General features: G+C 37.3%; 53 protein-coding genes, 1 tRNA gene and 1 pseudogene (2 of these 55 cut by a window edge). 14 read left to right on the top strand and 41 right to left on the bottom strand.

What is annotated here, in order from left to right; genetic code table 11:
• Positions 1–1,082 carry the 5' portion of a surface-displayed alpha-enolase gene (gene eno / locus A9Q68_RS03885; protein ID WP_071793373.1) on the bottom strand. Its footprint begins 226 nt before the window's first position, so 1,082 of the gene's 1,308 nt are visible here — the first part of the coding sequence; the start codon lies at positions 1,080–1,082; its stop codon lies off the left edge, out of view.
• Between the two features lie 228 nt (positions 1,083–1,310).
• Here eno and A9Q68_RS03890 point away from each other — a divergent pair, with 228 nt between their 5' ends.
• A complete protein-coding gene (locus A9Q68_RS03890) occupies positions 1,311–1,766 on the top strand; it encodes a YueI family protein (RefSeq protein ID WP_071793374.1) in 456 nt (151 codons plus the stop codon).
• A 35-nt stretch (positions 1,767–1,801) separates the two neighbouring features.
• Here A9Q68_RS03890 and A9Q68_RS03895 read toward each other — a convergent pair whose 3' ends face one another.
• From A9Q68_RS03895 to add, 14 genes are all read right to left on the bottom strand, one after another.
• Positions 1,802–2,338 carry a DUF1697 domain-containing protein gene (locus A9Q68_RS03895; protein ID WP_071793375.1) on the bottom strand — a complete coding sequence of 179 codons (537 nt, stop codon included), beginning with the start codon at positions 2,336–2,338 and terminating at the stop codon, positions 1,802–1,804.
• Positions 2,338–2,718 carry a VOC family protein gene (locus A9Q68_RS03900; RefSeq protein WP_240494206.1) on the bottom strand — a complete coding sequence of 127 codons (381 nt, stop codon included), beginning with the start codon at positions 2,716–2,718 and terminating at the stop codon, positions 2,338–2,340. Before A9Q68_RS03900 ends, A9Q68_RS03895 begins: the two co-directional genes overlap by 1 nt.
• Before the next feature lie 37 nt (positions 2,719–2,755).
• Positions 2,756–3,418, bottom strand: a complete 663-nt coding sequence (serB, locus tag A9Q68_RS03905) for a phosphoserine phosphatase SerB (RefSeq protein ID WP_071793376.1) — start codon at positions 3,416–3,418, stop codon at positions 2,756–2,758.
• Positions 3,419–3,518: 100 nt separating this feature from the next.
• A complete protein-coding gene (ezrA, locus tag A9Q68_RS03910) occupies positions 3,519–5,243 on the bottom strand; it encodes a septation ring formation regulator EzrA (RefSeq protein WP_071793377.1) in 1,725 nt (574 codons plus the stop codon).
• Between the two features lie 144 nt (positions 5,244–5,387).
• A complete protein-coding gene (gene gyrB / locus A9Q68_RS03915) occupies positions 5,388–7,340 on the bottom strand; it encodes a DNA topoisomerase (ATP-hydrolyzing) subunit B (RefSeq protein ID WP_071793378.1) in 1,953 nt (650 codons plus the stop codon).
• A complete protein-coding gene (locus tag A9Q68_RS03920; protein ID WP_071793379.1) occupies positions 7,341–7,901 on the bottom strand; it encodes an HAD-IA family hydrolase in 561 nt (186 codons plus the stop codon). It lies immediately after the preceding gene.
• A gap of 104 nt (positions 7,902–8,005) precedes the next feature.
• Positions 8,006–9,217 carry an FtsW/RodA/SpoVE family cell cycle protein gene (locus A9Q68_RS03925; protein WP_071793380.1) on the bottom strand — a complete coding sequence of 404 codons (1,212 nt, stop codon included), beginning with the start codon at positions 9,215–9,217 and terminating at the stop codon, positions 8,006–8,008.
• A gap of 120 nt (positions 9,218–9,337) precedes the next feature.
• A tRNA-Arg gene (locus tag A9Q68_RS03930) sits at positions 9,338–9,409 on the bottom strand.
• 61 nt (positions 9,410–9,470) lie between these two features.
• The gene (locus A9Q68_RS03935) at positions 9,471–10,151 is read right to left on the bottom strand and encodes a beta/alpha barrel domain-containing protein (RefSeq protein ID WP_071793381.1); all 681 of its coding nucleotides are present in this window, start codon (positions 10,149–10,151) and stop codon (positions 9,471–9,473) included.
• Between the two features lie 425 nt (positions 10,152–10,576).
• Positions 10,577–10,924 carry a 50S ribosomal protein L19 gene (gene rplS / locus A9Q68_RS03940; protein WP_071793382.1) on the bottom strand — a complete coding sequence of 116 codons (348 nt, stop codon included), beginning with the start codon at positions 10,922–10,924 and terminating at the stop codon, positions 10,577–10,579.
• 126 nt (positions 10,925–11,050) lie between these two features.
• The gene (locus A9Q68_RS03945) at positions 11,051–12,256 is read right to left on the bottom strand and encodes a chloride channel protein (protein ID WP_071793383.1); all 1,206 of its coding nucleotides are present in this window, start codon (positions 12,254–12,256) and stop codon (positions 11,051–11,053) included.
• Positions 12,249–12,524 carry a chorismate mutase gene (locus A9Q68_RS03950; RefSeq protein ID WP_071793384.1) on the bottom strand — a complete coding sequence of 92 codons (276 nt, stop codon included), beginning with the start codon at positions 12,522–12,524 and terminating at the stop codon, positions 12,249–12,251. Before A9Q68_RS03950 ends, A9Q68_RS03945 begins: the two co-directional genes overlap by 8 nt.
• A gap of 120 nt (positions 12,525–12,644) precedes the next feature.
• Positions 12,645–13,094, bottom strand: coding sequence for a flavodoxin (locus A9Q68_RS03955; protein ID WP_071793385.1), 450 nt, complete (start codon positions 13,092–13,094; stop codon positions 12,645–12,647).
• 64 nt (positions 13,095–13,158) lie between these two features.
• Entirely contained in the window at positions 13,159–14,178 is a 1,020-nt protein-coding gene (gene add / locus A9Q68_RS03960; protein ID WP_071793386.1) for an adenosine deaminase, read from the bottom strand.
• Positions 14,179–14,372: 194 nt separating this feature from the next.
• Between add and yghU the strand changes: the two genes are divergently transcribed.
• Positions 14,373–15,152: a glutathione-dependent disulfide-bond oxidoreductase gene (gene yghU, locus A9Q68_RS03965; protein WP_071793387.1), complete on the top strand. Its 780-nt coding sequence runs from the start codon at positions 14,373–14,375 to the stop codon at positions 15,150–15,152.
• 19 nt (positions 15,153–15,171) lie between these two features.
• On the opposite strand, the gene hisC is transcribed toward yghU, so the two are convergent.
• Positions 15,172–16,224, bottom strand: a complete 1,053-nt coding sequence (gene hisC, locus A9Q68_RS03970; protein ID WP_071793388.1) for a histidinol-phosphate transaminase — start codon at positions 16,222–16,224, stop codon at positions 15,172–15,174.
• 12 nt (positions 16,225–16,236) lie between these two features.
• On the bottom strand, positions 16,237–17,040 hold the full coding sequence (locus A9Q68_RS03975; protein WP_071793389.1) for a transporter substrate-binding domain-containing protein: 804 nt from the start codon (positions 17,038–17,040) through the stop codon (positions 16,237–16,239).
• Between the two features lie 158 nt (positions 17,041–17,198).
• Between A9Q68_RS03975 and A9Q68_RS03980 the strand changes: the two genes are divergently transcribed.
• The 3 genes from A9Q68_RS03980 to A9Q68_RS03990 all read left to right on the top strand — a co-directional run bounded on the left by A9Q68_RS03980 (position 17,199) and on the right by A9Q68_RS03990 (position 18,952).
• Complete coding sequence (locus tag A9Q68_RS03980) at positions 17,199–17,633, top strand: GNAT family N-acetyltransferase (RefSeq protein ID WP_071793390.1); 435 nt, start codon at positions 17,199–17,201, stop codon at positions 17,631–17,633.
• Between the two features lie 7 nt (positions 17,634–17,640).
• Positions 17,641–18,573 (top strand): DHH family phosphoesterase, encoded by a 933-nt coding sequence (locus A9Q68_RS03985; protein WP_071793391.1) that lies wholly within the window; start codon positions 17,641–17,643, stop codon positions 18,571–18,573.
• Between the two features lie 118 nt (positions 18,574–18,691).
• On the top strand, positions 18,692–18,952 hold the full coding sequence (locus tag A9Q68_RS03990; protein ID WP_071793392.1) for a type B 50S ribosomal protein L31: 261 nt from the start codon (positions 18,692–18,694) through the stop codon (positions 18,950–18,952).
• 106 nt (positions 18,953–19,058) lie between these two features.
• Here A9Q68_RS03990 and A9Q68_RS03995 read toward each other — a convergent pair whose 3' ends face one another.
• The 10 genes from A9Q68_RS03995 to A9Q68_RS04040 all read right to left on the bottom strand — a co-directional run bounded on the left by A9Q68_RS03995 (position 19,059) and on the right by A9Q68_RS04040 (position 31,782).
• The gene (locus A9Q68_RS03995; protein ID WP_071793393.1) at positions 19,059–19,265 is read right to left on the bottom strand and encodes a TM2 domain-containing protein; all 207 of its coding nucleotides are present in this window, start codon (positions 19,263–19,265) and stop codon (positions 19,059–19,061) included.
• Between the two features lie 126 nt (positions 19,266–19,391).
• A complete protein-coding gene (locus A9Q68_RS04000) occupies positions 19,392–20,963 on the bottom strand; it encodes a zinc ABC transporter substrate-binding protein AdcA (RefSeq protein ID WP_071793394.1) in 1,572 nt (523 codons plus the stop codon).
• A gap of 131 nt (positions 20,964–21,094) precedes the next feature.
• Positions 21,095–22,492, bottom strand: a complete 1,398-nt coding sequence (locus A9Q68_RS04005; protein ID WP_071793395.1) for a C69 family dipeptidase — start codon at positions 22,490–22,492, stop codon at positions 21,095–21,097.
• A gap of 106 nt (positions 22,493–22,598) precedes the next feature.
• Complete coding sequence (gene whiA, locus A9Q68_RS04010; protein ID WP_071793396.1) at positions 22,599–23,510, bottom strand: DNA-binding protein WhiA; 912 nt, start codon at positions 23,508–23,510, stop codon at positions 22,599–22,601.
• Complete coding sequence (locus A9Q68_RS04015) at positions 23,507–24,484, bottom strand: YvcK family protein (RefSeq protein WP_071793397.1); 978 nt, start codon at positions 24,482–24,484, stop codon at positions 23,507–23,509. Before A9Q68_RS04015 ends, whiA begins: the two co-directional genes overlap by 4 nt.
• Positions 24,481–25,371 (bottom strand): RNase adapter RapZ, encoded by an 891-nt coding sequence (gene rapZ, locus A9Q68_RS04020; RefSeq protein WP_071793398.1) that lies wholly within the window; start codon positions 25,369–25,371, stop codon positions 24,481–24,483. Before rapZ ends, A9Q68_RS04015 begins: the two co-directional genes overlap by 4 nt.
• Positions 25,372–25,544: 173 nt before the next feature.
• The gene (locus tag A9Q68_RS04025) at positions 25,545–26,324 is read right to left on the bottom strand and encodes a DUF1003 domain-containing protein (RefSeq protein WP_071793399.1); all 780 of its coding nucleotides are present in this window, start codon (positions 26,322–26,324) and stop codon (positions 25,545–25,547) included.
• Between the two features lie 251 nt (positions 26,325–26,575).
• Positions 26,576–27,922 (bottom strand): asparagine--tRNA ligase, encoded by a 1,347-nt coding sequence (gene asnS / locus A9Q68_RS04030; RefSeq protein WP_071793400.1) that lies wholly within the window; start codon positions 27,920–27,922, stop codon positions 26,576–26,578.
• A 37-nt stretch (positions 27,923–27,959) separates the two neighbouring features.
• A complete protein-coding gene (locus tag A9Q68_RS04035; RefSeq protein ID WP_071793401.1) occupies positions 27,960–29,153 on the bottom strand; it encodes a pyridoxal phosphate-dependent aminotransferase in 1,194 nt (397 codons plus the stop codon).
• 166 nt (positions 29,154–29,319) lie between these two features.
• Complete coding sequence (locus tag A9Q68_RS04040; protein WP_071793402.1) at positions 29,320–31,782, bottom strand: bifunctional DnaQ family exonuclease/ATP-dependent helicase; 2,463 nt, start codon at positions 31,780–31,782, stop codon at positions 29,320–29,322.
• A 151-nt stretch (positions 31,783–31,933) separates the two neighbouring features.
• On the opposite strand from A9Q68_RS04040, the gene A9Q68_RS04045 reads away from it, so the two are divergent.
• Together A9Q68_RS04045 and A9Q68_RS04050 are read left to right on the top strand one after the other, a co-directional pair.
• Positions 31,934–32,743, top strand: coding sequence for an alpha/beta hydrolase (locus tag A9Q68_RS04045; RefSeq protein ID WP_071793403.1), 810 nt, complete (start codon positions 31,934–31,936; stop codon positions 32,741–32,743).
• Between the two features lie 50 nt (positions 32,744–32,793).
• Positions 32,794–33,426, top strand: coding sequence for an MBL fold metallo-hydrolase (locus tag A9Q68_RS04050; protein WP_071793725.1), 633 nt, complete (start codon positions 32,794–32,796; stop codon positions 33,424–33,426).
• A gap of 768 nt (positions 33,427–34,194) precedes the next feature.
• Here A9Q68_RS04050 and ftsX read toward each other — a convergent pair.
• From ftsX to A9Q68_RS04080, 6 genes are all read right to left on the bottom strand, one after another.
• Positions 34,195–35,124 carry a permease-like cell division protein FtsX gene (gene ftsX, locus A9Q68_RS04055; protein WP_071793404.1) on the bottom strand — a complete coding sequence of 310 codons (930 nt, stop codon included), beginning with the start codon at positions 35,122–35,124 and terminating at the stop codon, positions 34,195–34,197.
• Positions 35,117–35,809, bottom strand: coding sequence for a cell division ATP-binding protein FtsE (gene ftsE, locus A9Q68_RS04060; RefSeq protein ID WP_071793405.1), 693 nt, complete (start codon positions 35,807–35,809; stop codon positions 35,117–35,119). The genes ftsX and ftsE overlap by 8 nt, the downstream gene beginning before the upstream one ends.
• Positions 35,810–35,846: 37 nt before the next feature.
• Positions 35,847–36,948 (bottom strand): peptide chain release factor 2 gene (prfB, locus tag A9Q68_RS04065; protein WP_106403995.1). Its coding sequence is split into 2 segments (ribosomal slippage): positions 35,847–36,875 and positions 36,877–36,948, totalling 1,101 coding nucleotides; the frame shifts between segments, so codons are not numbered across the junction.
• A gap of 49 nt (positions 36,949–36,997) precedes the next feature.
• Positions 36,998–38,116 (bottom strand): tRNA epoxyqueuosine(34) reductase QueG, encoded by a 1,119-nt coding sequence (queG, locus tag A9Q68_RS04070; protein ID WP_071793407.1) that lies wholly within the window; start codon positions 38,114–38,116, stop codon positions 36,998–37,000.
• Positions 38,117–38,277: 161 nt separating this feature from the next.
• Complete coding sequence (locus A9Q68_RS04075; protein WP_071793408.1) at positions 38,278–40,194, bottom strand: fructose-1,6-bisphosphatase; 1,917 nt, start codon at positions 40,192–40,194, stop codon at positions 38,278–38,280.
• 152 nt (positions 40,195–40,346) lie between these two features.
• The gene (locus A9Q68_RS04080) at positions 40,347–40,985 is read right to left on the bottom strand and encodes an HAD family hydrolase (RefSeq protein ID WP_071793409.1); all 639 of its coding nucleotides are present in this window, start codon (positions 40,983–40,985) and stop codon (positions 40,347–40,349) included.
• 68 nt (positions 40,986–41,053) lie between these two features.
• On the opposite strand from A9Q68_RS04080, the gene A9Q68_RS04085 reads away from it, so the two are divergent.
• Together A9Q68_RS04085 and A9Q68_RS04090 are read left to right on the top strand one after the other, a co-directional pair.
• Positions 41,054–41,917 carry a metallophosphoesterase gene (locus A9Q68_RS04085; protein ID WP_071793410.1) on the top strand — a complete coding sequence of 288 codons (864 nt, stop codon included), beginning with the start codon at positions 41,054–41,056 and terminating at the stop codon, positions 41,915–41,917.
• Between the two features lie 16 nt (positions 41,918–41,933).
• Positions 41,934–42,314: a hypothetical protein gene (locus tag A9Q68_RS04090; protein WP_071793411.1), complete on the top strand. Its 381-nt coding sequence runs from the start codon at positions 41,934–41,936 to the stop codon at positions 42,312–42,314.
• Here the strand turns inward: A9Q68_RS04090 and A9Q68_RS04095 are convergent.
• Entirely contained in the window at positions 42,306–43,070 is a 765-nt protein-coding gene (locus A9Q68_RS04095) for a glycerophosphodiester phosphodiesterase (RefSeq protein ID WP_071793412.1), read from the bottom strand. The two genes, A9Q68_RS04090 and A9Q68_RS04095, sit on opposite strands and share 9 nt — an antisense overlap.
• A gap of 112 nt (positions 43,071–43,182) precedes the next feature.
• On the opposite strand from A9Q68_RS04095, the gene A9Q68_RS04100 reads away from it, so the two are divergent.
• Positions 43,183–43,578: a hypothetical protein gene (locus tag A9Q68_RS04100; RefSeq protein ID WP_071793413.1), complete on the top strand. Its 396-nt coding sequence runs from the start codon at positions 43,183–43,185 to the stop codon at positions 43,576–43,578.
• A 133-nt stretch (positions 43,579–43,711) separates the two neighbouring features.
• On the opposite strand, the gene A9Q68_RS04105 is transcribed toward A9Q68_RS04100, so the two are convergent.
• The 3 genes and pseudogenes from A9Q68_RS04105 to A9Q68_RS04115 all read right to left on the bottom strand — a co-directional run bounded on the left by A9Q68_RS04105 (position 43,712) and on the right by A9Q68_RS04115 (position 47,952).
• Positions 43,712–46,396: a cation-translocating P-type ATPase gene (locus tag A9Q68_RS04105; protein ID WP_071793726.1), complete on the bottom strand. Its 2,685-nt coding sequence runs from the start codon at positions 46,394–46,396 to the stop codon at positions 43,712–43,714.
• Positions 46,397–46,626: 230 nt separating this feature from the next.
• A pseudogene (locus A9Q68_RS04110) lies at positions 46,627–47,564 on the bottom strand (cation diffusion facilitator family transporter).
• Between the two features lies 1 nt (position 47,565).
• The gene (locus A9Q68_RS04115) at positions 47,566–47,952 is read right to left on the bottom strand and encodes a YwiB family protein (protein ID WP_071793414.1); all 387 of its coding nucleotides are present in this window, start codon (positions 47,950–47,952) and stop codon (positions 47,566–47,568) included.
• A 79-nt stretch (positions 47,953–48,031) separates the two neighbouring features.
• Here A9Q68_RS04115 and A9Q68_RS04120 point away from each other — a divergent pair, with 79 nt between their 5' ends.
• From A9Q68_RS04120 to A9Q68_RS04135, 4 genes are all read left to right on the top strand, one after another.
• Positions 48,032–49,333: an HD domain-containing protein gene (locus A9Q68_RS04120; protein ID WP_071793415.1), complete on the top strand. Its 1,302-nt coding sequence runs from the start codon at positions 48,032–48,034 to the stop codon at positions 49,331–49,333.
• Positions 49,334–49,504: 171 nt separating this feature from the next.
• On the top strand, positions 49,505–50,314 hold the full coding sequence (gene yidA / locus A9Q68_RS04125; protein ID WP_071793416.1) for a sugar-phosphatase: 810 nt from the start codon (positions 49,505–49,507) through the stop codon (positions 50,312–50,314).
• Positions 50,314–51,540 (top strand): aminoacyltransferase, encoded by a 1,227-nt coding sequence (locus A9Q68_RS04130; RefSeq protein WP_071793417.1) that lies wholly within the window; start codon positions 50,314–50,316, stop codon positions 51,538–51,540. Before yidA ends, A9Q68_RS04130 begins: the two co-directional genes overlap by 1 nt.
• Complete coding sequence (locus tag A9Q68_RS04135) at positions 51,540–52,772, top strand: aminoacyltransferase (RefSeq protein ID WP_071793418.1); 1,233 nt, start codon at positions 51,540–51,542, stop codon at positions 52,770–52,772. Before A9Q68_RS04130 ends, A9Q68_RS04135 begins: the two co-directional genes overlap by 1 nt.
• A 77-nt stretch (positions 52,773–52,849) precedes the next feature.
• Here A9Q68_RS04135 and tpiA read toward each other — a convergent pair whose 3' ends face one another.
• From tpiA to ppc, 4 genes are all read right to left on the bottom strand, one after another.
• Positions 52,850–53,608 carry a triose-phosphate isomerase gene (gene tpiA / locus A9Q68_RS04140; RefSeq protein WP_071793419.1) on the bottom strand — a complete coding sequence of 253 codons (759 nt, stop codon included), beginning with the start codon at positions 53,606–53,608 and terminating at the stop codon, positions 52,850–52,852.
• A 219-nt stretch (positions 53,609–53,827) separates the two neighbouring features.
• On the bottom strand, positions 53,828–55,024 hold the full coding sequence (gene tuf / locus A9Q68_RS04145) for an elongation factor Tu (RefSeq protein ID WP_071793420.1): 1,197 nt from the start codon (positions 55,022–55,024) through the stop codon (positions 53,828–53,830).
• A gap of 246 nt (positions 55,025–55,270) precedes the next feature.
• Positions 55,271–56,545 carry a cell division peptidoglycan polymerase FtsW gene (gene ftsW / locus A9Q68_RS04150; protein ID WP_071793421.1) on the bottom strand — a complete coding sequence of 425 codons (1,275 nt, stop codon included), beginning with the start codon at positions 56,543–56,545 and terminating at the stop codon, positions 55,271–55,273.
• A gap of 159 nt (positions 56,546–56,704) precedes the next feature.
• Positions 56,705–57,671: the final stretch of a phosphoenolpyruvate carboxylase gene (gene ppc / locus A9Q68_RS04155; protein ID WP_071793422.1), read on the bottom strand. The gene runs 1,739 nt beyond the window's last position; 967 of the gene's 2,706 nt are visible here — the last part of the coding sequence; its start codon lies off the right edge, out of view — the gene reads right to left on this strand; the stop codon is at positions 56,705–56,707.

A 57,671-nucleotide genomic window follows, 5' to 3' on the forward strand; every position in this document is an offset into this window, starting at 1 on the left:
GCCATTTCAATAGCTTCGAAAGTTTCAGTTAATGTACCGATTTGGTTAACTTTGATAAGGATTGAGTTAGCAGCTTCTTCTTTGATACCACGTGCTAAGTAATCAGTGTTTGTAACGAAGAAGTCGTCACCAACTAATTGTACACGGCCACCAAGACGTTCTGTAAGAGCTTTCCAGCCATCCCAGTCATTTTCATCCATACCATCTTCGATAGTGATGATTGGGTATTTGTTAACTAATTCTTCAAGGTAGTCAATTTGTTCAGCTGAAGTACGAACTGCTCCGCCTTCACCTTCAAATTTAGAATAGTCATAAACGCCACGTTCTTTATCGTAGAATTCTGATGAAGCACAGTCAAAACCAATCATGATTCCGTTTTCGCCAGCTTCATAACCAGCAGCTTCGATAGCTTTAAGGATAGTTTCTACACCATCTTCAGTTCCATCAAATTTAGGAGCGAAACCACCTTCGTCACCAACAGCTGTTTCAAGACCACGTTCTTTAAGGATTTTCTTAAGAGCATGGAATACTTCAGCACCCCAACGAAGAGCTTCTTTGAAAGTTGCTGCACCAACTGGCATGATCATGAACTCTTGGAATGCGATTGGAGCATCAGAGTGAGATCCACCATTGATGATGTTCATCATAGGAGTTGGAAGAACTTTAGTATTGAATCCGCCTAAATAGTTGTAAAGAGGCACTTCTAAGTAGTCAGCAGCTGCACGCGCAACGGCAATTGAAACACCAAGAATAGCGTTAGCACCAAGTTTACCTTTGTTTGGAGTACCGTCAAGAGCGATCATCGCACGGTCAATAGCTTGTTGATCACGAACATCATAACCGATGATAGCTTCAGCGATAATGTTATTTACGTTATCAACCGCTTTTTCAGTTCCAAGACCGTTGTAGCGAGATTTGTCACCATCACGAAGTTCAACTGCTTCGTGTTCACCAGTTGAAGCACCTGAAGGAACCATTCCACGTCCGAATGCACCTGATTCAGTATAAACTTCTACTTCAAGTGTTGGGTTACCGCGTGAGTCTAGGACTTCGCGAGCGTAAACATCAGTAATAATTGACATTATAATACTCTCCTTATGAGTTTTAATTTTTTACAAGTTAATAATACCACAAATGACAGGTGGTTTCAACTTAAAAAGCGCATTAATGAAAAAAATCACTAACTTACAAAAGATATTTTCAATTTTTTCTGAAATTTACAGAAATCAACTGAATACGGCTTTTAATAGCTTTTTAATTAAAAAATAAGTATAATGAAATTATGTTTAAACTAGCTTAAGGAGGCTCATATGGACTCACTAGATCAGAAGGTTATAAAAAGTGCGACGGGTGAATACCGTTTTGATCCCGATCAACAGCGCTACTATCTTGGAACATTTTCAGAACGTGTCTTACTAACTATTCCTTTAGAAGGAATTGAAAATGATATTGCCAAATTAGAATTTGAACGCTTATTGCCAAGTCTGGTTGAACAATATGAACCACTTTCTTTGAAACTGTCCTCTGAATTGGATTCTCAATATCAAATGAGTTATATGAAGATGGCTAGCAAGAAGAATATCCCCACTACAATTGTCGATGAGACGGGGGCTCACTCACCATTTGCATTAGTTCTACATACGGATCACGCCGTCAATTTGAACGAAACGTCCATTTCATCGTCACTTAACCAGCAGAGCCATTCGACAAAAGATAAGAAAGATAAACCATCCTTCTGGCAGAATCTTTTTGGTAAGCAAAATTAAGAATTAAAACGAAAGAAGCCATTGCTGGCTTCTTTTCAGTTTGTCGCAAGGTATAAACTTGTTTTACCATTTCTTACACTGACTTCTTTATATAATTTTTGTTTAGCCAATTGAGAGTGATAGTAAGATTTTGCATAATTTTCTTCTTTGTCTATAGTCCAATAGAGTGCCAACTGCCCTCGATAAAGACTTTCGCCTGCTTTCAAGTCAACTTGATTCATAAAGCGCTCAATGCTTTCTTGATCTAAAGTTGGCAGAAAAAAAAGAACATTCTTTCGAAAATGGTCATTAGACCACCAGTCTGGTAATTGTGAAAATTCTTCCTGATAATCTGCTTTCTTTAAAAGTAAAAATGGTATCGAAAAGTCATAATCACTCTCGAGGATGCTGCTGATCCGAGAAATGATTTCCTTTTCTGGTAAGTCGGAAGAAAAAAGGAAATTACCACTATTAATATAGGAAGTTACAACTTCAAATGAAGCTTCTGTTAACTGATTTTTTAAGATAGCCATGTTCACTTTATGGTGACCACCAACATTAATCCCTCTAAGTAATAAAATGTAGTCGGTCATCAAACAATCACCATATCATTTTCGTCAAAAGGCATAAAGGGGTTCCAGCAAACTTCCCAAACATAATTGTCAGGATCCGCAAAGTAGGCATGATAGCCGCCCCAAAAAACTTCTTGTGGTTCCTTCATGATAGTCGCGCCAGCTTGACGGGCTAATTCTAGCACCTCTAAGACTTCTTGCTTTTCCTTAACATTATAGGCAAGGGTCATGCCATTAAATTGTCCTTCTGCTAGAGTTGGTAGCCCAGAACCAAAGTCTTTTAACAGCTCAGCAATTGGAAACAACTCCAACTTCGTTCCTCCATTACTGAAAAAGATAACATCAGGGTTGGAGCTTGTTTCCTTACTATCAAAACCTAAGCCTTCCCGATAAAAGGCCACGGACTAAGCCATGTTACGAACACCTAAACAAATTAAATTAATGCGATTCATTGTCATTCTCTCTTTTTTCAATTAGTGGAATCAAAGCTGCCAAATCAGGAACATCAATCCGGTTTGGAGCTTCTTTGCGAACAAGTTCCTTTGCACAAAAAGCTACACCTAGTCCTGCTTTGTGAATCATTGGAAGGTCATTTGCACCATCGCCCATGGCAATAGTCGCAGACAGAGGAAGTTGATTGAGATGGGCCCATTCTTGTAATTTCTGAACTTTGACTTCTTTGGTAACAATTGGTCCAGTGACCTGGCCTGACAAATAGCCATCGACAATCTCAAGCCGATTGGCTGTGACATAATCAATGCCCAGTTCTTTGGCTAAGCGATCAACTGTTTCATGGAATCCACCAGAAACTAGACCAATTTTATAATCCTTAGCATGTAGATAATCTATAAGTTCCTTAGCACCTTTCTGAAAATGGATCTGCTGATAAACAGTATCAAATATAGATTCAGGTAATCCTCTTAATAAGGCTACTCTTGCCTTCAGGGCAGCTTCAAAATCAAAGTCACCATTCATAGCTTTTTCTGTAATTTCTGCAATCTCTTCACCAAAACCAATCTGATTTCCTAAAAGATCAATAACTTCTTCTTGAATCAAGGTAGAGTCAACATCCATGACTAGTATTCCTTTTACTTTTCCCATAAAACTCCCTACTATTCTAAAGGTATTAATTCATTCTATATAATTTTTTTATTCCTAGCAAGTTAAGTGAAAAAAAAGTTTGAGCCAGGGGCTCAAACTTTTAAAAATGAATGCGTTCTTTTGTCCGTTCATAAGAATTAACGAAGCGATCCGTAACTCCAGGTTCAACGGTTTCTAGAGCATATGAAATTTCATCGAATGATGCTTGGTAGTCACAATCAACTTCAAAGAGTTGCATAGCAACTTCAAAGGCATGTTGGACACCAGGCTCAAAACTGCGATAACGGTTAGAGTACTGTAAAAGTTGCTCCGTTAAGGTCGCATTACCAACAACTTGGTAACTATAATCCTCTAAATTAGCAACTGAAGCTTGAGCAATAATAGAAAGTCTTGTAATGGCTTCAATATCGATTTTACCTTTACTTAATTCGTCCATTAGTGCTTCGAGTTGTGATGACGTTGTGAAAAAAACATTTAAGTAATCCTGAGGGATACCTGGTAAATGACGTTTTTCCATAAAGCGTTTAATCATATGCAATTGTGCTACATAGACATCCGCATCTTTACGTGCTTTTGCTTCTGTTGCCTCAATATCTTTAATAGCTTCGAAAACTTCCATTTGACCTGCTTCAACAGTCGCCAATTTTTTCAAATATTTATCAAAGAATTTCTCTAATTCTGAATAAGGAACTTCTTGAGCTGTCACATCTTCAGCTAATGCAAGAGCATTTTCTTCAACATCTTGAATTTCTTTGTCAAAAGCTTTGACATTTGCTGATTGAGTCTCGTTAATAATGTATTTACGAGAAAGACGAGTCATTTCATCACTTAATTTTTGATTGTTTTCTTTAGCATGAGCTAAATATGAAGGGATAATTTTACTGTCTTTGACAACTTGTTTTTGAGCTTTTATTTCACGTTCGAAGAGATCATATAAAGAATTAATGCGTTCTTGAATATGGTCATTATCTTCACGTGCACGATCCAAGTCAAGACTAACTAATTCTGAAGCATTGGTACGAATAGCTTCTCGAATTTCTTGGAAACGAGCCTCAATATTGGACTCAGCAAAATGATAATTTTCCTCAAGGAGACGACGATAACCTGATTCCAAATCATCCAATTGTTCTGGAAAATCTTTTTCCAATTTTTCAACAATGGCTGGAATTTGTTCTGTAATCTGACCTAAAGCAATAGTATGCTCTTCAGCACGATCAAGAACTTCAGATGCTTCTACTGGGTCACCTGTTGAGTTCAAAGTTACAAATTGAGAAAACTCAGTTTCGATGTTTTTCATTTGTTTTTCAATTTCAGGCTTAGTTGTCCCGAATTGATTATCATGTTCAGAAATCCATTCTTGTAAGTTTTCATATAAGTCTAGAGCATGTGTAACACGTGCACTATTTTTTTCCTCTTGTTCTTTGAGGATGCTCAAAGCTTCGCGAATGGATTGAATGTCTTCTTCAACGACATTTAATTGACTTTCAACATTGCTAATCTCATGCTTGGCGCGAATAAAATTAAAAGTGTCGTTTAATTTTTCAGCTTCGAATAAATGGTTTTCAATATCAGCAAATGAATTAACGGTTAAATCAACCCACTTTTGATTCCATTCTCTGAAAGAGGTTTGACTTTGACCAATCAAATGAAGAGATTTCACTTCTTCAATCTCATCATTAACAGGCAAGCCAAACAGTTCTACTTTTCTATCTTCTAAACTGCTAATCAATGAATCATTACGTTTTCTAATAATAACTCCAATTAGATAAGCAATAATCACAAGTAGGACTATAGCTACAATTAGCAAAATAATTCCGCTTGACATCTTAATCTCCTTATTATGCGATAAATCATCTTTTAGATACTCACCTGATAATACTGTTTATCGCCTTTTATTAAAATTTATAAAAAATGCATTATAACGTTACGATTATAACATACTTTAAAGCGTTTTTCAAAAGTTATTTCACTAAATATCAAGCGTACTATAGACAGCATTTTCCTCAATAAATTCACGTCGAGGTTCAACTCTATCACCCATCAACATATCGAAAACTTTATCAGCTTCAGCTGCATCATCAACAGTAACTTTGGCCATTAAACGGTTTTCAGGATCCATGGTTGTTTCCCATAATTGATGATCGTCCATTTCTCCAAGACCTTTATAACGCTGAACAGTTGGTTTAGAACGACCAACATTGTATTTTTCAAGTGCGGCTTGTAATTGATTTTCTTGATCAACACCTGGTTGGATGTATTCTTTAATTTCATTACCAACCTTAACTCCATAAATTGGCGGTTGAGCAATATAAACAAATCCTGCTTCTAAAACGGGGCGCATAAAGCGGTAAATAAGCGTTAAAAGAAGAGTTCGAATATGTGCACCGTCGACATCGGCATCGGTCATAATCACTAATTTTTGATAACGAGCTTTTGAAACATCAAATTCAGAACCAAAGCCAGTTCCCATAGCAGTAAAGAGACTTCTAATTTCTTCATTTGCCAAAATTTTATCCATGGTAGCTTTTTCAACGTTAAGGATTTTACCACGAATTGGAAGAATAGCTTGGAACTCACGGTTACGACCTGATTTGGCAGAACCACCCGCAGAATCTCCTTCGACTATGAAAAGCTCATTCTGACTGGCATCATTTGAAGAACAGTCAGCTAATTTACCCGGTAAATTAGAAATTTCAAGTCCTGACTTCTTACGGGTTACTTCCCGAGCCCGTTTAGCAGCAATACGTGCTTTTGAGGCAAGGATCCCCTTATCAACAATCTTACGCGCAATTTGAGGATTTTCTAATAAGAAACGTTGGAAAGCTTCACTGAAAAGACGATTAGTAATTTTAACAACTTCTGAATTTCCTAATTTTGTCTTCGTTTGTCCTTCAAATTGAGGATTTGGATGTTTAACAGAGATAACTGCTGTTAACCCTTCACGAACATCTTCACCCGTTAAATTATCATCATTTTCTTTGAGAATTTTATTCTTTTTGGCGTAATCATTGATGACCCTGGTTAAAGCTGTTCTGAAGCCTTGCTCGTGCGTACCACCTTCATGGGTATGAATGTTATTAGCAAAGCTCATAACATTCTCGTGATAACCTGTTGTGTATTGCATGGCAACTTCAACAGCTATGCCATCCATTTCACCATCCGTATAAATAGGACTTTCAATGATGACTTCTTTCTTCTCGTTGAGGTAGTCTACATAAGAGGCAATACCACCTTCGTAATGGAAGTCTTTTTCCTGCTCCATGTCAGGACGACGGTCAGTGATGGAAATCCGAAGGCCACGGTTTAGAAAGGCTAACTCCTGAATCCGTTTGGCTAATTTATCAAAGCTAAAAACGACTGTTTCAGTAAAGATTTCAGGATCTGGTGTGAAGTGGACAGTTGTACCTGTCAAATCAGTATCACCAATTACTTTTAAGTCGTCTCCAACGACACCACGTTTGAACTCTTGATAGTGAATTTTACCATTTTTATAGACTTTTACATCAAGTTGGCTTGATAGGGCATTAACAACTGAAGAACCCACCCCGTGCAATCCACCAGATACTTTGTAGCCGCCACCGCCAAACTTACCTCCAGCATGGAGAACAGTAAAGACCGTTTCAACCGCAGGTCGACCCGTTTTCGCTTGAATATCAACTGGGATACCACGTCCATCATCGACAACAGTGATGGAATTGTCTTCTTCGATAAAAACTTCAATATGACTAGCAAATCCTGCCAGTGCTTCATCAATCGAATTATCAACAATTTCCCAGACCAAATGGTGAAGTCCTTCTGCAGATGTTGATCCAATATACATCCCAGGACGCATCCGAACAGCCTCAAGTCCTTCTAAAACTTGAATCTGACTGGCATCATATTCTTGGACTTTTTCAGTTTGTTCTTTATTTTCTTCAATCATTTAATTTACTATCTCCAATAATGACTTATTTTCATCGACAAGTAGGGTATCAAACCCTGCAGCTTGTCCAGCTTGACAATCTATTGGTCGATCTCCTATGACCAATGCTTTGTGAATTTGGTACTTCTCTTTTAAGCAAAAGAGACTTTCTGGATTTGGTTTGCGTGCAAAGCCATTTCCTGACGTAATAATTTCGGTGAAATAGTCTAGCAAATGAGCCTGACTTAACAGATGCAAGACTTGCTCATCTCGATGAGAAATGAGAAAATTTTGACCTCCGCTTTTCGTAATTTTTGCTAGTATCTCCCGAGCCCCATCACGCCAAATAGGATCAGCCAAAGCACTGGCTTCTCGTATCTTATAATCCTTTAAAAAATTACTTTCAAAATGCGCAAAAGTAGCCACGGCAACTTCAGTAGATACCTTTAATTTAGCGTAGACTTGATCATGATTTCCAGGTAAGTTGTAAGCTGCCAAAGTTTCAACAAAGGCTTTCGTTGAGGTCTCATAATTATCCAGGAGTGTACCACCTAGATCCCAAATATAAACGTCATAGTTCATAGCCTTAATTATATCATATTTTCGCCATTTTTTGTAGCATAAAGTCAAAATAAAAGGCTTGCAAACTAGATAAATCTAGACCTTGCAAGTCCTCGTTTTCGATTCTACTTAGCTTTATTATTTTCCTGATTTTCATAGCTTTGCAAATCTTTTGCAGAAACATGGTGATAATGCATTGACAGAATTAAACCAACACCAATTAAGTTTGAAATAAGCGCTGACCCCCCTTGAGATATGAAGGGTAATGGAATACCAGTTAAAGGTAAAATCCCTAAGGCCGCACCAATGTTTTCAAAAATATGAAAGAGAATCATCATGATGAATCCTGTAGAAATGTAGGTATAAAATAAATTATTTGATTCTAAAGTCACCCTAAGCATTCGATAGATTAAAATCAAATATAACATGAGTAAAATAGCTGAACCAATAAAACCAAAGTTTTCAGCAATAACTGTAAAAATCATATCACTCTCACGGACAGGAATGGGTAATTCTAAATGGTTAAATCCTTTTCCAAAAATCCCACCACTTCCAATCGAAATCATACTTTGAGTCTGCTGATAGGCAATCGTTTTTGAAAAATCAAAGGGGGCTAAGAAAGCCGAAATTCGGTTGATTTGATAAGCATCCATTCCCAAATTAAAGAAAAATTCCTTGCCATTGGGCATCAAGAAAACTGTAAAAAAGAGTGCTATTGCCGCAATCGTACTAATCAAAATAGGCAACAAGAGCCACCAGGAGATACCTGCTATTAAAACAACACCTGCTAATATCGCCATAAAGACCATTGCCGTTCCTAAATCTTTCTGCAAGGCCAATAATACCATAACTGGTATTGTGACCAATACATAAAGACTTAATAGCTTCCAGTCGTCTTTAAAACTATCTCTTTCCTTTCGTCCTTTAAACCATACCGTTAATCGTGCCAAAACAAGGATGAAAGAGATTTTCATAAATTCCGACGGTTGAAAGAGAGTCATTGAACCGATGGTAATCCAATTTTTAGCACCTGTAGAAGCTACCAACTGAGGACTAAAAAAGAAGAGCGGTAAAACCATTAAAGCAATTCCAAGTAGATAGAGTAAGGGCGTCAATTTCCAAAGAAATTTCGTTGTAAAAAACATCAGAATATAGGCTAACAAAGAACCAAAAGCAATCCATAAAACTTGTTGGATCATAACTTTAGCCAATAAATGAGGATAATCATGGTAAGTAGCCACAAAAATGGAAACCAAACCAATCGCAAGGAGACAAGAGACCGGAATGATAATGCCATAATCATATTTATTTTCTAGATTTCTTTTTGGAAAAGCCATTTAACCCTACTTTCTTTAATATTACAAAACTTTACAAGTCATTTTCACTAGACACTTAAAGACACCTGAAAAATGAAAAAAGGACCAAAAATTTGGTCACTATTAAAGCTTTTTCAGAAATGGCCCCTGCAGGAATCGAACCTGCAACTACTCCTTAGGAGGGAGTTGTTATATCCATTGAACTAAGGAGCCTAAGGCAAGAATACCTTATCTATTGTAGCCTAGAAAATTGAGAAATGCAAGATTAAATTGATTAGTCTGCATGACTCTCACGATACTTAACCATTTTCTTTTTAAAGAGTTCCCCATTAGTTGGAGGGGTTATCGTTACTGCATTTGCACCTGCTTCAATAACAGCTTTAACAGTTTCATCCGTTGGTCCACCAGTTGCCATAATTGGAAAATCTGGGAAGGACTTTCGAATTTCGCGAACAACTCGAGGTGTATCTGGTCCACAGGAAACATTTAAAATATCAACTCCTGCAGCAATTCGACCGGCAATATCAGAATGTTCTGTAACTACCGTGTAAATAATTGGAATATCGATAAAATCTTCGATATCTCTTATCGTTTCAATCTTTGTTGGTCCATTGACGACAACTGCGTAGGCACCTTCTGATTCTGAAAACAAACTCATGTTAGCAGAGCGAAAACCTGTGGTTAAACCTCCACCAACACCTGCCAAAACTGGAACTGTCGATGCAATCATAATCGACTTCAAAATAGCTGGGTGCGGAGTAAAGGGATAAACAGCCAAAACAGCGTCAGCATTACTATTTGCAATAATGGAAACATCAGTACTAAATAAGACGGAACGGATACGACGTCCGTAAATAAAAATACCAGAACATTCCGAAATAACCTCTGGCATTCTAATGATCTCTTTCCGAAGATCTGACATTACAATGGGTGCTACTCTTTTTTTATCTGTCATATATTTTCCTTAACAAATTATTTTCCCTTCACTATATTTTATCATAGACCTCTCTTACGGAAAAACTAAAACCGTTAAAAAAAGCAAAAATTTTGTAAAGGCCTATAAAATGATTTTTTCAACAAATAGCATTTCATTTTATTTCACTTATCAAAATCATCAAAAGAAAAACCTACCATTTCTGATGAGCTTTCTTGTCGTAATCGAGCACGGCGTGGGAGCTGAGCAAAAAAGATAATCTCTCCTAGAGTCCCGTGACTCTTCGTCTATATTCCTATTTTTGCGAGGTTCGTTTGACGCCCTTTGCATCTTAGGTGTTGGACCCGGGCTGAAATCTCGGAAAATAGAAAAACTGCCTTGTGACTATGTCACAGCGACAGTTTCCTAATTTTCTGTCGATTTCTAGACGCCCTTGGTATCTTAGATTAACGACGGATTTCTTTGATACGTGCTGCTTTACCTTGTAATGCACGTAAGTAGTAAAGTTTAGCGCGACGTACTTTACCGTAACGGATAACTTCAATTTTATCAACACGTGGAGTGTGGATTGGGAATGTACGTTCTACTCCGATACCGCCAGAGATTTTACGTACTGTGTACATTTCTGAGATTCCTTGACCTTTACGTGAAATAACAACACCTTCAAAGATCTGGATACGTTCGCGAGTACCTTCGACAACTTTTGCGTGAACGCGTACAGTGTCCCCAGCGCGGAACTCAGGAATATCAGAGCGTAATTGACCTTCAGTCAAACTTTGGATTAATGGATTCATTTTTTCTATTCTCCTATCTTACTAATCTTTAGAGCGAGCTTGACTGTCTAAGCGGATTAGCCGTAATTTTATGTGTCCATTACACACAAAGGATATTTTACCACACTTTCCAATCTCTGTAAAGAGTTATTTGGGCAATCCAAGACTTTCTTGCTTATTGTAAATACTGTGTTTACGGTCAATGCTGTATGCAAAAACAAGGGTAATAAAGAAAAGGACAAAATGGTCTGGTCCGAAGACTTCAAAGGCGATAAAGAGCGGTCCAAAGAAGGTATTGGTGGCGCTAGAAAAAACGGCAACATAGCCAAGGGCGGCAACCATTTCAATGGGTAAACCAAAGATTGGTGCTAAAACGGCACCTAGACTTGTTCCGATGGCAAAAAGTGGTGTCACTTCGCCACCTTGATAACCGGCTGCAATAGTGATGATCGTAAATAACAATTTAAAGAACCAATCATAAGCATAGATTTCTTTTCCAGCAAAAGTGTCCGCTATTAAATTTGTTCCCAGTCCACTGTAGCGACCAAAATGTATCACTGTTAAACAGATGCTCAAGCCCAAGCCCACCATAGTTATTCGCTTATAAGGATTTTCAATCATTGTTGCCAATTTTGTTTTCAAAAAAGCTAAACTGATAGCAAAACTATTACCAGCAAAGGCAAAAATGAGGCCCAATACCATTAATTTGATAAAAAGTTCCAAAGTTAGACTTGGAGCATTGGTAAGTATGACCTCAAATTTCTCTAAACCTAAAAAGTGACTTGTATAAGAGGCAGAGAAGGCTGCTATTACTGTAGGAACAAGGGCTGAGAAATAGATATGATTGATTAATAAAAGCTCAATGGCAAATAGAATAGCCGCAGTCGGAGTTTGGAAAAGACCGGCAAAACCAGCTGCCATCCCCATAACTAAAAAGAGACGGGAACTATTTTCACTCTTAATGTATTTGGAAAAGAAATGGGAAACAGTGGCACCAATTTGGACTGCCACTCCTTCTCGACCAGCACTGGCTCCAAAAAGGTGCGTCAGCCAAGTAGAGATTGTAATGAGGGGGATTAATACGAGAGGAATCTCTTTTTCCCGTCCATGGCCCACCTCAAAAACAAGGGCCATGCCTGCCTTGGCTTTTCCACCAAAACGCTGATAGAGATAAGTCATGGCTAAGCCTGCTAAGGCTAAAAAGGGAATTAAAAAGATGAAATGCTGAGTCCTAAAATCTGAAATCAAAAGTAAGCCTTGACCGAAGATAAAGTCGATACTACCAACTATTAATCCGATGAATAAGGCTAGGAGACAAATAAGAAGCTGGTCTTTTAATTCAGTCTTAGTCATTTGAATCCATCCATTTAGCTTGATAGGCTTTAGACAGATCCATAAGAGCTTGAAAAGATTCAAGAATGATCTCTTTATATTCAGGGTTTTGAACATGACTGGCTACTCTTGCAAGGACTTGACCTTCCCGATTTCTGTCAAGGACGGCAAGGCCATGTTCTTTCTTGTAATCGGCAACCGCTTGGACCAATTCCATCCGCTCTTCTAATAAGGTCACCATTTGCTGATCAAGCTCATTGATTTGATTTCGCATTTCCTGTAAATCCATTTTTCATTTCCTTTCGCGTCTATCCTCCTATTATAAGTAAAAAAGCTAGACAAAACAAGACAAGAAAAAACCATTAGCTATACTAATGGTTTACTAGTTTTTTCCTATATTGCAACTAACTTATAAGTTATCGATGGCTTCAGATATTTGTTCAGCGAAAGCTTCTAAATTATCAATATCTTCATCTTCTGCTGCTAAGTCGACTTTAACAGAATCGGCACCTTTAATGGCACCAGTGAGGGCAAATTGCTCTTCGAATTCATCCACTGATTTACAAAAATAATCGTAGAAGGTGTCACCAGAACCGACTACACCATAAATTTTACCTGACAAATCCAAATCCTGTAAATCTTCATAGAAGTCTACGATTTCATCGGGCAAGTCACCATCGCCATAAGTATAAGTTGCAACAATTGCTATGTCAGCATCTTCAAATTCTGAAGCATCAACTGAGGTACACTCGTCACATTCAACATCATGTCCCAATTCTTGCAACTTACTGGCTACAATATCAGCAATTTCTTCAGTATTTCCGGTCATGCTGGCATAGACGATCTTTGCTAATGCCATAATTTCCTCCAAAAACTTAACTGCTCTTATTTTACCATAACTTTTGGAGAAAAGCATCCGCATTTTAGAGATATTGATCATAAGCTAATGCTAACTGCTTTAATAGGAGTTTTTTCTCAGCCCTGCTTGTAAAGGAGGCCTCGATGGCAGCTTGATTGTGCTGATAGAATTGACCAACTGTGGTGGCAAAATGCTTTTGATAGAGTTGGTACTCTTTAGTTAAATTGGTATCGGAGACCGTTCTATTATCAGTATTGATGGAAATGTTAGCGCCAGCTTTTTGCAAAAAGAGATAGGGAAAATCAGACAGAGTTTTTGCCGCTTTGGTTTGTAAATTACTGGTCAAACATATTTCCAGACAGACCTCATTAACAAGAACCTTTTCTAAGAGTTCTTTTTGTCCCTGGATAGCAGTCGCATGACCAAGGCGTCTAATGCCTAAGTCAATGCTGTCATTGATGTTTTGTGGACAGCCACACTCTCCGGCATGTAAAGTAAAGGGCAGTCCTAATTTTTGCGTTTCTTTAATGATGCCGGCTAAATAGCCTGGAGGAAAATCGGCTTCATTACCAGCAAAATCAAAGCCAACCAGTCCCTTGTTTGCCCATTCAATGCTTTGTGAAAATATTTCTTGACAAAGCGTTAAGGAAGATTGGCGAAGTCCGCAGACGATAGCTCGTGCCATAATGGGGAAATCTACTTCTGCTTTAACGATTCCCGCTAAAACGGCTTCTACGACTTGGCTAGCAGATAGTCCCTGATCCATAGAAAGTTCAGGTGCAAAACGAATTTCAATATAAATGACATTCTCCTGGGCTGCCTGCCTGATGACATCGTAAGTAGCTAATGTTAAAGCCTGACTTGTTTGTAAGAGAGGTCGGATAACATCAAAAGTCCTTAAATAATCCATCAACGACTGACATTTGTCAGGCGCTGTTACAAGCTTTCTAAGCTCCTGTTCCTCTTCAGGCAGACTAATTTGGGCTAAGTCGGCTAACTGCCGAATCATTGGTAAGGAAAGAGAGCCGTCTAGATGACAATGCAACTCTGTCTTGGCTAAATTTCGAATTATTTCAATATCCATAGCTGACCTCCAAAAGTATTTTCAATATCATATCATAATGCTAGCGACTTGCAAGTCATCTTTCAAGTTCCAAGGCAAATTTTTGACTTTTTCATCCGTCACTACTTTTGTTCACTTTTAGTCAATTTAATTTTTTGTTTTAGCGTCCCTTTTTTGATATCATGACCTTATGAATAAACAAGGAGAAAAAACATATGACAGAATATCAATTACCTGATGTTTGGGAAGATACGGCTAAGCCTGAAGATGGCAATCAGCCGACGGCAGGAAGTCGTTTTCAACAGGAATTACCAAAAGGGCAAGCAGCCTTTCAACTTTATACTCTGGCAACGCCAAATGGTATTAAACCGCTGATTATGTTGGAAGAATTAAAGGATTTAGGTATTGAAGAAGCCCAGTATGATGCCTTTAAAATTAATATTGGTAAAGGTGACCAGTTTGGATCAGATTTTGTCGCAATCAACCCAAATTCCAAAATCCCTGCCCTCTTAGACCAGAGCTTAGCGTCACCAATAAACATTTTTGAGTCAGCTAACATCTTGCTTTATCTAGCTGATAAATACCAAACCTTAATGCCTTCTGACTGGCGTCAACGGACTGAAGTTTTGAATTGGCTCTTTTGGCAAACGGGGGCTACTCCTTTTGTAGGTGGTGGTTTCGGTCACTTCTTCCATTATGCTCCGGAAAAATTGGAATACCCTATTAACCGTTATACAATGGAAACCAAACGCCAATTAGATCTTTTGGATAAAGAATTGGCTAAGAAAGACTATATCGCGGGTGACGAATACAGTATTGCTGATATCGCCATCTGGTCTTGGTATGGTCAATTAAGCCAAGATAAGATTTATCCAAAGGCTACTAAATTCCTAAATGTTAGTCAATACAAACATCTACAAGAATGGACAGCTCGTATTGCTGATCGTCCTGCGGTCAAACGGGCTCTGGAAACTTCATTAACAGAAATCAAGTAAAAAATGATGGCTTTGGCCATCATTTTTTTAATGCTTGCAAGACTTTCACTACTGTTTCCATATCACTTTGGCTGCCGATTGAGATGCGGAGGTAATCTTTGATTCTAATTGCATCCGCAAAATAGCGGGTATAGATATGGTGGTCTTTTAAGTGCTGATAGAGGTCACTGGCTGCAATGCCCTGCGGCTTAACCAAAAGGAAATTAGTAAAACTTGGGATAACGGTATAATCCATTTTCTCAAGCTCCTGTTTAAACCATTCCCTGGTTTGGCAAATGGCCGCTATGGTTTTTTCGTAATAGGTCCAATCTTCGACTGTTGCTTTGGCTAAAACTTCAGCAATGCTATCCAAATTATAAGGATTGACTGAATCTTTAATAGCTTTCATGAGATCGATGATTTGCGGGTGACCAATGCCGTAGCCAACTCGTAGGCCTGCTAGGGAAGCGTCTTTAGAGAATGTACGGATGATAAAGAGATTTGGATAGTCTTTTAATAAAGGAAGGGCAGTCTGTCCTCCAAAGTTTATGTAAGCTTCATCAACGATTACCATAACCTGAGGATTAGCTTTAAGGATTGCTTTAATTTCCGAGAGGGGTTTTCCTAATCCTGTTGGTGCATTAGGATTTACCAAAACAATGCCCCCATTTTCTTGTAAATAGCCTTGATTGGATAATGTAAAATCATCCTCCAATGGTATTTCATGATAGGGAATCCCATAGAGATTAGCCAGAGTTTTATAAAATCCGTAAGTCAAATCTGGAAAAAGAATAGCTTGAGGATTATTAAAGAAAGCAAGGAAGGACATGGAGAGGACTTCATCACTGCCACTTCCAATAATTATCATGTCATTTTCCACTCCTAAATGATCAGCAATGGCTTGACGTAACTCATCTTGTTCAACCGGTGAATAATATTTCAATTGGTCAACATCAAATTCTTTCAAAGCCTTTTTAACTTTTGGACTTGGAGGATAGGGATTTTCATTGGTATTTAATTTAATCAGTTTTTGGTCCTGGGGTTGTTCTCCTGGCACAAATGGACTGACCTGTCTTAAGCCTTTTATTTTCATAAGCTATTACCCTTATTTAGCTTCTGTATAGGTTGCCGCTTTATCGATATAAGATTTAAAGGTTTTGCCTTTCACTTTTTTGACTACCTTGTTTATAGTTTTCTTTAGTCTACTAGACCCTTTTGGCATTGCCACAACTTTAGAGTCCGCATTATTAGTTTTAAAGGTGTAGTTAACGACCATCAAATCCTTGTTTTTGGCAACATAACCACTCGCTACGGGACCATCCATGGTAATAGCATCCAATTGTCCATTTTTCAATTCATTAACCACTTCTCCCATGTCCGTCAAACTTACAATGTTGGAGTCTTTTAATTGAGTTTTGGCTAAGTTTTCTTGAATACTTGCTTTTTGTGCACCAACTTTTTTGCCAGCCAAACTTGCTATATCCTTTAAGTTAGAAACATTTTCTTTTTTTATGACAATAGCGTTTTCGGTGTCATAATAGGAGTCTGAAAAATCATAAACCTTTGCCCGTTCCTTTGTATAAGAAATCCCTGAAATGGCAATATCCGCTTTTCCAGACTGTAAGCTTGAAAGAACGTTATTAAAACTCATAGGTGATAACTTCAGTTTAACATCAAGTTCTTTGGCAATGTCTTGAGCCAAACTAATGTCAGCACCGACAATGGTATTTTTACCATTTTCTAGCGTTTGAAATTCAAAAGGTGCATAGTCTGGGCTAACTGCAACAACTAAAGTCCCCTTATCTTTTACCTTATCTTCTGTATCCTTGCTCGATTGGCCAGAACATGCAGATAAGCTAATAATAGCAGCAAGTCCAAGTATTGATAAAATTAATTTTTTATAAGTCATATACTACTCCTTTAATGTTTGACACCTATCTTATAACATAAATATTCACAAGTCAAGAAGTTTTTTGAATATTTATACCGTCATTTTTGCTTTTTCTTTAAATATTCATAACTTATGTGGTATAATAATGTCATCTTAAGACTAGAGAGGTCGGCAACATGTGGACTATTAAACCCTTTGAGCAAGTCACTACTGATGAATTATTCAAATTCCTCAAAGCTCGTGTGGACGTATTTGTCGTTGAACAAGAATGTCCCTACCCAGAAATTGATGATTTGGACCTTTTGGCTATTCATCTTTTCAAAACAGATTCAGACGGACAAATCATGGCCTACTGTCGCTTAATCGAAACTGATAAAGAAATTAAATTAGGCCGGGTACTGGTTAGTCAAGAACACCGTAAAGACGGCTTAGGTCGGGAGCTGGTCGCAAAAGCCCTAGAATTTTGTGCTGAAACTTATCCTAGCAAACCAGTCTACGCCCAAGCACAAGCTTATTTGGAAAACTTCTATGGTTCCTTTGGCTTTGTCGCTACTTCTGACGTCTACCTAGAAGACGATATTCCCCATATTGATATGATAAAAAAAGATTAGAGGTTTTATGACCATTTTTCAAGATATTTTAGAGCAAATTAAGGCTTATCAAACCATCATTATTCACCGGCACCAAAACCCAGATCCTGATGCCATCGGGAGTCAAATGGGGTTAAAAGAAGTGATTTTGGCCAATTTCCCAGAAAAAAGAGTCCTAGCAACTGGATTCGATGAACCCAGCTTAGCCTGGATAGCCCAGATGGATCATGTTGTTGAGGCGGACTACCAAGATGCCTTAGTCATTGTCACTGACACTGCTAATCGTCCTCGTATTGATAATCCTAAGTACGATACAGGTAAATTTTTGATTAAAATTGACCACCACCCTAATGACGACGTCTATGGAGATATTGTGCTAGTCGATACGACTGCTTCAAGTGCAAGTGAAATCATTGCCGATATGGCCTTTAGTCTCAACCTCAAGCTTTCTGATATAGCAGCCCAATACCTCTATACCGGGATTGTTGGCGATACGGGACGCTTTTTGTATCCCGCAGCGACTGCTAAGACTTTTGCTATTGCGGCTAAACTTAGAGAATATAACTTTGACTTTGCTGCCATTTCCCGCCAGATGGATTCTTTCCCTTATAAAATTGCTAAGCTGCAAGGCTATGTCTTCGACCATTTAGAAGTCGACGACCATGGAGTAGCTCGTGTACTTCTGAGTCAGGAGACTTTAAAGGCATTTGAGGTCTCCGAAGCAGAGAGCTCCGCAATTGTGTCAACTCCTGGAAAAATTGATACTATCTCTGTTTGGGCTATTTTTGTTGAGCATGAAGACGGTAGCTTTAGAGTGAGAATGCGTAGTAAAGACAAAGTCATTAATCAGATTGCTAAAGCCCATGAGGGGGGAGGGCATCCTCTTGCTTCAGGTGCCAATTCTTATAGTTTAGCCGAAAATGATCAAATCTATAAAGAAATGCAGGCTCTCTTTGATTAGAAAAAATTTTCTAATCTTTGGGTAAAAAGCCTTGTCAAAGTTCTAAATTTTTGATACACTAGTTTGGTTAATAACTATGGGGCACAAGTGCCATGGCAGAAAGGAAATTATTTTAAAGATGAGAAAAGACATCCATCCAGATTATCGTCCAGTTGTATTTTTAGATACAACTACAGGTTACCAGTTCCTTAGCGGATCTACTAAGAAAAGCAATGAAACTGTTGAGTTTGAAGGTGAAACTTACCCACTTATCCGTGTAGAAATTTCATCAGATTCACACCCATTCTATACAGGACGTCAAAAATTTACACAAGCAGACGGACGTGTCGATCGTTTCAACAAAAAATACGGTCTCAAAGACGAAAACGCAGCAAAATAAATCATATCACCACTTCTTCTTTAGAAGTGGTTTTTTTCTATCAAAAAAAGTCAAAACAAGTTTGACTTTTCATATCATAATAAATGAATACCTATTAGTTTTTTGCCTAAATTCTGATATTACCTTCACTGTCTGCCGGGGTAAAAATTGCCATTATCCCTTCAACAACCCCAATAAAGCCAGGAATTAAAGTCCAACAAAAAATTAGATATAAAATACCTTTGCCATTTTTACCAGAGTAAAACTTATGCAAACCAAACTCTCCTAAAAAGAGGGCTAAAAGGACATAAATGACTTTGTTTACTTTTCTCATATTCAGTCTCCTTAATGACTTTCGTCTCCGATTTATTTCTTTCATTGTACCAAAAATCTTATCAAATACCTTCTATCAAACTGTAAAATGAAAAAGAACTGAAATAAATCAGTTCTTTTAACACTATTAATGAGCATTAATTTCTTGAGCAATCTCACGTCCTGATAAATCAGAGCTATAGTAAGTTGGCCAATGATCCCACTCGGATGCAATTTTTTCATGACCTTGGTCACCCCAAAAAATATGGAAGTGTTCTGCTTTTTCTGGAGCTATACCATGATCAGAGAATTGAACATATTTGAATTCACCAGCATCTGCTTCTTTGGCTTCAAACATGTAACGAACACCACGGTTCCCTTTTTCATAAGTGAGTACTTTTTTACCAGAATATTTATATGTGAAAGTCTTTTTCTCACCGTTTCTTTCAAAAGTAATAGTCTTTTTCTTACCATCAATTTTGATATGATTAACGTCTGTTTTATAACCAGTGTCATAATAGTCTTTATATTCTTTGGCAGTCATTTCACCTTTAGATTTTTTAGCCTTATAGTCCATAACTTGATCTAAAGTACCATCCTGTAAGTATGGGTAAACTGATTGCCAATTTCCCGACCAGTCACTTAACTTACGGTCTTTGACTGCTGAATCTTTAAAATAACCATTATAGACAGATTTACTTGTGTCTTCTTCAGGTTTAATTTCTTTACCTTCGCGTTTAGTGGTTAATTGAAGAGCTTTTAAGTTCTCACGCATAACGCTAAAGTAATCTTCACCATTTTTGATTTCTTTGTCTGTTAAACCTTCAAGTGGACTTAAGAGAACTGATTTAACACCAGCTTCGTTAGCTAGTGTTTTGGCAACTTTGCTTGATGCATTTTCTTCAAAATAGATATATTTGATATCATATTTTTCAACATACTTAGAAAGTTCTGCCAAACGTTTAGCTGATGGTTCACTTTCTGCTGATACACCATTAATTGAAATTTGGTTTAAGCCATAATCTAAAGCCATGTAACCAAAAGCAGCATGTTGCGTAACAAAACTCTTTTGTTTTGCTTCAGAAAGAGTTTCACTGTATTCTTTGTCTAAATTTTTAAGTTTTTCGATATAAGCTGCAGCATTTGCTTTAAAGACATCTGCCTTCTTAGGGTATTTTTTAGAAAGAGAATCACGAATATTTTCTACAACAGTAATGCTGCGGTATGGTGATAACCAAACGTGTGGATCAAATTTATGGCTATGTTCTTCTTCACCGTGATGGTCATGGCCTTTTTCTTCACCTTCGTGATCGTGACTTTTTTCTTCACCTTCATGATCATGCTCTTCACTTGAACCTGCTGCAAGGAGCATAGAGCCTGTTCCTTCAATATAATTAACTTTATCTGATTTAATGGATTTTTTGACTTCTGGAATCCATGTTTCCATGTTGTCATCCATGTAGATAAAAGCATCTGAATCTTGGATTTTCTTAACATCTTTAGTTGATGGTTCGAAATCATGAGGCTCAGTTCCTGCTTTCATCAGCATACTAATATTACCTTCTTCGCCTACAACACCTTTGGTAAATTCATAGACTGGGTAGAATGTTGTAACTACCTTAACTTTACTGTCATCTGCATTAACTTGTTGGGCCTGACTTAATTGCCAAGCTGATGTCAAACCAACAAAACTCATCATTAAAAGAACTTTCTTATTCATGACTCCTCCTCTTTCATTAACTGGTTAATTTTTAACTAGTTAAGTATAACACACTTTTATATTTTTGCAAGTTTCTTTATTTTTTACTTTAAAAAAGCTTTGGATTAACACCAAAGCTTTTAAATCAATTATTAATCACTGACACTAAAACGATTGGTCATTAAGTTACTTGCATCAAAAAGGACTTTATTTAGAAGTTTTTGTGTTTCGACTTGGATGTAGTCACTCATTTCCTGATTCTTTTCAGTTAGGTTGACATTGTCACCAGCAGCAATGGATTCTTCCACACGATGTATCATAGCATGGCCTTCTGCCATTGTCTTTTCTGCGTAAGCTTCGATAGCAGCTTCATGATGGTTGAAATGTGGGTCTGCAAGTGCTGCAATGAGGCGATTTACCCAATAAAAATTATCGGTAGACGCATTTTCAGTGGTGTTTGTAAAATAGTCTGGCATAGCATCAACTTGGGTAAAGAATGGCATGATTGTATTAAATAGCATTGAACCAAAGGCTACCCATTGAATAGCAGATATTTCTTTTGGTTGATCAGGACGCACTTGTAAGATTGAGGTTTGGCTAGTCCGGTTAATTCCAATTGTACGGAAGGTTCTTTGACTAACGGCATCTCCTTCTGGCCCATATGGATCGTAAATGGTGTCTTGGTAATGACTACTCAAGACATACTTAATATCCTCAATGGTTACTTTACGATAGGGTTTTTGGCACCAAGGAATTTCAAAACTTCTTGGGTCTTGCTCAATTTCAGGATTTAAGAATTTTTGCATAATCCAAGCACGTGGTGTATTGTAATGACGATCCTTATCTCTTTGGCTACCGAAAGCATAGCGGGGGTTAAAATGCTGATTACTGTAGGTTAAATCCAAATGATATTTGACAATAAAATCTTTCAAGTCATCTGAACAGAGATAGTCTTCTGGGTTATTAAACTCAAAATGATCAATGCCCAATTGATTTGGATTGGTCACATAAGCATCGTCAGGTACACGGCGGGCAATCCAATGATGCCCACCAACAGTTTCTAGCCACCAAATATCATTTTCATCTGAAAAGGCAATCCCATTAGATTCATAAGTTCCATATTGACTTAACAATTTACCCAGTCGAAGAACACCTTCACGTGCCGTTTTAATATAAGGCAAAACTAGGGTAAAGATATCTTCCTCGCCAATCCCATCTTCAACAAGGGGGTCTGCTCCAAGAACACGCGCATTTGACGTAATCGTTTCCGTAGCACTCATGGCCACATTTTCTGAGTTAACTCCTGCTTCACCCCAGATACCGTCTTTGCCCAAAGCATCAGGAATTGAAGTATAGGTTAGAGGGTTTTCGGGTAATTCAATTGAAAATTTTGAACAAACAGATTGGTAATGACGAGGATGGTCTTTAGCTGTCACCAAAGCCATTTTTTTTGGCGTGAAATCTCCATTTTGAGAATCCTCAGTTCGAGCCACTAAAGTCGAACCATCATAACTACATTTTTTTCCTACAAGAATCGTAGTACATGCCATATTATTTCTCCTTTTAATCTAATTAATAAGTACAAAACCAGACGGACATCTGGCTACGCAAGCAGAATTCACTTCCCGACCGCAAGCTTGATAAGTAGCTTATAGGCTATAAATCATCAGCAATTTTATTCAGTTTTCGCAGACGGTGGTTAACCCCACTTTTAGAAATTGGCGTCTCCAAACTGTCAGCAATCTGCTGAATCGAGTAATCCGGATGATTAATCCGAATTTGAGCAATTGCTTGTAACTCAATTGGCAATGTTGTAAGACCAACCGTATCCATTATCTTAATGATATTATTAATGGTTTTCATACTAGCATTAATGGTTTTAGCAATATTAGCCGTTTCCGCATTATTTGCTCGATTAATATCATTCCGCGCTTCTCGTATCATTTTAATCGATTCAAAGACTTCTTTACTTTCCATTGCCCCAACGATAATCAAAAAGTCCATGATATCTTCTGCTTTTTGCAAATAAGTAATGGCGCCGCCTTTGTGTTCAAGAGTCTTGGCGTCTAACATGAATTTTTGTAAGAGTTGAGCCAAATCTTGGGCATGGTCTAAATAGACGGAGTAAATTTCTAATTGGTATTTACCCGATTCAGGGTCCCTTATGGTGCCTGAAGCCAGAAAGGCGCCTTTTAGGTAGGCTCGGCCAGCGTCATCATCTTCTAACATCCAAGCTTCCATTCCGGTTTCGATACCAAAGAAGGAATCTGCTAATTTTAAATCAGCTAAGATCATTTCAACTTGATCCCAAACAAAAACCGTATAAACCCGATTCTTCTTGAGATTGGTTTTTTGATGGTATTTGATTTCCGGTTGAATGTCATAGTACTTTTCAAATAAGGCATAGATATAGCGAGCAATACGAGCATTTGCAGTTGTAATCGAAAGGGTTAAACCTTGACTATTAAGTCCTAAGCTTCCTGATAATTTAATAATCGCCGAAAGCTCATTCTTGTCACTGACAGCTTGATCAATCAGCTCCTCTTTTACTTGGGTCGTGAAACTCATAGTTGTCGCTCCCTTACCAAGCGCATCAACTCTTCCACCACTAAGCCCCCATCATGAAATGCTCCGCCATTTTTTAAACGCAAAAAATTAGAGGAAATAATCTTTTTAGCCTCTTTTTGCAAGCCTTTGAAATCATGGTCTACTTGGACCAGATACTCATCAAACTTATTGCTGTTCATGTAGCTTTGGGGAACTTTTTCGATGTTTACCAAAACAGTGTCAATCAAATCCTGACCAAGATGTTTATTCAAAACTGACAAGTGATCAGCATCCGAGAAATGCTCGGTTTCCCCATGTTGGGTCATGATATTACAGATATAAACCACTTCGGCTTTGGTATCACGCAAGGCTTCATTAATTTCGGGAATAACTAGGTTTGGCAAGATAGATGTAAACAAAGAGCCCGGACCTAAGACAATCATGTCACTTTCTAATATTGCCTTAACCACTTTACGACTAGCCTTTGGCTGTTCATCATTATAGGTATTGGTTACATAAACATGATCAATCATCCCTTGATAACCAGCAATCCGACTCTCACCAGCTACTTCGTGACCATCCTTAAAAACTGCATGCAAGGTCAAAGCCTGTTCACTTGAGGGAAAGATTTTACCGGTAATATGGAAAAATTTGGTTAAAATTTGAATGGCATTGTAGGTTGAATTCTGCATCTCAGAAATCCCAGCGATAATTAAATTGCCTAAAGGATGACCAGATAAGGCACCATCATTGCCATTAAATCGGTATTGAAAAACTTTCTCATAAAAGCGAGGCATATCACTCATAGCCAACAAAACATTGCGCAAATCACCTGGCGGCGTTAATTGCATGACATTACGAATCTCACCTGAAGAGCCCCCGTCATCAGCAACAGTGACGACAGCCGTAATATCCACTTCTTCATTACGCAAACTCTTAAGAATGACCGGTATTCCCGTTCCTCCTCCAATAACCGTTATTTTAGGTTTCTTCATGATCTATTAACTGTTTCCTTACGTTTTTCTTTATCGCGATGGCTCTCATTCATTGGCCACTCTTCTTTGATACTTTGGGCTAGCCTATGGGCAAAAGCCACGCTTCTATGCTGACCTCCGGTACAACCAATGGCAATGGTTAGCAAAGATTTTCCTTCTTTTTGGTAACTTGGCAGAATTGGCATAATAAGGTTGAGCAAGTTTTGGAAGAAATCCTCTGATTCCTGATGCCCCATAACATAGTCAAATACTTCTTGATCTAAACCTGTTTTTTCACGCAACTCCGCAATATAGTACGGGTTCGGTAAAAAACGCACATCAAAGACCAAGTCAGCATCTAGAGGAATCCCATATTTAAAACCAAAACTCATCACTTCAACACGGAATGAGACTGTATTGGAAGCATTTGAAAATTGTTCTGATATTGCTTGGCGCAATTGTCTTGGCGTCAAGTCACTGGTATCAACCACATTTTGACTCATGCTCTTAAGCGGTGCCAACATTTCACGTTCTAATTTGATACCATCCATCAATCGCCCATCAGGGGCCAGCGGATGGCTACGACGGGTTTCTTTATAGCGTGAGACCAATTCATTATCAGTAGCATCTAAAAAGAGAATCCGGAAAGTGATGTTTTGATTTGATTCAATTTGATCTAAAATCGCATTGATTTCTTTAAAAAACGAGCGACTTCTCATATCAACAACTAAAGCAACACGCTCGTATTCATTGGTTTGTTCTAAAATTTCCAGAAATTTAGGCACCAAAGTAGGTGGCATATTATCGATGGTAAAATAACCCAAATCCTCAAAAGATTGGATAGCAACTGTTTTACCTGCTCCGCTCATTCCTGTTACAATAACAAGATCAATTTTATGAGATACCATGATAGAAGTTCCTTTCTGAAATTAAGCCTATACAATACTATTATACCATAGAAAAGCAAGTGATTAATAGATTAGATTTTTGAAAACCTGATAAGAAAAAGGACATACTACTAAAAAGAGAATTGAAAGCAAGAAAAAAAGAAACCTACTGAATTAGGCTTCATTTAGGCATCTTATTTCTTATTTTGGTGTAATCTGTCTATCAGTTCTTCTGCTTCTGGGGTAATCGAATCGTTTTCCAGTATTTGCATTTGATTCAATTGTTTGGTGATTGATAAGAGAATTTCAGTCTGTAATTTTTGAATTTGAAGTAGATCAGATTGATCTTGTAAAACCAAATGGTCAATTTTTGAATGAAGAAGGCGGATACCTTCTTCAGAGGTTTTATTGACCTGATAGTCATTTTTAGCTTGCAAACGATCATATTCAGAAGCTCGATTTTGGCTCATCATAATTAAAGGCGCTTGGATGGCCGCAATCGTTGATAAGGCCAAATTCAAGAGAATAAAAGGATAGCGGTCAAATGCTAAGCCAAAAGGATCAAAGACATTAAAAGCCATCCAAACTGCCATAAAGACAACAAAAGCAATAATGAAGGTCCAAGTTCCGCCAAAACGAGCGACTTGGTCGGCTAGGCGTTGTCCAAAGGTAATTTTGCTATCTAATTGTTCTTGGACATCTAAAATAGCGTAATTATTATTTTTAGAAACATCATTTATCATGTCTCTAATGGCTTCATTTTTTAATTTAGCATTGGCAATCATCTCATCCAGGTAGTTAAGGCGATATTTGGCTAAATTTTCCTGGCTGATAAAAGAGGTCGAATCAAGGCCAGGGTGATCATCCATAATTAATAATTGCAGTTGTTCATCTAATTCATATAGGAATACACCTTCTGAAGGGAGGAATTTACCTCCATCAATTGCATCAATTACCCAACGTTTTCTGTTCATCTTTGACCTCTTTCTTTTCTCTACTTTTAACTACCTTAAAAGCAAAGAAAACTTACTCCTGTAAGTTAGTTTATTTGTATTACCTGATCGAAAAATATTAATATTTTCTTACAATGTAACCTATTGGATTATCCTCTCTTAAACTTAAACAAGTCTTAAACAGGATAAAGTAGATGAAAACATCAAAAAAGTGAAGACTCATAGATGATCTTCACTTTTAAATGATTGATTTTTTATTTAGCAGACCTTAATTAAGGTTTGATACGGTGTAACATTCGTGGAAATGGAATTGCTTCACGGATATGTTTTGTACCCGCAACAAAGGTTACCATACGTTCAATACCGATTCCGAAACCGCCATGAGGAACTGAACCATATTTACGCAAATCTAAATAGAATTCGTATTCAGACTTATCCATTTCCAAGGCATCCATCTTAGCAACTAGAGCATCATAGTCATCTTCACGCATTGATCCTCCAATGATTTCACCATATCCTTCTGGAGCTAATAGGTCAGCACAGAGGACACGCTCTGGATTTCCAGGAACAGGTTTCATATAGAAGGCTTTAAAGCTTGCAGGATAGTTAACAACAAAGGTTGGAACACCAAAGTAGTTAGAAATCCAAGTTTCATGTGGTGAGCCAAAATCATCACCATGTTCTAAATGTTCATAATCAGTATCTTCATCAGCTTCATGCTCTTGAAGAAGTGAGATAGCATCGTCATAAGAAACACGTTTAAATGGCTCAGCAATGTAACGTTTTAAAGCGTCAACATCACGTTCTAGGATTTCAAGAGCTTGTGGCGCACGATCAAGGACACCTTGAATCAACGCTTTAACATATGCTTCTTGTAAGTCAAGTGACTGATCATGGTTTAGGAATGAGTATTCAGCATCCATCATCCAGAATTCTGTTAAGTGACGACGTGTTTTTGATTTTTCAGCACGGAAAACTGGTCCAAAGTCAAAGACGCGTCCAAGAGCCATTGCTCCTGCTTCTAGATAAAGTTGGCCTGATTGACTTAAGAAAGCTGGAGTACCAAAGTAATCTGTTTCGAACAATTCTGTTGAATCCTCAGCAGCATTACCTGAAAGGATTGGACTATCAAATTTAATGAAACCATTTTGATCAAAGAAGTCATATGTCGCATAAATGATCGCATTACGAATTTGCATAATAGCCATTTGTTTGCGTGAACGTAACCACAAATGACGGTTATCCATTAAGAAGTCAGTCCCATGTTCTTTTGGAGTAATTGGATAATCAAGAGATTCACCAATAACTTCAAGATCTGTGATATCAAGCTCATAACCAAATTTTGAACGCTCATCTTCTTTGACAATACCAGTTACTTTTACTGATGTTTCTTGACTTAAGCGTTTGATAACATCAAACCTGACCGCCCCTTCTTCTTCACCAAATTTTTCAATAAAGTTTGGTTTAAAAGCTACAGCTTGGAAGAAGGCTGTTCCATCACGTAATTGAAGGAAAGCTAGTTTTCCTTTCCCGGATTTATTAGCAACCCAAGCTCCGATTGTGATTTCTTGACCTACATATTTTTTAACATCGATAATTGATACAAATTCTGTTGACATATTACTCTTTTCTTTCTATAAATTTTTTCAATTCTAGTTACTTATTAGTGTGCTTATTCATAAAGTCTTTCAACCGACTTACAGCCTCTTTCAAGGTATCCAAATCAGTCGCATAACTCATACGGATATTTTCTGGCGCTCCGAAGCCTTCTCCTGAAACTAGGGCAACTCCAACTTCTTCCAAAATAGCATCTGTAAAGGCATGAACATCTGTAAATCCGGTCATCGCCATTGCTTGGGATACATTTGGAAAGAGGTAGAAAGCACCTTGTGGTTTAACTGTCGAAAAACCTGGTACTTCTTCCAAGAGTGGATAAATGGTATTGAGACGTTCTTCAAAAGCTAAACGCATATCTTCAACGGAAGACTGATCTCCTGCAAAAGCTTCAATGGCTGCATATTGTGCCGCTGTTGTTAAATTTGAAGTGGTTTGACTAATAATTTTTGCCATAGCAGCAATAATTTCAGGGTCTCCTACCGCAAACCCAACACGCCAGCCGGTCATCGAATAGGTTTTTGCTACACCATTGACGGTTATGGTTTGTTGGCGAATAGCCTCAGAAAGACTTGAAATTGCTGTAAAAGAGTTTCCATTGTAAACCAAGCGACCGTAGATATCATCGGCAAGAATTAAAATGTCATGCGCCAGAGCCCACTGACCAATTGCTTGGAGCTCGGCTTTATCATAAATCATACCAGTCGGGTTAGAAGGGGAATTAAGCAAGATAACCTTTGTCTGTTCAGTTCTAACGGCTTCTAATTGTTCAACGGTTACCTTATAGTGGTTGTCTGCTAAACAGTCAATAAAGACTGGCTGACCTTCTACTAATTTTACCTGATCTGCATAGGAAACCCAATAAGGGGTCGGAATAATAACTTGATCCCCAGGATTAAGAACTGCCATAAAGAAAGCATAGAGAATAAATTTAGCACCAGTTCCAGCTACGATTTGATTAGGAGCTACTTGATAGCCATAAAAATTTTCCATGTAATGAGCAATTGCATTTTTTAAAGCAGGCATTCCACTTGCTACTGTGTAAAAACTTGCTGAACCATTAGTAATGGATGCTATGGCTTTTTCCTGGATATTAATTGGTGTTACAAAGTCTGGTTCACCTAATGTGAGGCTCAAAATGTCTCGACCTTGGGCTTTTAAAGCTTTGGCTTGAGCACCAGCAGCCAAAGTAGCACTTTCTTCCATTTCTAAAACTCTCTTAGATAGCTTGGTCATAACCCCTCCTGCTTCTTTATCAGCTATTTAGACGTATTTCAATTATAGCAAATAGCACTTGTTTTTCAACACAAATTTTCTTCTAAGCCACTGGCCCAGAAGAAATTGCCTTTAACAAGAACCTAACACTATGAATATCAAGCGCTCTTACTGATTTTCTTTTCTATTATAGCAGAAATTCTCGGCTAATTTGTATGGAATCGTCAAATTTTTCACAACTTATCAGAAAATCCTCATTTAAACTCTTAAATATCAGATCGCCATAGGATTTCGTTAGGATTCGACCGTCTAAAATCAGCACTAAGGACTTTTGATTTTGGCGGCGCATGGTCCGACCTATTGCCTGCTTTAATTTTAAGATAGCAAAAGGTAGAAAATAATCATTAAATGGGTTTTTGCCTTGGCTTAGTAAATAAGCACTCATTTTTTTAACATAGAGATCTTCGGGATTTTCGAAAGGCAATTTGCTAATTACTTCAATCATGCGATCAGCTTGAACAAAGTCAACACCTTCCCAGAAAGCTCCCATCCCAAGTAACATAGACTGCTCGCCGCGGTCAAAACGTTTTTTGATGGCATAAGGACTTCCATTTTTTTCTTGTGTTAAATGCCCTAGATGCCATTGGTCTAAGATGTCAGAAACCATTAACATCTGTTTACGTGAGTGGAAAAGGACAAGGATTGGTTTTCCTTCTTGGTTTAAGAGGTATAAGCGCTTAGCAATGGCTTGACTGTATGTCTCATCGTCAACTTCTGTGATAATGGGCATATCAGTGTCAACAATAACTTTTTGTTGCTGACTTTTTTCTTTGCTCAGTTTTGCATAACTGTAATCGTCAAAACCAAGTAATTGCGCTATATGGACTTGACGACTGATATCAAGAGAAGCTGATACAAAATAATTCTTATGTGTTTCTGGTAGTAAACTCTTGAAATTAATAAAGCGTTGGCTACTGGTATTGAGGTAGCTAATCCGTTTCTCACCTCTACGTTCACAACTTATCCAATAGTCAGCTTCTTGGTATCTGAAGAAATCATGTAAGTCTGAAAATTTTTGAGCATCTAATTCCTTAACTAATTGTGGTAATTGTTGAGAAATCGTAATTTCCATATCAGAAAGCTGATCTGCATGATAGTGACTAGCTAGATTGTCTAACTCAAAGAGTAAACTTTCAAGAAGTCTCTTCTCTAATAAAGTATCTGCTCCTTCTTTAGCTGTTGTCAGACCTTGCATTAATTCTTGTAAATTAACTTGTTTGCGAGACAATTGATCCAACTGCAAGAGCAACCTTTGCGCTTCATCAAAAACTAATAGTTTATCGCGAGCAAAGGCTTTATCATCTTCAACACGATGGAGAAAATAAGAATGATTTGTTAAAAGTACTTTAGCCCTTTTAGCTTGCTCATAACTATTTAACCAGAAGTCATAATCATAAAAGGGGGAAGATTTTTTCAGTTCACCATCATGTCTTATGCTATCAAAATAAGATATAAATCGATGTTTTTGCTTGATTTCATCTAAATCACCACTTGTGCTTTCCAAAAGCCAGACTAACAGTTGCATTTTAATGCGATTAACCAGTCGATTATCATCCCGTTTTTTTAAACTCTCAAAAAATGCATCTAGTTTAAGGTAATTGGATGGTCCCTTAATACTGTGGCATGAAATATGAAAGGCTTCTTCAATCCGACTCATTTCCTGAGCCATCAATTGATCCTGAAGAATTTTTGTTGGAACTGACACAAGAATTTGCTGATCCTCTTGACTATTGGCCAAAAGAGGCAAGAGGTAACCGTAACTTTTACCGATCCCTGCCTGAGCCTGAATAAAACTAGGTTTAGGAATGGACAAACCCTCTTGGATAAGATTAGCAAATTGATTTTGAAGTGGTCGATTGTCTAAACCCAAGATTGCTGCATTGATACTAAAATCCTTGGACAATTTTAAAGGCTTTTGAGGTCTTGCTTTTTTGGCTAATAGGATCCCTTCTACAAGATCAAAGGACTGGGAATCAAAGCTTTCTGCCTGGTCAAGAGCTTGTGAAATCAGCTGACCGCTTTCAAAAATAAGACTATCAGCGTATAGTTGTATGACCTGCAAGCATTCTTTAGGGAGACTGGCAATCTTTTTCATTATCCTAATAAAAAGTTGGGCTGTCGCCATGGCATCATCGATGGCTGTGTGAGCATTGGTCAAATCTAAAGCCATACTCTCAGCCAAATGTCCCAAATTGTATTTTTCGAAATCCGGGAAGAAAACTTGAGCTAATTCAACCGTATCCACGCGCGGTGTCAGTAAATCATAACCCTCAAAAAAAAGGGCTTCAGCCAAAAGATTGGCATCAAAAGAGACATTATGAGCGACAAAAACACAATCCTCAATTAATTCATAGATTTTTGCTGCCACTTGAGAAAACTCTGGCGCCATTTCTAATTGTTGATCTGTTATTCCTGTTAATGATTTAATATGTTGTGAAAGTTTTTCATGTGGATTGATATCTGATTGAAAAGTTTGAGTAATCTCATTATTTTCAATAATCACAATTCCTATTTGTATGATTCGTGCATCGATACCCGCATTTGTGGCTTCTAAATCGATGACGGCATATTTTGTCCATTTTTCTGTCATAGTAAGATTATTATACCATTTTTTTGCTATGCTTATGCTTCCAAGTCATCTTTAAAGCAAAGCAAAGGCAGGAATTTATTTGCAAAGGTGTTCATTGAACTGGCAATTCATGTTATAATAAAGCAGAAAATTTAAGAAAGGAAAAGACGCAATGAAGGAGTCTTTAGCTCAACTGAAAACCCACTATTTTGCTCTGCCATTCAACAAGGAAGAACGACGGGTCCAAGTATTATTACCCAAAGACTATGATATGGACTTGGAAAGCAGATATCCAGTCCTTTACATGCATGACGGCCAAAATCTCTTTTTTGACAAGGAATCTTATTCTGGCAAATCTTGGGGACTATTGGAGAGCTTGAGCTCACCCAAATGGCCACAAGTAATTGTGGTAGCGATAGACCATGCTGGAGCTTACCGACTTCCAGAATATGCTCCTTTTCCAATAGAGCAAAATCTAGGTTACACCATTCCTCGCTATCCGGGAAATGGCCAAAGCTATGCAGAATGGTTAGTCACAGAGCTTAAACCATTCGTCGATGATAATTATCGAACCGAAAAAACTGCTGAAAAGACATATATAGCCGGGTCCTCCATGGGCGCACTTATTTCGGCCTACACAGCTAGTCGCTACCCCGACCTTTTCAGCGGACTTGGCATCTTTTCAATCGCATCTTGGGTCAGTGAGAATGCATTTCTCGATTTCTGCCGTCAAAACCCGCTGAATAAGAATACCAAAGTTTATATTCAAGTTGGGACCAATGAAATGGATAAGGCCGATCAGAAAGCCAGTCCGGAAAAAAATCAAATCTATATCGACAATAGCCAAAATTATTACCAGACCTTAATTAATGGTGGCTTAGCTCCCCAACAGCTAAAAATGGAAATTGTAGAAGGTGCCACCCATAACGAAGGTGTTTGGTCAAAAACTTTTTCTCATTTCCTCCAACATCTCTTTTTATAAGTATAACCAAAACAGCAAAAAATCGACGAAACGGAGTTTTATAAGCAATGATGACAATAACAACCATCGCAAATGATGTCGCTAATGAGAACACTTACATTTTAGAAAATGCAACTGGAGTTATAGTTATTGATCCAGGTAGTGATACTAAAGGGATATTAAAAACAATCAAAACGATTGAGAAACCAGTTCTAGCTATTCTCTTAACCCATACTCATTATGATCATATTATGAGTGTTGAAGCAGTTAGAAAAGCTTTCAATCACCCTGACGTCTACGTCTCAGCTTTAGAAGCTTCTTGGCTATTTAACCCAAAAGATAATTTATCGGGCCATATCCGACATGCCGACATCCCTGATGTCATCTGTAAACCAGCAGAATACCTACTCCAATATCAAAAACAATATACAATTGGCGACTTCCACTTCCAAGTTGTTGAGACACCAGGCCACTCCATCGGTGGGGTTTCCTTCATCTTTCATGATGAAGAAACCATCTTCTCAGGTGATGCCCTCTTTAAAGGCAGTATTGGCCGTTATGACTTACCAACAGGGAACTATGACCAATTAATCAAAGGGATTGAAGACAAGCTTTTCACCCAACCAGAACAATATAAAGTCTATCCAGGCCATGGCCAAATGACAAGCATCGGCCAAGAAAAACATTACAACCCCTTCTTTTAAGTAAATCAAAAACCTTGGACAAATTTTGTCATAGGTTTTTAGTGGCTTTAAATAATCATCCTATTCATTTCATTACTAAAACCGTATCATAGCGGATTCCGTAGGTTATCAATGATTTTCAATCATTAAATAAACTTGCGATAAGATTAAGAACTGACAAAATAAAAGAGGAAATCTAATAAACATAGAATTCCTCTTTTTTTGTAATCATCCTGTTTCTGACAGTTACGACAAGAAGTTTTCAAAATCGATACTATTTTGAAAACGGACTTAGTAAGTTAGCTAGGAAGACCGATTATCGCGGCTTCCGTAGACTTTCAGCGCTCAAAGAGCACTAGAAAGTCTTGCGATAAGATTAAGAATTGACATCATAAAAGAGGAAATCTAATAAACATAGAATTCCTCTTTTTTGTAATCAAACTGTTTCTTAAAGTTACGACAGGAAGTTTTCAAAATCGATACTATTTTGAAAACGGACTTAGTAAGTTAGCTAGGAAGACCGATCATCGCGGCTTCCGTAGACTTTCAGCGCTCAAAGAGCACTAGAAAGTCTTGCGATAAGATTAAGAATTGACATCATAAAAGAGGAAATCTAATAAACATAGAATTCCTCTTTTTTGTAATCAAACTGTTTCTTAAAGTTACGACAGGAAGTTTTCAAAATCGATACTATTTTGAAAACGGACTTAGTAAGTTAGCTAGGAAGACCGATCATCGCGGCTTCCGTAGACTTTCAGCACTCAAAGAGCACTAGAAAGTCTTGCTAAGTTAAAACTTCAGATAACGTCTCATTGATAGGACAGAACCCAATGAACCGATAATGATACCAATAACAAATAACGCTGCTATTAAAATGTAAAGGTAATAATTGATTGGATACATGGATAAACCGTTTAAGTTTAATTGAGGCGTAAACTGTCTATATGTATATTCATATAAATAATAAATAATGACAGATGGAAGAATCGCTCCTAAGAATCCAACCCAAGCTCCTTCAAAGAAGAATGGACCACGAATATATGAATTTTTAGCCCCTACCAAGCGCATAATTTCAATATCTCTTTGACGACTCATAATGGTCATGCGGATGGTATTAGAAATGAGGAAAATAGCTACTAATAACAAGAGTAAGGTTCCAACTAAGCCCCAAGTCTTAATAAATGAAGCAAATTTCATTAATTTGTCAGAATTGATGCCACCGTAGTCGACATCATCAACGCCTTCAATTTCCTTGATAGCTGCGCTGACAGATTTAACTTGTGAAGGTTTCTTGGTTTCAACCATGTAAATATCTTGAAGTGGGTTGGTGTCTTTATCATACATTTTCCAAACATCACCCATGGTATCTTGTAATTTTTGTAACTGCTCATCTTTGCTAGAGAAGGTAATTTTATCAACACCATCAATAGCAGCAATTTGGTCGTATACCTTATGATATTTATCGTTCTTAACCTGTTTACCACCAACATTTTGAACGACTTTGGCGGTATCAGTTGAATCAACTTGTAGGTAGGTATTAATTTGAATATTATTTTGAACACCTGTTGCTACACGTTCAATATTTAATAGGGTAGCAGCAAAGATACCAACTAGGGTTAAGGTTATAGCTACTGAAGAAACAGCAGCAGTGGTCATCCACCAGTTACGCTTAAGGTTTTTAATGGATTCCCAAATATGACGGAAAAAATTTCTAATCATCGTAACCGTACTCTCCTTCCTCTTCATCACGAACAATTCGTCCGTCTTCAATCGCAATTACTCGATGGCGTAGAGAGTTAACGATATGACTATTATGAGTTGCCATCAAAATGGTTGTTCCTTGAACATTAATGCGTTCAAGTAATTGCATGATTTCCCAAGAAATTTCTGGGTCCAAGTTACCAGTTGGTTCATCGGCAATCAGCAATTTTGGATTATTAACAATAGCCCGAGCAATGGCAACACGTTGTTGCTCACCACCAGACAATTGATCTGGGAAGGAACGCATCTTATGTTTCAGTCCTACTAGTTCGAGGACCTCTGGAACACGTTTTTTAATGTTACGTCGTTTTTCACCAATAACTTCCATTGCATAAGCAACGTTTTCAAAGACTGTTTTACGGGGAAGTAATTTATAGTCCTGGAAAACGACACCGATATTACGGCGTAGGATTGGAATATGTTTTGCTTTTAATTTGGTCAAATTAAATTCACCTACATAAAGGGAGCCATTGGTTACTTTTTCTTCCCGATAAAGGAGTTTAATTAGACTTGATTTACCAGCCCCAGAAGGACCGACTAAATAGACAAACTCACCTTGATTGATGGAAAAGTTTAAGTCTCTTAAGGCTGTTGTCGAGCGTTTGTATTTTTTTGTAACGCCCTTCATTTCAATTAATGCCATTCTTTTCTTCTTTCTATTTCTATTATCTCTTATTCAATTAGTCATCGTTCATTCGCCACTTCAGGTAAGCATCGATAAAGCCATCAATCTCACCATCCATCACTTTGTCCACCTGAGCTACTTCAAAATTAGTCCGGTGATCTTTGACCATGGTATAAGGTGTAAAGACATAAGAGCGAATCTGACTTCCCCAGGTGATTTCTTTTTTATCACCTTTAAGAGCATTAACCTCTTCTGCTTTTTTATCTTGTTCCATTTGGTAAAGTTTAGCCTGCAACATCTTCATTGCGCGATCACGGTTACCATACTGAGTTCTGTCTACAGTCGAAGCCACAACAATTCCTGTTGGAATATGAGTCAACCGGACACCCGTTGATACTTTGTTGACGTTCTGACCACCGGCACCACCTGAACGGAAAGTGTCCATCTTAATATCATCATCACGAATATCAACCTCGATGGTATCGTCCAATTCCGGCATGACTTCTACCGATGTAAATGACGTATGTCTGCGTTTAGCTGAATCAAAAGGTGAAATACGGACCAATCGGTGAACACCCATTTCTGATTTCAAGAAACCATAAGCATTTGGCCCTTCAAAAGAAAGTGTGACAGACTTAATACCAGCTTCATCACCCGCTTGGTAGTCCAGCGTCTCAACCTTAAACCCTTTGGCATTCCCAAAACGCGTATACATTCGAAAGAGCATATCCGCCCAGTCCTGCGCCTCAGTTCCACCAGATCCAGGGTGAATTTCCAAGATGGCATTGTTATGGTCATAAGGCTCAGACAAGAGCAAGGTCATCTCATACGAGGAAAGGATCTGATCCAGTTTTGTCAAACTCTCTTCCAACTCATCTTTGATGGAAGGATCTTCATCCAACATTTCCAAATAAAGCTCTGTTTCTTCCGAAAGCGTCTGCATATTATGGAAAGTATCGAACTTAACTTTCAATTCATTCAACTCTTGCGAGGTTTTTTGAGCAGCTAAATTATCATTCCAGAAGTCCGGCTCAGTCATTTGGTTTTCTAAAAGAGCAATCTCTTCTTCCAAACGATCTAAGTCAAAGAGACCTCCTGAAGCTAGTCAACTTCTCATTGTTTTCTACTATTTTTTGGCGAATTTCTGCCACTTCCATTTGCTTACCTCATTCTCGTTTTTATCTTCATTATTTTAACACATTGCCACTAGAATTGCCATTTTGCTCGAAGCATTTCCAATTCTTTTTGACTCTCCTCTTCTTTTGGAGAAAGGCCACGCATATAATCCAAGATGGCAGCATCTGGTTTTTTAATCAGCTCACCAAGTGCCCAAATGGCTGTCGCGGTATGAATTGGATTGTTATTCTTATCAATAATTTCCATTAATTTAATAATGGCCGTACGGTCATGACCATTTGCCAGGGCAATTATGGCATTACGCTGGAGAATATTTTTACCACGCCAAGAAGCAGCTATTTGTCCAAACTTAGCCTTAAAGTCCTTGTTTGATAATTCCAAAAATGGAATTAATTCTGGCTGAGCAAGCTCTGGATCAATCTCACTGGCAAGAGGGTTGGAAATGCCTTTATTATAGGGACAGGCAATCTGACAAATATCACAACCATAAATAACCGTTTTGATTTTTTTCCGGAACTCCAAGTCCATCATCCCCTTATCTTGGGTCTGGAAGGACAAACAGCGCTTGGCATTCATAGTTCCATCACCAATTAAACAGGAGGTCGGACAAGCGTCTAAGCAGCGGCGACAATCACCACAGTCATAATCAACAGGTTGATCAGGTTCAATTTCTAGATTAGTAATGAGCTCCCCAAGATACATGTAAGAACCAAACTCTTTGGAAATCACCAATCCATTTTTGCCAATAAAACCAATTCCAGCTCTTCTAGCAACAGCTGTATCCACTAAGGCGCCCGTATCAACCATACCCTTATATTCAAAATCCTGGGTCAGACTTTCAATCGCCTCAGCTAATTGGGACAATTTTTCTTGTAGAACATGATGGTAATCTGTTCCCCAAGAATTAGGAGTAATTTTACCTCGTTTATACTGTGTTTTTTGAGGTTGGATGGGTAACTTATGGGGATAGGCCACAGCAATGGAAATAATAGTCTTAGCCGACTCCAAGGATAATTTAGGTTTGATTCTTTCCTCAATAACCTTGTGCTCAAAACCTGTTGTTCGACCTTCTTCAACCCCTAAACGTAATGATTTTTCCAGATAAGAAAAATCATCAGCTGTTGTAAAGCCGATTTTTGAAATACCAATTTCGTTCGCTATTTTTTTGATTTCCGCCTTAAGTTCCATATTACTATCATAATGGAAAAATATAAAGACTTCAAGACCAAGCAATGACTTATTGTAACAAATATTAAATTGTCATAACAAAAAAGAATATGTCAGGCTGAACCGCAAAAATCAAAAAACCAAAAGAGGTGAAAAATTGGCTTCACCTCTCATAATTCTATTTAATATTGATCAAAATGATGGTATAGATGATCAAGATCAGCTATTTCTTGTAGCAATTTTTTACCATTATCAGTATCTTTAACCAAGGTCCGATTTTCAACTAATTCGACTAAACGCTTGATAAAGATAATATCACATTTACCTTCTAAAACATCCTTAACAGATGAGAATGGTTTATGAGCAACTAATTCCAAGCCGTAAGAATTGGAAATTAAGGTGTAGCCAGCAATACCAGTCGTTTTTTGATAGCCTTTAGCCAATCCACCATCAATGATAATAATACGACCATCTGCTTTAATAGGTAATTCGCCACCCTTTTCCTTAACAGGTGTATGGCCATTGACAATATGAGCACTTCCATCCAAACCAAACTCTGCTAAAATGCGAAGACAGATTTCTTGATTTTCCCGTAAACGATAATAAGGATTCTTTTCCTCATGGTGGCTTGCCTTGTCAGCAATATAATAACGTTCAAAAGTGGTCATCCGGTCCTTACCAAAGAGTGATGAAACCTCACCACACCAGAGATACCAGAAGACATCGGTTGCTAAATCAAAGTGTTGCTCCCGATTTTTGTATGATTCCCTAACTTGCTCTTGGAAGAAATCTAAGAGAGCCTTGCCTGAATAGATTTTCTTGCCAAAACGCATGGATTTAAAATCACCATTTGAATGCATTGGCATACAACCATGGAAAAGCAAGTGATTATTGGAAATATGGTACATTGAGCCTTTTGCCATTAGAAAATCAATTTGACTCTCTAATTTTTCTGAGTTTTGGAAACGGTACATGAGCCCTTTTAAGATTTGCTCCTCTTCAGACGTTAAAACATCTGGCTGATCCCAAACCATTTTATGAAATGGGAAGGATTGTAAAGGATAGGTCTTTTCACCAATAGTAATGCTTTTCTTTTCTGGGTCGATTTTAGGAAATAATTGTGAAGCTTGCATGCCAAATTCTGGACGCCGCTTAATTAATTGGTGCTCCAATTTAAATTGCAAGAGGGCTGTCGCTTGCTGTAATTTATTAAGGGTCAGACGCTCTGTTTCAGAGATGACGTCACCATCTAAAATCGGGTTGAATACCTCTTCTTCCTTAAAGTAACGTTGGCTGTAATCAATAAGGCGTCGGAGATTAATACCGTAGCGATCTTCGATTAGTGCTAACGAATTATATCTAGCCGCAATCCGAATGACATTGATCATACAAATATAGGAACCAGACATAGCTCCAATCCAAGTAATATCATGATTTCCCCATTGAATATCAATGTTTTGGAAACCTTTTAAGCGGTCAATAATAAAATCAGGGTATTGGCCGCGGTCAAAAATATCACCAACCACATGAAGATGGTCGATGGATAATCGTTGAATCAAGTTGGCAAACGCAATAAAAAGATTGTCTAACTGCTCTAACTCAATCACTTTTGAGATGATAGCATGATAGTAATACTGCTTATTTTTGTCAGGCTGCTCTTCCGTCAACAACTCCTCCATGATATAGGCATAATCAGCTGGCAGCATCTTACGAACCTTAGACCGGGTATATTTGCTTCCGATATGCTTAACAAATTGGAGTAAATCTAACAGATATTGGCAAAGTTCAATTTCCAGGTCTTTACGGTCTAAAACTTCTTGCTGTGCTTGAATTTTTTCAGCAGGGTAGTAAATATATTGGCAAAGTTGTTCAATATCTTTTTCTTTTTTCTCTGGAAAACATTCTTGTAGTTTCTTTTTAATGGAACCTGAGCCATTACGTAACAAATAATCAAATGCTTGATATTCTCCGTGTAAGTCACTTAGGAAATGCTCGGTACCTTTTGGTAAATGGCAAATGGCATCCAGATTGATCATTTCGGTAATAAGTGACGACTTGGTTGGAAATTTTTCTTTCAACAACTGATAATATGGAGACATGATTGGCAGTGGGTCCTTTCTATTTTAAAAAAACAATAACCTTTTAAAGAGGCCTCTATTGCCATTTTAAAACTTATTTACCTAAATGGCTAGCAAAAACCGTAAGCGCATACAAAAGAGAGAGCTTCACTTCTCTCCCTCTTGCTTTATTTTTAAAGTACTTTTTCTGGGACTTGTCCCAAATGGTCGATAAGTTGATCAGCTTGCGACTGGTCAATCCCATATTGCTTATCCTTGATTGCCCAGACTTGCATCCCGGCAGACTTGCCAGCGCTGATACCCTTTTGACTATCTTCAATAATTAAACTATCAGCTTTATCAATCTCCAATAATCCAGCTGCTTTAAGATAAATATCTGGTTGCGGTTTTGGGCTGTCCACATCTTCTCGACTAAGAACAATATCAAAATAGGACAAAATTGATGCTGATTCTAAAGCAAAGAGAACATCATTCTTTTGCGTGTTTGAAGCTAAGGCTAGTTTTAGACCTGCTGCCTTTAAATCAGCTAAAGCTTGTCTGACTTCTGGAAAAATGATTTGGGCATAAGGCGCACGATGCTTTGCTTTATAATCTTCATACTCCTGATGAAAGGCATCAGCTTGACCAACATGCTCATTTTCACTTAAAATCTTTTGCCAAACTTGCTGGAGATTGCCACCAATAAATTCTTTGGCTTCCATATGCTCAATGGAAATCCCTTTACTATCTAAAAAGGTTTTACGTCTTTGATAATAGAAACCTTCAGTATCAAAAATAACTCCATCCATATCAAAAATAATGGCTTTATACATGTTTTTCCTCCTAAACATCTATTTTACCATAAATAGCCAAGTCACATCATTTTTGTTACAATGAAGCTATGACTAGATTAGCAATCATGAGTGATTTACATATAGATCTCAACCATTTTGGGAGTTACGAAGAAAATTGTCTCGTTCAAGTACTAGAAGAGAAAGGTATCGATCACCTACATATTGCAGGTGATATTTCTAATCATTTCTTAGAAAAGACCCTTCCATTCCTGCAGAGGATAGAAAAACAGATAACTTTAACCTATAATCTTGGTAACCATGACATGTTGGATTTAAGTGAAGAAGCTATTGCGGAGACTGATTTTAAATGCTACCACTTGAATAACACTACTATGCTTCTTACATTTCATGGTTGGTACGATTATAGCTTTTTCTCTGAAATGGACGAGGCAAGTAATTTACGCTTTAAAAAACAATTTTGGTTTGACCGCCGCCTTAAGCGTCCTAATTCTGACCCTCAAATAACTGAGGCCATTTGTATAAAACTTGAAGAAATCCTCAAATCCAATCCTGATAAGCGGATCATTGTTGCCATGCATTTTCCTCATCAGGCTTTTCTCCTGACTTATCCAAAATTAAGACCCTTCAATGCTTTTTTAGGTAGCCCCAAATTTCATCAGATTTTTACCAAATACTCTGTTACTGATGTCGTTTTCGGCCACAATCACCGGCGTATTAAAGTGGAAGAATATGATGGTATTTTATATCATAGTCGACCCCTTGGGTATTCCAAAGAATGGCAACTCACCTATGCCTTTCTTGAAGCTAATCCCCACTTGATTAGTCCTGCTTCTTGGACCCCTAATAAACGCTATGCGGCTATCCATAAGAATAAAACCTTTTTAGCCTATAAAGCTGATCATTTGAAGGAAGAGTTGGCTTTGGCAATGACTATTTTTGACATTGAATAGAGAAATGAGAATTGTTATGAAATTAAAAAGAAAAACCCGTTTTGCAAGAATTGGTGCTCCTATTACCATTGAGATTGGAAAAAATGAAAAAGTTCTCCTTCGGAATGGACAAGAAATCGAGATTCCACTGGCGGACAACGGGACTGAGATTAGGTTGCGGCAACGCTTTAGTCCAAAAATGGCAGTTAAGGAGAATGACTCTTTTGTGATTGTTGATAAACCAAAAACAGTTTTAATTTTTTGGTTCATTATTGTCCTCATCATTGCCAGTCATCTTCTACTCCCTTTTGATTCCGATTTACTTTGGTGGCTATCAATCATTGGAATTGTCTTGGTGATTATAAGCTTTATCCTACCCAAATACGAACTCCAAGATAGCAAAAAGACCTTATCCTAATGCGATAAGGTCTTGATTTTTTTCTTGAGCTAAACGGTCACGAACTTGAACGGCTAACTCCGGTTTGTCCGTCATAAAGCCAGCTAATTTAAAACGAAAAGCAAATTCCATTTGTTTTTCCTTGTTCAAGGTCCAGGGGCGAACCGATTTTCCAAATAAAGCTATTTTATTTTTATTGTTCATCGCCCACAATTTATTTGGATGAATGGCACCTACAAATGTTGCCTTTTGTCCTAGCCAAATATGGAAGGTTCCTGTTTTCATCAAATAGGCTAGTTCAATATTGGGATCTGCCTTTTCCATAATTTTTAAACTACGGAAATTAAAGGAGCAATAAAGATAGTCAAAAGGCCACTTTTGCGATTGCATCAATTTGGCGATATCTCTTTCGATTCTTGGGTAGTGGTATTTATCCGTTTTTATCTCGATATTTAAAGTTCCCTGAAAGTTTTCAGCAACTAAAAAATGTAAAACTTCTTCTAAAGTAGGTACTTTTTCCCTAAAATAAAATGGGGCAAACCAAGAACCGGCATCTAATGCTTTAATCTCCTTTAAAGTTAAATCCCGGACATAGCCTATACCATTAGTTGTTCTGTCCACTGTTTCATCATGGATGACGACTAAGTGGTGATCCTTCGTTCTGTGAACGTCTAATTCAATTCCATCAGCACCAACTCTAATGGCTTCTTTAAAAGCTGCTAGTGTATTTTCTGGACGATTACATTTACTTCCTCTATGGGCAAAAATGGTTGTCATACGTTCTCCTCACCATATTCTTCTCTTAGTTTACCATAACTTTCAAAGGAAATAACTTGTAGAGTCTGAAAAAATGCTATAATACCAAGATAAAGCGTTTTCGGAGGTGCTTATGACAATTACAATCACATGTCAAGCAAGAAAATATTCCTTTTTTGGGAGATTTATCGACGATAATAAGCTGGCAATTCGCCTCAATAAAAAATATGTCTCTGAAATTGGCAGTAAGGAAACTATCGATTTGGAAATCCCAGAAGATGATACATTACTATGCTATAATTTTTTTGATATCCCTAGAATTAGAGTTTCAAATGGTGACCAAATTAGCATTAAGCGCAATCAATTATCATTTGCACTCGATCTTGTGGTATTACTACTCTTAATCAGTTCAATTATTTGCTTAACATTCAGACCTGACTATGAATCATCGCAGCTGATGACATTTTTATTTTCCTTAACAATCTTACTTAGTGCAATTCTCCCCGATTATTGCTTTGTTAAAGAATAAGATTATTTCATCATTAGTCCCTATCAAACAAATCAAAAATTGATGACCTATAATCTTCTTACATCAAAAAAGTGAAGACAAGAAATTGTCTTCACTTTAAAGCGATTCTATAAGGATCGTTTTTTTATTTACTTTAGATTGCTTTTTCATCCATACCCATAGCACGTTGGATTGCTTTAACAAGCTCAACCAATACTACCATTAGTAAGCTTCCGATGACTACTACCAACCATTGGCTACCACTCAAGTGAGCCACGTGGAAGAATTTATTGAAGCCAGGAACGACAACAGTCACCATCAACATAATGAAGGCAAGTGGGATTGAGTAGTTGAAGAGTTTGTTTTTAAAGAGTCCAACCTTAAACATAGATTGATAAACAGATTTAACATTGTAGGCATGCACTAATTGGATTAAACCTAGTGTTACATAAGCCATGGTTAAGGCATCTGCATGAATTTCTTTATAAGTTGAGTGTTCTGGGAACATTAGAGCGAAACCATAAACACCTAAGACAAGCATGGTTTGGAAAGCACCTTGGTAAAGGATGGCTTCTTTAACACCACCGTCAAAGAAACTAGATTTACGACCACGAGGTTTATGCTTCATAACACCTGGTTCAGCAGGTTCTACACCTAATGCGATGGCTGGTAGCGTATCTGTTACCAAGTTAATCCAAAGCAAGTGAACAGGTTGAAGAACATCCCAACCAAATAGGGTTGCAAGGAAGATAGTGAAGACTTCAGCCATATTTGCTGAAAGCAAATATTGGATTGTTTTTTGGATGTTAGAGAAGACTTTACGTCCTTCTTCAACGGCAACAATGATAGTTGCAAAGTTATCGTCAGCAAGAACCATATCAGAAGCACCTTTAGATACTTCAGTACCAGTGATACCCATACCAATACCGATATCAGCTGTTTTAAGAGATGGGGCATCATTAACACCATCACCAGTCATGGCAACAACTTTACCTTCATTTTGCCATGCCTTAACAATACGAACCTTATGTTCTGGCGAAACACGCGCATAAACAGAGTATTGTTTGAAGACTTTTTGGAATTCTTCATCTGAAATTTCGTTTAACTCAGCACCAGTGAATACATGGTCTTCATTATCAGTTTCGTCAATGATTCCTAAGCGTTTGGCAATAGCTTCCGCAGTGTCCTGGTGGTCACCAGTAATCATGATTGGACGGATACCAGCTTCTTTAGCCACTTTAACGGCTTGCGCTGCTTCCGGACGCTCAGGGTCAATCATCCCAACTAAACCTGAGAAAATTAACTCCGCTTCAACTGTTTCGGTATCAAGAGTTGGAATCGTATCAACATATTTATACGCCATCATCAATACACGAAGGGCTTGTTTAGCCAATGACTTATTCATATCCAAGATAGCTGCTTTATCAGCCTCAGTAATTGGACGAATAGAGCCATTATCTTCAATTTGAGTAACACGTTTTAAAAGTTGATCAGGAGCACCTTTTACAGCAACAAAATATTTAGCATCAGCTTCTTTATGAATAGTTGCCATCAATTTACGGTCAGAATCAAAAGGTAATTCAGCGACACGTGGTTCATTGACTAAGATATCACGAACATCAAATCCATGGTCTAATCCATATTGTACTAAAGCTGTTTCAGTTGGGTCACCAATCAATTTACCAGATTGATCAATTTTCGTATCATTAGCAAAGTTCATGACGCGAAGAGTGCTGTTTGAAAAATCAATATCAGATCCAGCTGATTGCAACTGGCCATTAGTATAAATTTTTTCAACAGTCATCTGATTCATGGTAAGGGTACCAGTTTTATCAGATGCGATAATTTCAGTTGAACCAAGGGTTTCTACTGCTGGTAACTTACGGATAATGGCATTACGTTTTGCTAATACTTGAGTTCCTAATGAAAGAACTACTGTTACAATCGCTGGTAAACCTTCAGGAATAGCTGCAACGGCAAGGGCTACCGATGTCATTAAACCTTCTAATGGATGTTGTCCACGAACGAAAACACCAACTGCAAATGTAACGGCTGCAATAACTAAAATCAAGTAAGTTAAAATTTTAGACAGGTGGTCTAAATTTTGTTTAAGTGGCGTATCTGTTTCATCAGCATTTGCTAACATCCCAGCAATATGACCAACTTCAGTATACATACCAGTATTTGTGACAACACCCATACCACGACCATAAGTAACGTTTGAGTTTTGGTAACCCATGTTAACTCGGTCACCGATACCAGCATCTTCAGCAACAGTAGCTGAAAGGTCTTTCTCAACTGGAACAGATTCACCTGTTAGAGCTGCTTCTTCAATTTTTAATGAATTTGCTTCAAGAAGACGCATATCAGCTGGTACAACATCACCAGCTTCAAGAAGAACGATATCACCAGGAACTAATTCTTTCGAATCAAGCTCGATAACATGTCCATCACGACGAACACGCGCTAGCGGGCTAGACATTGATTTTAAAGCTTCAATAGCTGCTTCGGCTTGACCTTCTTGGTAAACACCAAATGCCGCATTAAGAATAACAACAGCTAAGATAATAATAGCATCTGTCATCCCTTCTGTTCCTTCAGTTATAACTGAAAGCACAGCAGCAACAATCAAGATAATAATCATTAAATCCTTGAATTGATCAAGGAACTTCATAAAGAGGCTGCGTTTTTCCCCTTCATCAAGCTCGTTACGACCATATTGGTCTAAACGACTTTTAGCTTCACTTGTTGAAAGACCATCTTGACTTGATTGTAATTCTTCAAGTACAGTCTCTTCGGATTGCGTGTAGAACACGTCTTTTCTTTGTTCTTTTGACAAATTTTCCATCCTCCCTGGCCTTTTAAAGTATATAAAAAGACCTGTTTAATATAGTTAAACAAGTCTCGCTGTTTCAGATTGCACCGGAAATCGAAATTCCGTAGTGACGATACAATCACGGGTAAACCCGTCTGCTACTCCCTTGATATAGGTACCATTATATAAAAAAAACACTTAAAAAACAAGAAATAAATATAAAAAATCAGCCAAGAATAGGCTGATTAAATTACTTAATGATTAATTTTGTAATTATCTTGGTAGGTGTCTGTTTCAATATAGATGTAAAGTTTGTAGTCAGGTAGTGACTGACGGATATCTTTTTCTATCTGGTTAATCAGTTTTGAGGCATCATTAATAAAGAGTGAATCAATTTCAATTTTCGCTGTTACAAGGATATCTGTGTCACTCAAATGAATCGTTTTAATATCTATTAGACGTAAAACTTCTTCTTTCTCAAAAGCACCATGTATCGTTACTAAATCTTCTTCTGTAACACTTTCCCCGACTAAAAGACCATAAAATTCTCTTGCCAAAAAGATTGCTGCAAGACAAAGCATTATTCCAATAAATAAGCCTGATAAAGCGTCAAAAACAGGATTCTTTGTCAGGTAAGCCAAAATAGTTCCTAGCAATGCAATAAGGAGACCGATTACTGCACAGCTATCTTCAGCAAAAATAATTAAGATTTCACTATGGCGACTTTCTTTTAGAAAACGAAAAAGAGGAAGTTTATTTTTATTTAGTTCCTTAATTTCTTTAAATGCTACTCTTAAGCTAAAGCTTTCAACCACCAATCCAAAAACCAAGACAGCAATTAAAAGCCAAAAGTGACTGATTTCATGTTCCGGCTCAGCAATTTTTTTAGAGCTTCCATAATACCCAAAGCACCACCGCCAAAAAAGAGCATCATGGCCACAATGGTAGAGAAAAAATATTTGGCTCTAGCTTCGCCAAAAGGATGGCGAGTACTTTCAAGTGCTTTAGCTTTTTTATCACCAACTAAAAGTAAAATTTGATTGCCACAGTCAACCAAGCTATGGATCGACTCATTCATCATTGCCACTGATCCAGAAAAAAGAAAAGCAACAAATTTTGAAAGTGCAACTAAGATATTAGCAATAAGGGCAGCTATAACACTTCCCATTCCCTGATGTTTCTCATTTTCCATTTTAATACCATTTCATTTCTAGTCGATATGTCGCAAATTGGGCGAAGCTTTCTGGCTGAAGTAAATCATAAGATAAGTTTAATACTTTATTTTCTTCATCAAACTGATAACTATGGGTCGAGGTCACTAACTGCTGAATCCCCATGGGTGTAGGGATATCAAAGATATGATTAACTCCTTTTTCAAAAGTCATCAAAGTGTGCGGATTTGAAAAGCGATTAATACTTACGCTATTTAACTGACATTTGATGATAACTTTTTCATCCATTTCATTTTGATAAATGAAATAAATGGCATTCCCTTTTTCCATCACTTGACAATCATGAATCTCTTTAATTTTTTCAATTTGATCATCTATTTTAATGGTGTTTTTTATTTCTAATTTCATACCTTATCCAATCTCTTTTTTTACCGTGTCTATTCTATCAATTTCTTCTTAATTTAGCAATTTTTGGTATAATAAAGTTATGAATGAAAAAGTATTCCGGGACCCTGTCCACAACTATATCCACATTAATAAAAAAGTAATCTATGACTTAATTAATGCTAAAGAATTCCAACGATTAAGACGGATTAAGCAAGTACCAACGACTGCATTTACCTTTCACGGGGCAGAACACAGTCGTTTTTCGCATTGCCTTGGTGTCTATGAGATTGCTAGACGCGTCACTGAAATCTTTGAAGAGCGCTACCCGGATGAGTGGAACAAAGAAGAATCTCTTTTAACTATGACAGCCGGACTTTTACATGATATTGGTCATGGCGCATACTCTCATACTTTTGAAAAACTTTTTGAAACAGATCACGAAGCCATCACACAGGAAATTATTACAAACCCAGAAACTGAGATAAATGCAATTCTTAGACAGGTCTCTATAGATTTCCCTGATCAAGTAGCTAGTGTCATCAATCATACTTATCCTAATAAACAAGTCGTTCAACTCATTTCTAGCCAAATTGATTGCGACCGGATGGATTATCTCTTGCGTGATTCTTATTTTTCAGCGGCTAATTATGGCCAATTTGATCTTATGAGAATACTCCGTGTTATTCGACCAGTTGAAAACGGCATTGTTTTTGAAAAGAATGGTATGCATGCTGTGGAAGATTACATCGTCAGTCGATTCCAAATGTATATGCAAGTTTATTTCCATCCAGCAAGTCGTGGTGTTGAGCTAACGCTACAAAATCTACTTAAAAGGGCTAAACGGATTTATCAAAAAGATCCAGATTACATCTGCCGCACCGCACCAGGCTTAATCCCCTTTCTAAAGAATCAATTTACCTTGAGCGACTACCTAAGATTAGATGATGGTGTCTTAAATACATATTTCCAAGTATGGATGACTAGTGAAGACCAGATATTAGCCGATTTAGCAAGTCGCTTTATCAACCGCAAAATTCTTAAATCAGTAACCTTTGACCAAGCAAATGAAGGTAAATTAGAACATCTAAGACAATTAGTTGAAGCTGTTGGTTTCAATCCAGAATATTATACCGGAGTACACGTCAATTTTGACCTACCATATGATATCTACCGACCAGAGAATAAAAATCCAAGAACTCAAATTGAAATGCTTCACAAAGATGGTCGGCGATCTGAACTATCCCATTTATCACCTATCGTAAAAACTTTAACCGGGACAACTTACGGTGACAGACGATTCTATTTCCCTAAAGAAATGTTAGATGCAAGTGATCTCTTTGCAAAAGATAAAGAAGAATTTATTTCTTACATTGAAGATGAACATTTTGAATTTCCAAACTAAGAGCTTTTGAGCTCTTTTTTATTTTTAGTAATTTTAACAAATAAAACGTTTTCTTTATTAAATCAAGGTTTCAAGATGTTCGATTCCATGACAAAAGCTTGCTTTTTTAGTATGATAGAAGGTAGATATTTTTTGAATAAATGATAAATGATAACAAACAAGGAGATTTCCATGTCTATCAAATTAGTTGCTGTAGATATTGACGGCACTCTTATAACAGATGATCGTAAAGTGACAAGCCAAGTTTTTGAAGCTGTTCAGGAAGCTAAAGCAAATGATGTTCAAGTAGTGATTGCAACTGGTCGACCAATTGCCGGCGTAACTGGTCTCTTAGAAGAACTCAATCTAAACCATAATGGTTCTTATGTTATTACTTTTAATGGTGGATTAGTCCAAGATGCCGAAACAGGTGAAGAGATTGTTAAGGAAACCATGTCTTACGAAGATTACTTGGACATTGAATTCCTCAGTCGTAAAATTGGTCTCCACATGCATGCTATCACTAAAGAGGGAATCTACACCGCAAACAGGAATATCGGTAAATATACAGTACATGAATCAACCTTGGTTAATATGCCTATATTCTACAGAACGCCTGAAGAAATGGCTTCAAAAGAAATCGTCAAAATGATGATGATTGATGAGCCAGATGTTTTAGACGCTGCCATCAAAAAAATTCCACAAGAATTTTACGACAAATACAACATTGTCAAATCAACACCCTTCTACTTAGAATTCATGCTGAAATCAGTGTCAAAGGGTAATGCAATTATTCATTTAGCTGAAAAATTAGGATTAGACATGGACCAAACAATGGCTATTGGTGACGCCGAAAACGATCGAGCAATGCTTGAGGTTGTTGGCAATCCAGTCGTTATGGAAAATGGAAGTCCGGAATTGAAGAATATTGCTAAATACATCACTAAATCTAATAACGAAAGCGGCGTAGCTTATGCTATACGCGAGTGGGTTTTACATTAATGTTTACATACAAAGTTGGCATCCCAAAAGAAGAACATGATGCCTTTGTTCTCGGACATCCTAATTGTAACTTATTACAAAGTGCTAATTGGGCAAGTGTCAAAGAAGAGTGGAAGCAAGAAATCATTGGCTTTTATGAAAATGAAGAATTGGTCGCTTCCGCTGCCCTTCTCATTCGTCCATTACCTCTAAATTTTAGCCTAATCTATATCCCCCGTGGACCAATTATGGATTATACTAATTTCGAATTAGTCGATTTTGTCATCAATTCTTTAAAAAAATTCGGAAAAAGTAAAAAGGCTCTCTTTGTTAAATTTGATCCAAGTCTTTTTCTAAAACAATTTCCTGTTGATAAGGAAATCACAGATATCGAAGAAAATGACTTAACCTTATCTGCCATTTCCTTTATGAAAAGTCACGGCATTGAATGGACTGGAAGGACAGAAGATATTGGACAAAATATCCAACCCCGCCTTCAAGCCAATCTCTATGCTAAAGACTTTGACCTTGTAAACCTCCCTAAGAAAACACGACAAGCAATCCGTACAGCTCAAAACAAGGGAGTCACCATTACTATTGGTGGTCAAGAACTCTTGGAAGATTTTGCTGAATTGATGAAGAAAACAGAATTCCGTAAAGGTATTAATCTTCGTGGTATCGACTATTATAGAATTTTAATGGAGACCTATCCAGGTGAGCAATCTTATATCACCATGGCAAAAGTTAATATGGTCGAAAGAAAAGCACTACTTGAAACTCAACTAGTGAAAGCTCAATCAGAAAAAGAAAAATTTACTGAAAAAACAAGAGAATCAAAAGTCAAAGAAAATTTAAACACTATTACTAGATTAACTTCTGAACTAGAATTAATCCAAAATGATTTAGATTTTGGAAAAGAAATCGTCCCACTAGCAGCGACCTTATCCCTTAACTTTGGACAAACATCAGAGAATCTTTATGCTGGAATGGATGATAGCTATAAACTCTATCAAGCTCCACTATTAACTTGGTACGAAACTGCTGCTGAAGCTTTTCGTAGAGGGTGTCAATGGCAAAACATGGGTGGGATTGAGAATCAATTAGATGGCGGTCTCTATAGTTTTAAAGCTAAACTAAATCCACAAATAGAAGAATTTGCTGGTGAATTTAATATTCCCGTCAGCCTCCTTTACCACCCAGCCATGTTAGCCTATAAAATTCGAAAAAAATTAAGGAGTAAACATTAATGCCTTTAGTAACTTTAACCAAAGAAGCATTTGAAGCCTTTGCTTCTCAAGTAGAATTCCGTTATTTTGAGCAATCTGCCAATATGAGTGCATTACTTGAAAATAGAGGCTATGAGACCGAAATGAAAGGATTTGAAGATAATGATGGTCAGTTACAGATAGCTACTCTCCTTTTCACTACCCCAATCGCTGGTGGATTACACATGGAAATTCATTATGGCCCCCTCTGGAAGGATGAAAGTTATTTATCCGATTTTCTTAAGGATTTAAAATCATATGCTAAATCCAAAAAAGTAATGGAATTAGTCATCAAACCATATGGTCACTATCGAATGTTTGATGATCATGGTAACCCATTAACTGAATTAGATCAAAACTATATTGATTTATATCAAAACTTAGGTTTTATCCATGAACAACCTCAAATTGGCTATGATAAGCACGATTGGCATTATATCAAGGATTTGACTGAAATGACAGAGAAAAATCTTCTAAAGTCGTTTAGTAAAAAAGGGAAACCCTTAGTCAAAAAAGCAAAAACTTTTGGAATTCAAATCAAAAAATTAAAAAAAGACGAACTTATTCAATTTAAAGAAGTTACCTCTTCTACTTCTGAGCGTCGCAATTATGATGATAAACCTATCGAATACTATGAATACTTTTACGATGCTTTTAATGAAAAGGCCGAGTTTCTAGTTGCAACACTCAATTTCAAAGACTATCTAACAAATTTGCAAAAAGATCAAGCAAAATTGGCAGAAAAAGTACAAAAACTAGAAGCCGATTTAGAAGTAAATCCTAATTCCGAAAAGAAACGTAATCAACATAAAGAATTCTCTAGTCAACATCAAACTTTTGATGTTCGTATAGCTGAAGCTAATGAATTTATTCAAAAATATGGTGATCAGGATGTTATCCTTGCTGGGTCTTTATTTGTATTTATGGAGCAAGAAGCAACTTATTTCTTTAGTGGTTCCTATTCAGAATTTAATAAATTCTATGCACCTGCAATCCTACAAGAATATGTAATGCTTGAAGCAATTCAGCGTGGTATTAAACGTTATAATTTATTAGGAATCTCTGGTTATTTTGATGGATCTGATGGTGTTTTAGGATTCAAACAGAATTTTAATGGTCATATTGAACAAACAATAGGCACATTTTACTTTTATCCAAATCCACTCAAACAAAAGGTCATCAAAGGAATAAAGAAAATCTTAAGAAGATATTAAAATGACAGTTATTACTGTCATTTTTTTATATGAAAAAAGCTATTGTTCTAACATGAACAATAGCCTGTGAAAGAAATTTATTTAACGAAATCTAATAATGCTAAGAAGCTAGCCGCATCAAGAGAGGCTCCACCAACTAAAGCACCATCAACGTCTGGACATTCCATATATGAAGCAACGTTTTCAGGTTTTACTGAACCACCATATTGAACACGTACTTTATCAGCTACAGCTTGACCAAAATCAGCTGCTACAACATCACGTACCGCTTTACACATTTTTTGTGCATCTTCTTGAGTCGCAGATTTACCAGTACCGATTGCCCAAATTGGTTCATAAGCAATCACTAATGAAGAAACTTGTTCTTCAGTTAAACCAGCCAATGCAGCAGAAACTTGAGCCCCTACGAAGTCTACTGCTTTACCAGCTTCATAAGTTGCAAGAGTTTCACCACAACAGATAATTGGTGTTAAACCATTAGCAAAAATTGCTTTTGCTTTTTTGTTAATATCTTCATCAGTTTCATGGAAGTATTCACGACGTTCAGAATGGCCAATAACAACATAGTCAGTACCCATTTCAGCTAATACTTTAGGGCTGTTTTCACCTGTGAAAGCACCTGAATTTTCAAAATAGGCATTTTGAGCTGCTACTTTTAATTCTGATCCTTTAGCTGCTTCAAGAACAGTATAAAGATCGAGAGCTGGAGCTGCAATCCCTGCTTCAACAAATTCTGATGAAGTTAATTTAGAAGCTACTTCTTCGATAAATGCTTTAGCTTCCTCAGGATTTTTGTTCATTTTCCAGTTTCCGGCAATAAATGGTTTACGTGACATTTCACATACCTCTTCTTTTTTTATTTACACTACTATTTTATCATAATTTTGGACCTAATAAAAGAATATGACTGCATTTTAAGATTTTTTTCACAAAGAATTACCTGTTTTCTGAAAATATTTTCTGAAAACATATCAGGATATAAAAAAGACCCCAAACGGGGTCCTTACAATCTGAGTTGTCTGACTCTAATTGTTATTCTGGGAACTTAATTAAAATTAAGCTTCGATTTCTGAAACGATACCTGAACCAACAGTACGTCCACCTTCACGAATTGAGAAAGTAGTACCTTGTTCTACGGCGATTGGGTGGATCAATTCAACATTGATAGTCACGTTATCACCAGGCATAACCATTTCTGTACCAGCTGGAAGTTCGATTGAACCAGTTACGTCAGTTGTACGGAAGTAGAATTGTGGGCGGTAGTTGTTGAAGAATGGAGTATGACGTCCACCTTCTTCTTTAGAAAGGATGTATACTTCACCTTTAAATTTAGTGTGTGGGTTGATTGAACCTGGTTTAGCAATAACTTGTCCACGTTCGATTTCGTCACGCTGAACACCACGAAGAAGGATACCTACGTTGTCTCCTGCAAGACCTTCGTCAAGTTGTTTACGGAACATTTCAACACCAGTAACAACAGCTTTTTTAATATCTTCTTTGATACCAACGATTTCGATTTCGTCGTTGACACGAACAGTACCACGGTCGATACGTCCTGAAGCTACAGTACCACGTCCAGTGATTGAGAATACATCTTCGACTGGAAGAAGTAATGGTTTGTCAGTATCACGTTCTGGTTCTGGAATATATTCATCAACAGTTTTCATCAATTCCATGATGATATCTTCGTGAGCTGTATCACCTTCAAGAGCTTTAAGAGCTGAACCTTGGATAACTGGAAGGTCATCACCTGGGAAATCGTATTCTGAAAGAAGGTCACGAATTTCCATTTCAACTAATTCAAGCAATTCTTCATCATCAACAAGGTCAACTTTGTTCATGAAGACGATAAGGTGTTTAACACCAACCTGACGTGAAAGAAGGATGTGCTCACGTGTTTGTGGCATTGGTCCATCAGTAGATGCAACAACAAGGATAGCTCCGTCCATTTGGGCAGCACCAGTGATCATGTTTTTAACATAGTCCGCGTGTCCTGGGGCATCGATGTGGGCATAGTGACGTGATTCAGTTTCATACTCAACGTGTGCAGTGTTGATTGTGATTCCGCGTTCGCGCTCTTCTGGAGCAGCATCGATAGAAGCATAATCTTTAGGTTGGTTAACTGAGCTTGGTAAGCGACGTGCAAGAACAGTTGTAATTGCAGCTGTTAATGTAGTTTTACCATGGTCAACGTGTCCGATTGTACCAATGTTAACGTGGGGTTTACTACGATCGTATTTTTCTTTTGCCATTTTGGGAAAAGCCTCCAATAAAATATATTTTATAGATAGACGGTAGGCAATACAGTCTAACTTTACCTTACTATTGTAGCAAATTATTAAGAAAAAGCAAGTGTTTTATATTGATTGGCAATTCTTTCTTATATCAAAAATCAATTCATGACACTAGGTATTCTTATATCACTACTTCAACTATCATTTTCCTTTTCGAAGGAAAAAAATAGACCTACTTGAAGTAGGTCTATTCTGCTTGATAACTTATTTAAAACGACTGATATTGACAATCTTACCATTTTCATCACGCATAGTTTTGCGATAAGATAATTCAGCTTCTTTTAAAATATCTTCTTTCTTCTCGTTTGCATCTATATTGAGTACAAAACCAATGGCTACCGATAAAACTAGTAAGCTATTTCCACCTTGAGATAGGAAGGGGAACGTTACACCAGTTGAAGGTATAATACCTGATATGCCTCCAATATTGACGAATACTTGCATTAATATCATACCACCGACGCCTAATGCAACCATGGCATTAAATGGTTTTTTAGCTTTAATACCAACATTCATAATACGGAGAATTAAAAAGAAGACGAGAGCCAAAATCAATCCTGCTCCAATTAGACCAAGTTCTTCAATAACGATCGAAAAGACGAAGTCTGTTTGGGCTTCAGGTAGGTAGCCCCTTTTTTCAATCGAGTTACCTAAACCGACACCAAACCAACCACCATTACTCATGGCATAATAAGAATGAGCTAACTGGTGTCCCGAATCAGTTAAATCTTTAAATGGATTAAAGTAAGCACTAAAACGTTTTGCAACATAGCCAAAAATGGGTACCTTGGCAACACGTTCAACACCAATAACTTTAATTGAGCCTAGAAAGATAGTAGATAGAACCGTAATTAAAGATAATATTCCGGAGAACCAGCGATAGCCGATTCCACTAATGGTAATCATTAAAATTGCTGTTAGAACAATAATGGCCGCATTACCTAAATCGGGTTGTGCAGCAACTAACAAGATAAGAAATAGTGAATAGACACGCCAGTCTTTTAAATCACTACTCTGTCTTGGCCACCATCTTCTCTTTGTCAAAGCTTGATAATCATATAAAGCAATTTCTTCTTGTTTACGGGCAAAAGTATGTGCCAGATACCAGACCATAATAATTTTCAGATATTCTGCTGGTTGAAAACTTAGTGGTCCTAAAACAATCCAACCATGAGCTCCATTAACTTCTTGAGTAAAAAAACGGGCAATCAAGAGCAAGGCTGCTTCAAATAACATGACCATTACTAATAATCCATGGTTATTTAAAAAATTTAGTTTTAATTTATAAATAAAAGAAATGGCAGTTAAACTAATCAACCAAAAAATCCCTTGACTTAAAACTGACTTAAAAGGGTTTGCATTCAATTGGATCAAGGTTGCACTAGTCGTAGAATAGACCATAATAAGGCCGATAATCGAAAGGATTAGATAAGGCAAAAGTATCGAATAATTTAAGAGATGCCTTTTATCAATTTTCATAATTTCCCCTGTTTTTCTGATAATCTTTAAGCATTATATCATCTTTCTAGAGCAAAAAAAAGGGAAAAGACAGACAAATGCCTGTCTTTACTCTTCTATTAAAATATCGTCCTATTTCAAAAATAGTGTTACTATAATAAGCTTCTACCTGAGTCTCTCTTAGCCAGAGTTACGAAGACCGGTCGCAATACCATTAATAGTAATATGGATTAATTTTTCATAATCTTCATCCAGTTGGTGATGACGTAAGCGTTTAATAAGTTCAATTTGAATATAATTTAGAACATTGAAATAAGGAAGTCGATAATCCAAACTTTGTTTCAATGATTGGTTATCCTCTAATAACTCATCATGTTGCTCAATGGACAAAATCATATTTTTAGTTAATTGCCATTCATCTAAAATGGTATGGAAAATATCTCTTACTTCTTCTTTTTCAGCCAACTGAGCGTATTGGAAAGCGATGTTCATATTTGATTTCGAAAGCACCATGTCAACATTTGACAGTAAAGAATGGAAGAAAGGCCATTTTTCATACATATGTTGCAACTTAGCTAAATTGCCTTCTTCTTGATCAATATATTGTTTAAATGCAGAACCGACACCATACCACCCTGGGAACATGATGCGGTTTTGAGACCAAGAGAACACCCATGGGATAGCACGTAAACCAGAAATTTCAGTAATGGTTTTACGAGCAGCTGGTCTAGAACCAATATTTAAACTTGAAACTTCTTTAATAGGACTCGCCTCAAAGAAGTAATCATAGAAATGAGGATTACCGAAAACTAAATCACGGTATACTTTATTACTAAAGTCCACAATGCCTTCCATAACTTCTCTAAAACCATCAATTTCGTCCGGGTTAGTAAGCATTCTTGTAACCATCCGATTGACAGAAGCCGAAATCAACATTTCTAAATTATAGTAGGCGACATCTTTGTTACCATATTTATTCTCAATGATTTCACCTTGCTCAGTTAAACGAATACGATCTTTAATTGAACCGAATGGTTGAGATGTAATAGCATCATAAGAGGGTCCACCACCACGACCAACAGTACCACCACGACCATGGAAGAAAGTAATCTTGATACCATTTTTTTGTCCGATTTCAGTCAAGTCA

It is taken from the genome of Streptococcus bovimastitidis (assembly GCF_001885095.1).
Lineage (GTDB): Bacteria > Bacillota > Bacilli > Lactobacillales > Streptococcaceae > Streptococcus > Streptococcus bovimastitidis.

Excerpts from the sequence above, each read along its gene's own strand:
- A9Q68_RS03890 (WP_071793374.1), top strand. The coding sequence starts at position 1,311 with ATGGACTCACTAGATCAGAAGGTTATAAAAAGTGCGACGGGTGAATAC.
- A9Q68_RS03895 (WP_071793375.1), bottom strand. The coding sequence starts at position 2,338 with ATGACCGACTACATTTTATTACTTAGAGGGATTAATGTTGGTGGTCAC.
- serB (WP_071793376.1), bottom strand. The coding sequence starts at position 3,418 with ATGGGAAAAGTAAAAGGAATACTAGTCATGGATGTTGACTCTACCTTG.
- ezrA (WP_071793377.1), bottom strand. The coding sequence starts at position 5,243 with ATGTCAAGCGGAATTATTTTGCTAATTGTAGCTATAGTCCTACTTGTG.
- gyrB (WP_071793378.1), bottom strand. The coding sequence starts at position 7,340 with ATGATTGAAGAAAATAAAGAACAAACTGAAAAAGTCCAAGAATATGAT.
- A9Q68_RS03920 (WP_071793379.1), bottom strand. The coding sequence starts at position 7,901 with ATGAACTATGACGTTTATATTTGGGATCTAGGTGGTACACTCCTGGAT.
- A9Q68_RS03925 (WP_071793380.1), bottom strand. The coding sequence starts at position 9,217 with ATGGCTTTTCCAAAAAGAAATCTAGAAAATAAATATGATTATGGCATT.
- A9Q68_RS03935 (WP_071793381.1), bottom strand. The coding sequence starts at position 10,151 with ATGACAGATAAAAAAAGAGTAGCACCCATTGTAATGTCAGATCTTCGG.
- rplS (WP_071793382.1), bottom strand. The coding sequence starts at position 10,924 with ATGAATCCATTAATCCAAAGTTTGACTGAAGGTCAATTACGCTCTGAT.
- A9Q68_RS03945 (WP_071793383.1), bottom strand. The coding sequence starts at position 12,256 with ATGACTAAGACTGAATTAAAAGACCAGCTTCTTATTTGTCTCCTAGCC.
- A9Q68_RS03950 (WP_071793384.1), bottom strand. The coding sequence starts at position 12,524 with ATGGATTTACAGGAAATGCGAAATCAAATCAATGAGCTTGATCAGCAA.
- A9Q68_RS03955 (WP_071793385.1), bottom strand. The coding sequence starts at position 13,094 with ATGGCATTAGCAAAGATCGTCTATGCCAGCATGACCGGAAATACTGAA.
- add (WP_071793386.1), bottom strand. The coding sequence starts at position 14,178 with ATGGATATTGAAATAATTCGAAATTTAGCCAAGACAGAGTTGCATTGT.
- yghU (WP_071793387.1), top strand. The coding sequence starts at position 14,373 with ATGACAGAATATCAATTACCTGATGTTTGGGAAGATACGGCTAAGCCT.
- hisC (WP_071793388.1), bottom strand. The coding sequence starts at position 16,224 with ATGAAAATAAAAGGCTTAAGACAGGTCAGTCCATTTGTGCCAGGAGAA.
- A9Q68_RS03975 (WP_071793389.1), bottom strand. The coding sequence starts at position 17,040 with ATGACTTATAAAAAATTAATTTTATCAATACTTGGACTTGCTGCTATT.
- A9Q68_RS03980 (WP_071793390.1), top strand. The coding sequence starts at position 17,199 with ATGTGGACTATTAAACCCTTTGAGCAAGTCACTACTGATGAATTATTC.
- A9Q68_RS03985 (WP_071793391.1), top strand. The coding sequence starts at position 17,641 with ATGACCATTTTTCAAGATATTTTAGAGCAAATTAAGGCTTATCAAACC.
- A9Q68_RS03990 (WP_071793392.1), top strand. The coding sequence starts at position 18,692 with ATGAGAAAAGACATCCATCCAGATTATCGTCCAGTTGTATTTTTAGAT.
- A9Q68_RS03995 (WP_071793393.1), bottom strand. The coding sequence starts at position 19,265 with ATGAGAAAAGTAAACAAAGTCATTTATGTCCTTTTAGCCCTCTTTTTA.
- A9Q68_RS04000 (WP_071793394.1), bottom strand. The coding sequence starts at position 20,963 with ATGAATAAGAAAGTTCTTTTAATGATGAGTTTTGTTGGTTTGACATCA.
- A9Q68_RS04005 (WP_071793395.1), bottom strand. The coding sequence starts at position 22,492 with ATGGCATGTACTACGATTCTTGTAGGAAAAAAATGTAGTTATGATGGT.
- whiA (WP_071793396.1), bottom strand. The coding sequence starts at position 23,510 with ATGAGTTTCACGACCCAAGTAAAAGAGGAGCTGATTGATCAAGCTGTC.
- A9Q68_RS04015 (WP_071793397.1), bottom strand. The coding sequence starts at position 24,484 with ATGAAGAAACCTAAAATAACGGTTATTGGAGGAGGAACGGGAATACCG.
- rapZ (WP_071793398.1), bottom strand. The coding sequence starts at position 25,371 with ATGGTATCTCATAAAATTGATCTTGTTATTGTAACAGGAATGAGCGGA.
- A9Q68_RS04025 (WP_071793399.1), bottom strand. The coding sequence starts at position 26,324 with ATGAACAGAAAACGTTGGGTAATTGATGCAATTGATGGAGGTAAATTC.
- asnS (WP_071793400.1), bottom strand. The coding sequence starts at position 27,922 with ATGTCAACAGAATTTGTATCAATTATCGATGTTAAAAAATATGTAGGT.
- A9Q68_RS04035 (WP_071793401.1), bottom strand. The coding sequence starts at position 29,153 with ATGACCAAGCTATCTAAGAGAGTTTTAGAAATGGAAGAAAGTGCTACT.
- A9Q68_RS04040 (WP_071793402.1), bottom strand. The coding sequence starts at position 31,782 with ATGACAGAAAAATGGACAAAATATGCCGTCATCGATTTAGAAGCCACA.
- A9Q68_RS04045 (WP_071793403.1), top strand. The coding sequence starts at position 31,934 with ATGAAGGAGTCTTTAGCTCAACTGAAAACCCACTATTTTGCTCTGCCA.
- A9Q68_RS04050 (WP_071793725.1), top strand. The coding sequence starts at position 32,794 with ATGACAATAACAACCATCGCAAATGATGTCGCTAATGAGAACACTTAC.
- ftsX (WP_071793404.1), bottom strand. The coding sequence starts at position 35,124 with ATGATTAGAAATTTTTTCCGTCATATTTGGGAATCCATTAAAAACCTT.
- ftsE (WP_071793405.1), bottom strand. The coding sequence starts at position 35,809 with ATGGCATTAATTGAAATGAAGGGCGTTACAAAAAAATACAAACGCTCG.
- queG (WP_071793407.1), bottom strand. The coding sequence starts at position 38,116 with ATGGAACTTAAGGCGGAAATCAAAAAAATAGCGAACGAAATTGGTATT.
- A9Q68_RS04075 (WP_071793408.1), bottom strand. The coding sequence starts at position 40,194 with ATGTCTCCATATTATCAGTTGTTGAAAGAAAAATTTCCAACCAAGTCG.
- A9Q68_RS04080 (WP_071793409.1), bottom strand. The coding sequence starts at position 40,985 with ATGTATAAAGCCATTATTTTTGATATGGATGGAGTTATTTTTGATACT.
- A9Q68_RS04085 (WP_071793410.1), top strand. The coding sequence starts at position 41,054 with ATGACTAGATTAGCAATCATGAGTGATTTACATATAGATCTCAACCAT.
- A9Q68_RS04090 (WP_071793411.1), top strand. The coding sequence starts at position 41,934 with ATGAAATTAAAAAGAAAAACCCGTTTTGCAAGAATTGGTGCTCCTATT.
- A9Q68_RS04095 (WP_071793412.1), bottom strand. The coding sequence starts at position 43,070 with ATGACAACCATTTTTGCCCATAGAGGAAGTAAATGTAATCGTCCAGAA.
- A9Q68_RS04100 (WP_071793413.1), top strand. The coding sequence starts at position 43,183 with ATGACAATTACAATCACATGTCAAGCAAGAAAATATTCCTTTTTTGGG.
- A9Q68_RS04115 (WP_071793414.1), bottom strand. The coding sequence starts at position 47,952 with ATGAAATTAGAAATAAAAAACACCATTAAAATAGATGATCAAATTGAA.
- A9Q68_RS04120 (WP_071793415.1), top strand. The coding sequence starts at position 48,032 with ATGAATGAAAAAGTATTCCGGGACCCTGTCCACAACTATATCCACATT.
- yidA (WP_071793416.1), top strand. The coding sequence starts at position 49,505 with ATGTCTATCAAATTAGTTGCTGTAGATATTGACGGCACTCTTATAACA.
- A9Q68_RS04130 (WP_071793417.1), top strand. The coding sequence starts at position 50,314 with ATGTTTACATACAAAGTTGGCATCCCAAAAGAAGAACATGATGCCTTT.
- A9Q68_RS04135 (WP_071793418.1), top strand. The coding sequence starts at position 51,540 with ATGCCTTTAGTAACTTTAACCAAAGAAGCATTTGAAGCCTTTGCTTCT.
- tpiA (WP_071793419.1), bottom strand. The coding sequence starts at position 53,608 with ATGTCACGTAAACCATTTATTGCCGGAAACTGGAAAATGAACAAAAAT.
- tuf (WP_071793420.1), bottom strand. The coding sequence starts at position 55,024 with ATGGCAAAAGAAAAATACGATCGTAGTAAACCCCACGTTAACATTGGT.
- ftsW (WP_071793421.1), bottom strand. The coding sequence starts at position 56,545 with ATGAAAATTGATAAAAGGCATCTCTTAAATTATTCGATACTTTTGCCT.